Source organism: Myroides oncorhynchi, assembly GCF_020905415.1.
GTDB lineage: Bacteria > Bacteroidota > Bacteroidia > Flavobacteriales > Flavobacteriaceae > Flavobacterium > Flavobacterium oncorhynchi_A.
This window is the reverse complement of the sequence record NZ_JAJJMP010000001.1, coordinates 4,011,074-4,068,744: the sequence shown is the minus strand read 5'-3', so window position 1 is coordinate 4,068,744 and position 57,671 is coordinate 4,011,074. Positions and strand designations below refer to the sequence as shown.

Here is a 57,671-nt window from a genome sequence, read left to right as displayed (position 1 = left end):
GTTGCTGAAAAAGAAATGACTTTAGCAGATGGAGGTATTAAGGTGGATGTTGTAGGAGCGGTGTCTAATGACTTCTCTAAATTAATTAATGATAACTCTACTACTTTACAAGAATTTATTTCAAAAACTGATGGAGGTTTGACTCTTGATGCTACAAATAAGAAGTTCATTATCAATAAAGATGGAGCAAAAGAAGAAGTTTTGTTTAATACATTGGAAACTGTAACAAAAATTCAAGTATGGAAAAATGTTGACGGAACTGCTCCAGTAGCAGGTGTAGATGCTGATGAAAAAGGAGCTGTTACAGACAAAGGAACTATCGTTTATGAATATATTAGCGAGTTAACAGGGGCTAAAAATTATATAAACTTAACTGCTGATGTTATTACTTCTGTTACTAATAATGAGAACTTGAAAAAGGAATTATTCAAAGTAGTAAACGACTATAACACTAATGGTGGAAACGTTTATTTTGGATATATGACAACAGGTACTCCTGATCCAGCTAAGGATAAACAGGTTTTATATACAATGGATGAGAATAAAGTGAAAAAAGAGATTGATATTTCTCAAGATATCATCACTAACATTACTAATAATCCAGAGGTAATTAAAACGATTAATAATTTGATTAAAGTTGATGTAAAAGCTACTCCAGTTTATACAAAACAATTAATCAATAGTAAGGCAGTTTTAAAAGTTGCTACTACAGCTACTGTTGCAAAAGGTAAACCTGAGGGGGCAACTAATGAGGTAGATTATAATAGTACATTTAGTGCTGGGATACCAGTTACTAAATTCTCAAGATTATTGTCTGTTCAAATTTTTGATGGAGATAAATTAGTGATGACAACTGCTACAGATGTTGTTCCTACAGGAGATACTGCTGTTAATTTTAGTTTTGGTGTTGGAAAAATGTACCAAGTATTACCTGCAAAACAGTACAATGTAGTATTGGAATATTTAAGTTCAATGACTCAAACAGAAGCTGAAGCTATTCAATAATTTTTTAAATCGAAATCATGAAAAAAAATATAATTACATTATTAGTTTTAACATTAAGTGTTGGAGCTTTTGCACAAAAACCAGGTGTAGGTATTGGAGTTAAAAAAGTAAACCCAGCAGCAGCTTTAGAAATACAAGCTGATAAGAAAGGGGTTTTAATTCCTCGTTTAGCGATTGGAGACTTAAAAACTTTTGGGTTAGAGGGAACAGCAGTAGAAGGAGTGTTAGTTTATAATAACACACCTAAAGCAGCTGCTACTGGAGTTGACGAGATAAAAGTAGGGTTTCATTATTGGTCAGAAGTATCTAAAAAATGGGAATTAATTACTTCTCAAACTCAATTAGATACTGCTATTACTAATGTTACAAATGAGTTCAATACTAAGATAACAGATATCAATACTAAAATTGATAATATTATCGACGGAGGAACTAAACCTGGAGACACTGATAAATCTTTTATGGTTGTATTTAAACCAGAGACAGGTCCTGGTTCAAATCCAGCAAAAGGTGAATTACAGTATTTGATTCCAACAAAAGATGCCGCTACAGGATTAGTAACTTATACTAAACAAGTTATTTCTTTTGGTGAATTAGTTCAAGGAGCAGAAACTGAGACATTTATTATGGCAACAGATGCTGCAGGAGTTTATACAGCTGATCCTAAATTGGTTAAATTGTATGTTTACTTTGGAGAGAAAGCTGTTCGTGATTGGGTTGCAGCAGATGCAAATAAAGGAAAAGATCCTAAGACGAACATGAGTCTAGCAGATGGAGGTATTAAGGTGGATGTAGTAGGAGCGGTGTCTAATGACTTCTCTAAATTAATTAATGATAACTCTACTACCTTACAAGAATTTATTTCAAAAACTGATGGAGGTTTGACTCTTGATGCTGTAAATAAAAAGTTCATTATCAATAAAGATGGAGCAAAAGAAGAAGTTTTGTTTAATACATTGGAAACTGTAACAAAAGTTCAAGTATGGAAAAATGTTGACGGAACTGCTCCAGTAGCAGCTGTAGATGCTGATGTAAAAGGAGCTGTTACAGACAAAGGGACTATCGTTTATGAATATATTAGCGAGTTAACAGGGGCTAAAAATTATATAAACTTAACTGCTGATGTTATTACTTCTGTTACTAATAATGAGAACTTGAAAAAGGAATTATTCAAAGTAGTAAACAACTATAACACTAATGGCGGAAACGTTTATTTTGGTTACATGTCAACAGGTACTCCAGGGGTAGATGAAAAACAGGTTTTATATACAATGGATGAGAATAAAGTGAAAAAAGAGATTGATATCTCTCAAGATATTATCACTAACATTACTAATAATCCAGAGGTAATTAAAACGATTAATAATTTGATTAAAGTTGATGTTTTAACTGCTTCAGATGCTTCTACAAAACAATTTATTAATGGTAAAGAAATTTATAAAGCAGTAAGATCATTAAAGATATCTGGGGCTTATGATAGCGAGTTTAAAGCAACAGAGACTAGCACTGCTACAGTAGTAAGTATTAATCCTTATAATTTAGATAAGGACGGTAAGTTAGAAGCTAAAAATAGCTTGAAGCTAGATAAAGTATTAAAAGTGACTGTTTTAAACGCTAGTGGTGTTGTGGCTGATTCTGTTACAGAAGTAGTTAAAAATGGTGATAGAGGATTTACTTTCGCTTTAGGTAATGGAAATGTTTATACACCTATTCTAGGAGGTGATTATGAGGTTGTATTTGAATATACAGCTCAATAAATGTAAAAAGATACTGTCTAGAGTTTAATAAAACTTTAGACAGTACTTTAAAATTATCCTAAAAGGAAAAGTGTAAATTTTTACTTAAAAATTAGACTATGAAAAAATATATAATAACATGTGCTGCCTTATTTGCAATGTCTTATTTCGGATATGCTCAAGTGGGGATTGGTACAAATAAGCCAACAGTGGGATCTGCTTTAGATATTAAGGCTGATGACAAAGGGGTTTTACTACCTCGAGTTGCACTGACGGCAAAAACTCAATTAGCTCCTATTAAAGGAACTGTAGGAGATGCTAGTTTAAAAGGATTAATTGTATATAATATTAATCCAACTCTTGACCCTACTTCAGAAGGAAAATCAGAAGGGTTTTATTACTGGAATGGATTAGGATGGGATAAAATTAGTTCAACTGCTGAGGTGATTAAACTAATTAAAGACTCTACATCTGATTCAGTTAAGAATATTACTGAGATTATTAATATTATTGTCAACGAAGGAGGCGATAATGCATTGAAAGGATCTTCAGTTGTATTATATGATTTTACCAAAGAAGAGTTTTATACCTTAGTTAAGGATGCTAATGGTAAGGTTGTTAAATCATCACCTATAGACTTAACTAATGCTATTCGCAAGGCAGAAACAAATACTTTCATTAGAGTTGTTAAAGACGCTAATAAAAAGACTACAGGATATTTGTATTTCAGTGAAGAAGCAATTAAGATTTGGCAAAAGGAAAATCCTACTGATGCTCAGAATTATGTTAAAAACATGAAGAAAAAAGACGGTGTCTTATTAGATATTGTTGGAGATGTTACAAATAATCTTGAAGAAATTTTAAACAGTAAAAAAGAATTCTTTGAGAACTACATTACTAATATTAAAAATAATGTTAGTATCAAAACTGAAGGAGACCGTATCTATTTGATTTATAAAGATGATAAGGGCAATGAAATTAAAATAGATTTAAGTCAACTAGAAACAGAAACTTTTGTTAGAACTATAACCAAGGAAGAAGCTGGTAAGACTAAAATTATGGGATACATTCACTTTAATGAAGCTCAAATTAGTAAGTGGATTAAAGCTCATCCTGGTCAGGCAAATAGTTATAAAACTGATATGAAAAATGAGGATGGTACTTTTCTTGATGTAATTGGTGCTATCTCAAATAACTTTAAAGAAATTGTTGAGAATAATAGTGAATATATTACAAAAATTATTCAAGAAACAAAAGGAAATGTAACTGTGAAAACTGAGAATGGTAAGACATACTTAGTTTATCGTGATGACAAAGGAAATGAGGTAAAATTAGATTTATCTTCAATGGAGATTGTTACTTTTTCTAGAGAGATTAAAAATGACAAAAAGGTTACTACAGGATATGTTTACTTTAATGAAGATGCAATAGCAAAATGGATTAAAGAAAACGCATTAATGGCTCCTCTTTATCAGACACAAATGCCTGATGATTTAGGATTCAAAATGGATGTTGTGGGTGCTGTATCTAATAATTTTGAAGAAATAATTAACAAGGAAGAGAACAAGAAATACATTACTAATGTTATCAATGAAAGCAAAGGTAATGTAACTGTTAAAGTGGTAAATGGTAAAACTGTCTTAGTATATAAAGATAAAGACGGTAATGAACAAGTTATCGATTTGAGTTCTCAAGAGGTTGATACTTTTATTATTGAGGTTAAAGATGCTACTTCTAAAAAAGTAACAGGTTATAGATATTTTAGTGAAGAAGCGATTACTACTTGGCAAAAAGCTAATCCAGATATTGCAGGTCGATATAAAACGATGATGCCAGCGGATGTGCCAGGTACTTCAATTGATGTAGTTGGTACTGTATCTAATAGTTTTGAAGAGATCATCAATAAAGAGGAGAACAAGAAATTTATTACCAACGTTATTAATGAAAGTAAAGGTAATGTAACGGTTAAAGTAGTAGATGGTAAGACAGTTCTTGTTTATAAAGATGAAAATAATAAAGAACAAATATTTGATTTAAGTGTTTTATCTGTAGACACTTTTATTAGAGAAGTGAAAGACAAAACCTCTGGTAAAGTTACTGGTTACATTTATTTTAGTGAAGATGTAATCACAACTTGGCAAAAAGCTAATAGCAGATTTGCAGATCTTTACAAAGATCAGATGCCAGATAATTTAGGTACTTCAATAGATGTAGTTGGTACTGTATCTAATAGTTTTGAAGAGATCATCAATAAAGAGGAGAACAAGAAATTTATTACCAATGTTATCAATGAAAGTAAAGGTAATGTAACTGTTAAAGTAGTAGATGGTAAGACAGTTCTTGTTTATAAAGATGAAAATAATAAAGAACAAATATTTGATTTAAGTGTTTTAGCAGTAGATACTTTTGTTAGAGAAGTAAAAGACAAAACTTCTGGTAAAGTTACTGGTTATATTTATTTTAGTGAAGATGTAATCACAACTTGGCAAAAAGCTAATAGTAGATTTGCAGATCTTTACAAAGATCAGATGCCTGATAATTTAGGTACTTCAATCGATGTAGTTGGTACTGTGTCTAATAGTTTTGAAGAGATTATTAATAATGGTGGTAATAAAGAGTTGATTACTAATATTGTTAATAAGACAGGAGGAAACATTAGTGTTAAAATAGATGAAAATGGTAAAACTATATTAGTTTATAAAGACAAAGATGGCAAAGAACAGATTTTTGATATTAGTGTAGTTGAAACAGAGACTTACATAAAAGAAGTTAAGAAAACAGTTAAAGTAAACAATGTTGATGTTGAAAAAGTTGTTGGATATGTTTACTTTAGTGAGGAAGCGATAAACACATGGAGAAAAAATCCTGTAAATAAAGGTAAGGACTACAAAACAGCGATGTTGCCAGCCGATGGTAAGCTTATTGATGTAGTAGGAGCTGTATCTCAGAATTTCCAAGAGATTATCAACGAAGGGGACAACATTAAGTATGTAACTGAGGTCATTGAAAAAACTAAAGGAGCTGTTTCAGTTGAGGAAAGAAATGGAAAATTAGTTCTTGTATTTGTTGATGATAAAGGAGTTAAACAAGAGTTTGATTTAAGCGCACAAGAAACAGAGACTTACATAAAAGAAGTTAAGAAAACAGTTAAAGTAAACAATGTTGATGTTGAAAAAGTTGTTGGATATGTTTACTTTAGTGAGGAAGCGATAAACACATGGAGAAAAAATCCTGTAAATAAAGGTAAGGACTACAAAACAGCGATGTTGCCAGCCGATGGTAAGCTTATTGATGTAGTAGGAGCTGTATCTCAGAATTTCCAAGAGATTATCAACGAAGGGGACAACATTAAGTATGTAACTGAGGTCATTGAAAAAACTAAAGGAGCTGTTTCAGTTGAGGAAAGAAATGGAAAATTAGTTCTTGTATTTGTTGATGATAAAGGAGTTAAACAAGAGTTTGATTTAAGCGCACAAGAAACAGAGACTTACATAAAAGAAGTTAAGAAAACAGTTAAAGTAAACAATGTTGATGTTGAAAAAGTTGTTGGATATGTTTACTTTAGTGAGGAAGCGATAAACACTTGGAGAAAAGACCCTGTAAATAAAGGTAAGGACTACAAAACAGCGATGTTGCCAGCCGATGGTAAGCTTATTGACGTAGTAGGAGCTGTATCTCAGAATTTTCAAGAGATTATCAACGAAGGAGACAACATTAAGTATGTAACTGAGGTTATTGAAAAAACTAAAGGAGCTGTTTCAGTTGAGGAAAGAAATGGAAAATTAATTCTTGTATTTGTTGATGACAAAGGAGTTAAGCAAGAGTTTGATTTAAGCGCTCAAGAGACAGATACATTTGTTAGAATTGTGCCTGGAAAGGATAGTAAAGGCAATGACATTAACCTTAAGTACATTTATTTTAGTGAAGCTAAGATTGCAGTTTGGTTAAAAGCTAATCCTGGTAAAGATTACAAAAAAGAAATGCCAGAATCAGATGGTATTGTAATTGATGTTCTTTCTGACGTTACTAATAATTTAGGTGATATTATCAATAGAAGTGGTGATGCATTTAATAATATTCTTAATGAGTATTTAATAAAAGGAGGTAATGTTTATTATGGTAAAGTTGACCCTACAAAAGGAGATGTGCTTTATACGATAGTTGAAGAGAATGGAGCTAAGGTTAAAAAAGTTCTTGACTTAACAAATACAATTAAAGAGATACTTACTAAAGAGGAATTTAAAACAGAACTTAAAAGTGCTGTAGCTTATGATATTACAGAGGCTGTTTCTGAAACAAATATTAAGTTTGGAAATAAAGTAGTTAGTACTTTCTCTAGTAAGGCAGTTGTAAGCCCTAATGATGCTGAAATAGTAGGAGTTGAGGCTCCTGATACACTTGGTAGAGCTGATATTAATGTGTTTGATATTAAATTGTATACTGCCGATGGTAAATTAGTAGCTGTAAGTGTTACTGATATTAAGTATAATAATAGAAGTGGTCTTCTTGATTTCACTTTAGGTACTGGAGATATTTACACAACTATCCCTGCAGGTACTTATAAAGCAGTGATTTATTTTACTAAATAATAAAAAAATAACTTATAGAGTAGTAGGAGTTATAAAAAAAGCCTCTAGACATTGTCTAGAGGCTTTCTCCTTATATGGATATTGCTATTATTTAGCTTGATAATTTCCTATTGGGGTTTCATATTTTTTATATACAAATCTTACATCTCCTGTGCCGGCTTCAGCTGGTATTGTAAAAATAAGTTTTGTATCCTCAATATTTCTAATAATAGCTTCTACATTTCCATCAGACACACCCGGTTTAGGTGCTCTAGGCTGAATTGTTACTGATGATTTTGTAGGAAGTTTTTTAACAAATGTTATTTGATATTCACCTAGTTTGGTTTTGTCAAAACCTTTACCAGTTAGCACAACATCATCACCTATCTTTTTATCTGTTAGATCTACCGAATTTATTTGTTCAGGATATCCTTCAGGTCTTAGGTCTTTAGAACCTCCATCATCACTAGAACAACCTACTGCGCTTAAAGTAGCTGTTGCTAAAAATAATAAAATTAGTTTTTTCATAAATTGAATAGTTTAGAAGTCTAATGTAGTATTATTTTTAAGATATCATATCTTTTAGTTAATTTTTTTTAACTCATCCATTATGAGTTCTAAACCTGTAGTTGCTTTTTCTTTAATTATATTGACTCTACAAGGTGTTTCTTTAATTATAGCAGGGTTGGTATCTATGTAGTATGCTAGTGCATTTGATTTAGCATAAGATATTAGTGAAGCTGCAGGATAAACTTGCATTGAGGTACCTATGATTATAATGATATCGGCCCCTTCTACTAAAGGTATTGCATTTTCTAGAATTGGAACCATCTCTCCAAACCAGACAATATGTGGACGCAATGTATGTCCTAGTTCATTACAATCACTATCAAGTAGGTCTTTCATCCAAGGATAAACTAGTTCTTCATTTTGTTCACTACGTACTTTTAGTAGTTCGCCATGTAGATGTAGTACGTTCGTAGATCCAGCACGTTCGTGTAAATCATCAACATTTTGTGTTATGATAGTAACATCATAATATTCCTCTAAGTTGGTTAGGAGTATATGTGCTTGATTTGGCTTACAGTCCATTAATTGTTTTCTTCTGTCATTGTAGAATTTTAAAACAAGTTCTTTATTTTTTTTCCATCCTTCAGGGGAAGCAACAGCCATTACATCGTGTCCTTCCCAGAGTCCATCAGCATCTCTAAATGTCTTGATTCCACTTTCTGCACTCATTCCAGCACCAGAAAGTACTACTAATTTTTTTTGCATAATATTCTTACCTTTGCATTTGTCTTAAAAATAAATATAATAATGAATATTTCAAAAGAACTATTTCAAGACGTTGAATATTTAGAATACTTAGAATCATTTTTGACGGAGAATAGGGTAGAGCGCTTTAAAGAAGTTTTGGATAAGCGTACCAAGCATTTTAGTATTGTAGCTGAAGATGTATACCAATTACATAATACAAGTGCTGTGATGCGTAGTTGTGAGGTTTTTGGGGTACAGGATTTATGTGTTATTGAACAAAAGTTTGGTAAACGTATAGATAAAGAGATTGCTTTAGGAGCAGAGAAGTGGGTAGATATTCATAGATATAGTTCTATACCTACAGCATTAGAAGATATTCGAAGCAAAGGCTATCAAATAGTAGCGACTACTCCTCATGTGGAAGCTAATCACTTAGAAGACTTTGACATTAGTAAACCATCAGCTATATTTTTTGGTACAGAGAAAAGTGGGTTATCTCCTGAGATAATCGAACAGGCTGATGCTTATATAAAGATACCGATGGTGGGTTTTACAGAGAGTTTGAATATATCTGTATCAGCTGCTATTATTATTCAGAACTTAACTAGTCGTGTACGTAATTCGGATATAGCATGGAAGTTAACTAAAGAGCAATTACTTGAGAAGAGAATAGACTGGGCTAGAAAGTCAATTACAGATATCGATTTTGTTACTGAACGATATTTAGAATCTAAACAAGTCTAATTTATGTAATATTATAGATTCGATAAAATAACAAATCCCTCTATTAGAAGGGATTTGTTGTTTTATTCAAAATGTAGACTTAAGTAGAAGGACTACTCTTTTTACGTAATTTCATATTAATAAACTCTACAGCCAAAGAGAATGCTATAGCAAAGTATAGATACCCTTTGGGTACTGCACCTATTTCTTGTCCAGCCAGTACAGCATGAGAGATATGCATACTCTCAGTTGTTAACATAAATCCAATAAGGATTAGGAATGAAAGAGCAAGGATTTGTATTGAAGGGTTTTTATTGACAAAATTCCCCACTGGTACAGCGAATATCATCATTACTCCCACAGATACAATCACTGCAGCTATCATAATAGGTAACGCACCATTTATACCGTTGGTCATTCCTACTGCAGTTAGTATACTATCTACAGAGAAGATAATATCGATCATTAAGATCTGCATCAGGATGTTACCAAATGATTTAGCTGCTATCTTCTTTGCATTCGGAGCCTCATCTATAGGATGATTGTCATGTACATGGCCTACCTTTTCGTGTATTTCTTTGGTTGATTTATAGATAAGAAATATCCCTCCAGCAAGTAGTATAAGTGCTTGTCCGTTAAAGTCAGCTGAGAACCAGCTCCAGTTAATACTAAAGAGAGGTTTTTTCATAGCGATAAGCCAAGAAACACCAAATAATAAACCAATACGCATAAACATAGCTAAGAATAAACCTAGCTTGGTTGCTTTTTTGCGTTGTTCTTCAGGTAATTTACCAGTAACGATTGAGATAAAGATAACATTGTCAATCCCTAGTACAATCTCTAGAAAAGTCAATGTTATAAATGCTACGATAGCATCAGCAGTTAAAAATACTTCCATAGTATTTAGGTGTGGATTAAATTATAAATCAGCTATTTTTTTTATAGTTCCTCTTTCTCTTCTAGCGTCTCCCACATATCCGTACTCGAAAGTACATTCGTCTCCATCCGTTGTTATAATTTTAATACTTACTGGCTTTTTGTCAGCCATTGTTTTAGGATTTAGTTTTTCTAAAACAAATTCACAGTCATTCACCCAGCGAATAGCTGAGCTGTCCGTTTTTCCTTCGAATGTTTCGATTTCTAAATCTTTTGTTCGTATAAAAGTAGATACTTTTTTCTCTCCATCAATCTCAGCTGTAAATTCAAATTTACCAGTTTGAAATTTAGCACAATTCCTTTCTTGATTATAACAAGAAGCTAATAAAAGGAATAAAGGTAGAAAGTATAATAGTTTAGTTTTCATATTAGTTTCCAAATAGTGATTTAATAATTGTTTGAAGTCCCTTAAAAAAAAGTAACATTGAAGTAAGACAGATTAGACATCCTAATCCGAATATAGGATAAAACAAAGGATTACCTTGATTCTTTAGCGAACTGTGAATAATGATAGGACCTAAGAACATTAATGGTAACGTAATCATTAGGTATTTTACCCCTTTATTAAGTAATTTTTTATCTGTTTGTGGTTCTCGTTCCATTATTTATTCATTTTAAAATATTCAATTGCAGAACGTACATTTTGATGTTCTTTTAATAGATTAGCTGCTATAGGGTACTCGATATTAAGTTCATCTATGATCATTTGTATACCTCGTTCTTGTAACTTAGCATTAGTCATCTTCATGTCTACCATCTTGTTGCCTTTTACTCTTCCAATCTGAATCATACTACTAGTAGATATCATATTTAGAACTAGTTTTTGTGCTGTACCTGCTTTCATACGTGAACTTCCTGTTACGAATTCAGGACCTACAACTACTTCTATTGGGTAATCAGCAACTTTAGATAATGGACTCTCTAGGTTGCAAGTGATACAGCTGGTAGTAATGTTGTTCTGTTGACATTGCTCTAAGGCTTTAATTACATAAGGTGTAGTACCTGATGCTGCTATACCAATCACGATATCTTTAGTGGTAATATTATAGTGTAGTAAGTCTTCCCATCCTTGTAAAGGGTTATCCTCTGCATTTTCAACAGCATGTCTAATAGCGTGATCGCCGCCAGCTATTATACCGATAACTAAGTCGGGTGAAACTCCATAAGTAGGAGGGCATTCGGAAGCATCTAAGACGCCTAATCTACCAGATGTACCTGCGCCGATATAGAATAAACGTCCTTCGTTGTTTAACTTATATACTACTTGTGTAACTGTAGCTTCTATTTGAGAAATAGCATTTTGTACTGCTAAAGGAACAGATATATCTTCTTGATTTATATTGTGTAAAAGGTCATTGATAGACATTTTGTCTAAATCATTATATTTAGAAGATTGTTCTGTGATTTTTATAAAAGCCACTGTAATAGTTTTTAAAAAATGTATAGAAGCAAAAGTAATCAAAATACTTTACTAACACTCAATATTATGACTGATGTACATGATAATTTTTAGCCAAAATATGAAGTGCATAGTAGTTTTATTAGAAATGTATAAAGACTAATAGAACTTGTGAATAATGATTATTAAGAGGGAGTAGACTTTAATAAAAGAATAATACTAAATAGTTTTTAGAGTTGATTGAAATAAACTACTTTTGCAGCGAGCAAACTGCCTTATCGCTACTCTCAGTAATGAGGATAGAGGAAAGTCTGGACACCATAGGGAGGCATAATGGGTAACGCCCATCCTTGGCATGCCAAGAGGACAAGTGCAACAGAAAGTATGTACAGGTAATGCTGTAGTGAAACCAGGTAAACTCTATGCGGTGAAATGTCATGTATATTTAGCGTTTGAGGGTGCCCGCCCGATGCTTTAGGGGTAGGCAGATAGAGCTATCGAGTAATTGATAGCCGGGATAAATGATAAGGGAGTACTTTGGTACTTACAGAATCCGGCTTATAGGTTTGCTCTTTATTTTTAATACAAAAAAGGACGATTGTAGTTAAATACAATCGTCCTTTTTTATCATTTATTTTATTCATCATCATCATCATCATCTTCTTCAGAGAGAATTTCAAAGAATGTGAATACTGAACCTCCATAGTTTTTTTCAAATGAGAAATGTTCTAAATGGTTAATAGGTGTATGTTTAGAATGTTCTATAACAACCATACCTTCTTCACTTACTAAATTATTTGCGAAGATACCTTTTACTATTGTTTCAAATTGCTCTTGCGTAAAACCATAAGGTGGATCAGCAAATACAATGTCATAAGAAGATCGGTGTTTCTCTATGAATTTAAAAACATCAGATTTTAATGGAGTAATATTTAAATCTAATTCTTTTGCTGTTTTTTTTATGAAGTTTACACATCCCATATCTCCATCTACGCTAATAATAGATTCAGCTCCTCTAGAGGCAAACTCATAACTGATATTCCCTGTTCCTGAAAATAAATCTAATATTGTAAGCTCACTAAAATTAAAGTGATTGTTTAAAATGTTGAATAAAGATTCTTTGCTCATATCCGTAGTTGGACGAACAGGTAAGTTTTTAGGAGCAGTAATACGTCGTCCTTTTAATTTTCCCGATATAATTCTCATGAATGGAATAAAATGTAATATTGTTTAGGTACTTGATGATGTAAAAGTAAATCATCACTAATAAAAAATTTGTTTTGTATGATGTCTACTTTTCTAATATAGTCGTAGGCTTGTTGATAATAGGAGTCCCCTTCATCAGCTCTACCCATTAAATGCAACGGTATAACTTCAGGATCTAATTGTATTTGTTCATAAGTAAATAGGATGTAATAGATAAAGTCTTGTGCTGTCTGATATTGAAATGAATTAAAGAAAACTAATTCACCATTTTGTACTACGATTAACTCAAAATGATCTTTTTGTAGAAAAGCATAAACTTCTTTTTCTAGATTTTGTACTGATTTTTTTAATAAAATCTCTACAAGTAAAGTGTTTATATTTTGGTAATTAAAACTTCCAAATTTATCAATTAAATAGTTGTTGATACTGACATAAGGGACATATACATTATTTATTTTGGAAGTTTCTAGTTCATCATATGCAAAATAATCTGTCGAAAATACTTTTGTAGTATATTGCAGATAATTGCCCATAGCATCTTCATTAAAAAGATCTTTAGGAATAAAGGTATTTAAAGCATTGTCGTGCAAAACAATAATTTCATCATATTTATCAGATAGTTCGGCGTGCTTCTGAAAGAATTTATCTAACTGTTCTTCTATAGGTTTAGAAGTAATCAGTGCCTCAGATGCAAAGTATGTAATCTCATGAGCTAATTTGTCTTTGATAGCAAAAGAGAATTTCTTTAATGAAACTTGTATTAAAAGTTTATGATAAATCTTTGACATCGTGTGTTTAAATATGAAATGTATATAGTTGATTATATGCAAAATTACACTTTTTTATTGCATTCTTCTAGTCAAGGGCTAAAAAGCTTAGTATCTTTGGGAAGTAATATAAAATTTAAGCAAAGAACATGATGATAGATCAACAGTTTTATAAACTATTGCGTCAAAAATTTCCTTATGAGTTAACATTAAAGCAAGATATCTTTCTTCAGAAGATAGCGGATTTTGTTACGAATGATAGTCAAGATGAACTTTTTGTTCTTAAAGGTTATGCAGGTACTGGTAAGACTACCTTGTTATCTACTGTTGTAAATGAACTGAAGACTGTTAATAAATTCTCTATAATGTTAGCTCCTACAGGACGTGCAGCTAAGGTGATTAGCAACTATTCTAATCGTTCAGCTTTTACGATTCACAAGAATATCTATTATCCGAAACCTAGTAAAGCAGGAGGAACTTTTCAATACACAATGCGAAACAATAGAAACCGCAATACTATATTTATAGTAGATGAGGCTTCGATGATTGGGGATGCTAGCGCAGGAGACACTTCAATGTATCCACATGGTTCTTTGTTAGATGATTTAGTATATTATGTTTATTCAGGTTTTAACTGTAAACTTATTCTAATAGGAGATACTGCTCAGTTGCCTCCAGTGAATATGACTATTAGTCCTGCATTAGATATAGATCAGCTTCGATTCCATTATAATATGGATGTTCAACATATCGAGTTAGATGAGGTAATGCGTCAAGAAGAAGGTTCTGGTATTTTATATAACGCTACTGAATTAAGGTTAACAATAGGTTCTTATTTTGCTGATACTTTTCAGTTTCAATTAAAAGGATTTAAAGACATCATACGCTTAGTTGATGGATATGATATACAGGATGCTATTTATTCATCTTATTCTAATAGTGGTCCAGAAGAGACTACTTTTATTGTACGCTCTAATAAGCGAGCAAATGCCTATAATCAGCAGATTAGGATGCGTATATTAGATAAAGATAGCGAAATATCAGCGGGAGATTTACTAATGGTGGTGAAGAATAATTACTTTTGGTTAAAGGACTCTCCTGTGACAGATTTTATTGCCAATGGAGATATCATTGAGATCTTACAGATTTATCGAACTATAGAGTTATATAGCTATAGATTTGCTTCTGTGAGAATACGCATGATAGATTATCCAGATATGGCGCCTTTTGATACGATGATAATCTTGGATACTTTGACTAGTGAATCTCCAGCATTAACTTATGATCAAATGAATAAGTTGTATAATGAGGTACTACTAGATTATGAAGATGAAATAACTAAGTATAAAAAGATGCAAAAACTAAAAGAGAATGAATATTTTAATGCTTTACAAGTGAAGTTCTCTTATGCGATTACTTGTCATAAATCTCAAGGTGGACAGTGGGAAACCGTATTTATAGAACAACCCTATCTGCCTGATGGGATAACAGAGGATTATATCAAATGGTTGTATACAGCAATAACCCGTGCTAAAGATAAGTTGTATTTAATAGGATTTCAAGATGAGTACTTTCTTCAGGAATAGGGAGAAAGGTAATTATTTTAAATTATTATTTATTGTATAATTTTGTAATTAATTGTATTAGTGTGTTTTATGTTTTAGTTGTGTAAATTATTTATAAACTGTAGTTTTTATTCCTTTAAGAGAATCTCTCTTTTACATCATGTTTTTATTTTCTTTATTTGACTTTAATAAATGGAAAATATGAGTAAAAAAGTTTTTAACTTATTGAGTATAAGCGTTTTGTTTTTAGGTTCACTTTCTACTGTTTCATGTTCTAGTGATGACAATTCTAATTCTGTGGAAGTTAAAGAGACGGGGACGGAGATCTTGTCTAAGCACATTTGGATTACAACTAAGATAGTTGATAATAAAGGAGTAGATGTTAAGTTAGATGTTATGCCTGGTGCTATGTATGCTGGTTATGCATATTATAATACAGATGGAACTTTTCGAATAGTTGATTTTAAAGATGGACATAAGATGTATGGTCTATGGTCTCTAAGAGATAATGATACTAAAAGACACTTAGTAGTATATAATTCCAAAAATGAGATAGCTTATGAGCGAACAGTCGATATGGTGGAATTAAATAATAATATATTCACCTATAATATTCCAGATGGATCTGATTCTTCTATTGTTTATAGTGTAGAGCACAAGCCTGTAACTGATCATGCAGAACCTAAGACTCCTGCGAAATATTAGCTAGTGTAGAGTGGGAAACAACAAAAGTATTTGATATTACCAATGGGGTAGAGGGAGCTAAAGAAATGGATAAAACTGTTGCTCCTGCAACTGGCTTCTCAGGTGATGCTTATTATGTAAATAGTAATGGAAAGGCTTATTTTCCTAAAAATAAAGAAGGCAAGTTTGCTAACGGAACATTCTTAATCACAGCTTATGGAGATAAGAGTGCTGTTCGTTCTCAAGGAGATTGGTATGTTTCTTTAGATGGTAAAACTAGAACATTAATAGCTAAAAGACCTGATGGTAGTGTAGTATTTGAAAGAACAGTGTCTGTTTATGAATTGACAGAGAAGAAATTTACTTATGACATAGAAGTAGAAGGTGTTTTACTAAGAGTGGAACATGAACCTATTAAAAAATAAAAATAAATTAAGCCTCTTAGATTAGTTAAGAGGCTTTATTATTTCGGAGAGGTGAGAAATATTAATAATTGTTATCTTTGAGTTATAAAAAAAGAACAGAAATGAAAGTTATAGCAGTAATACCAGCTCGATATGCTTCAACTCGTTTTCCAGCAAAGCTTATGAAGGATTTGGCAGGAAAGACTATTATCCGTCGTACTTATGAAGGGACTTTAGCTACAGAGCTTTTTGATGATGTATTTGTGGTTACAGATTCAGAGGTGATTTTTAATGAGATAGTTAGTCATGGTGGTAAAGCGATGATGAGTATAAAGGAACACGAGAGTGGAAGTGACCGTATAGCTGAAGCTGTAAAAGATATTGATGCAGATATTGTAATCAATGTTCAAGGTGATGAGCCTTTTGTAAGTAAGGAGAACCTAGAGAAGTTGATTGCTGTTTTTGCTACGGATACAGATGAGAATATTGATTTAGCCTCTCTGATGACACCTATTGAAGAGTGGAGTGTGATAGAGAATCCTAATAATGTGAAGGTTGTAGTGGATGATAGTAATACTGCATTGTATTTCTCACGTTCTGTGATTCCTTATCCTAGAGATAAAGAAACAGGAGTACAATATTATCAGCATATAGGAGTCTATGCTTTTAGAAAACAAGCTTTATTAGAGTTTACAACACTTCCTATGAAGTTTTTAGAAGCATCAGAGAAGTTAGAGCAACTAAGATATTTAGAGTACGGAAAACGCATTAAAATGTCTGTAACTAGACATTTAGGTATAGGAATAGATACTCCAGAGGATTTAGAAAGAGCGAAGCAGATTATAGCAGCTAATCCAGAATTAAACTAATCCTCAAATATTATGGACGAAATATAATTATACAAAAAGAGACTCACAGATATTGTGAGTCTCTTTTTGTATATATTATTGTCTCTCTTTTAGATAGAGTATATCTACTCACTCTCATTGTTCTCTTGAGGAGTTGTTTCAGTTGTTGGTGTACTATTAGGAGTAGTATTACTGTTGGCTGGGTTGTATGTTCCAGCAACAGGTACTACAGGTACTACAGGTACTATCTTTTGTTCTACAGGTACTTTTATTACTGTTTCCCATTCTGCTGCTAGTCTAGAGTCAATCACTGATTTTTTAAGTAGTAGCACGATTGGTTGATCTGTAAGAACATTTAGTTCTCTATCGCTTATTTCAGTTCTAGTCTTGCGCAATGCTTCAGGTAAGAAAGTGTAATAACCATTTAAAGTAGATTCAAAGTAACTTTGTTTTGTTAGTGTATCTATTTTGTATTTCTCTTCCTCGTTTAAAAAGATATGACCTTTAATTGGTAAGGAAAATCTGTATTTAAGAACATCTTGTGTTCTATTGTTATCTAAGATGAGGTATGGTTCCCCTGCTATCTCTATTTGATTTGTCTTGCAGAACTCAGATAAGTCTTTATTTAAAGCAATCAAATCTGTGTTAAGCATTCCTATCGAAGAAGAAGCTTCTAGGTATAGGTATTGTATGCTTGGTGTAGTTTTAATTGCATCTACCTTAACATCAAACTCTTTGTATTGCTTGATAAAGTACACTATAAAAGCATCGATATTCTTGTCTAAACTGTTTGTGGCTACTTGATTAGGAGTTCCTTTAAAAAAAGAAAGAAACTTTGTTTTTATATCAAGTGTCCCACTAAAAGCAAATGTAATTTCAGTCTTATTTTGTTGCCCTTTTAGTTTCCAGATTATATTAGATATTTTATTGTCATTTAAAATGTCTTGTGATAGGCTATCATAGGGGTGACTGTATTCTGGGCGTACATTATAAGAACCTAAGTTATCAAGTTCAATTTTATAAATACCATTATTTTCTTTAGAAGATTTCATCCAATCTGTCCAATTATCTAAGTCGTTAATATAATTATAGACAATTTCTTTAGGTGCATCAACTGTAAATTTGCGTTCTATATTATACTCAGGACTTTGAGTAAGTATGAACACAAAAAGTGATACAAACGCAAGCAAAAATAAAAGGAGGAAATACTTAATGATTTTCATAACAATAGCTTAGATCGATATTATCTTATTTAAGAAGGTTTTTTAAAACAAATAGTGAACCTATAAATGCTAAAAAGGCAACTAATACCCAAAGTCTATTCTTATAATAAATTCTGTGTAATTTTAAATCTTTTCTATACATTACCACCATTACTATGGTGAAGGCAATGATAAAAAATATAGCAAACTGCATTTGTCCAGGTGTAAACATAATTATTTTTTAGCAAAAATAGTCAAAAGACTTAGATATTAAACAAAAAAAACGGCAGTAATTCTGCCGTTTTGCAATATGATATGATAAAATCAATATTAGATTTTTTCAGTCCACCCGAAAGTGTCTTCGATTTTCTTTTGTTGGATACCTTGAAGTCCTGTTTTTAATTGGATAGCAAATGAGTTATCATCCGATACCTCAGGTAGTTCGTAGTATTTATCTTGGAAAGCGAATCCTTCGATTTGTCCAACTGTTACAGCAGTACCAGCACCGAAAATTTCTTTTAACTCTCCTTTTGCATGTGCATCGATTAAATCTTGAACTACAATAGTTTTAACCTCTATGTTGATTCCTTTGCTCTTTGCGATATCTAGTAAACTTTTTCTAGTTACACCATCTAAGATTCTTTCACTAGTAGGAGCAGTGATTAGTGTATCACCGATTCTGAAGAATACGTTCATAGTACCTGCTTCTTCTAGTTTAGTATGTGTAGCATCATCAGTCCAGATTACTTGTTGGTATCCTGCTTCATTAGCTAATTTAGTAGGGTAGAACTGTCCTGCGTAGTTACCAGAACATTTAGTGTACCCAACACCACCGTTAGCAGCACGGCTGTAGTGTTCAGCGATTTGAACTTTTACTTTTCCTGAGTAGTAAGTACGTGCAGGAGAACAGATGATACAGAACATAAATTCGCTAGAAGGACCAGCTACTACACCTTCGTGAGTACCAATCATAAATGGACGAATGTATAATGCGTTACCTTCACCTTGCTTAACCCATTCTCTATCTAAGTTGATAAGCGCTTTTAATCCATCTACGAATCTTTCTTCGTCGATATGTGGCATAGCCATACGTTCAGCTGATTTGTTAAAACGAGCCCAGTTTTCACGTGGACGGAATAACCATACATCTTCATTTGAATCTTTATATGCTTTCATTCCTTCAAAAATAGCTTGTCCATAGTGGAAAACATTCGTTGATGGAGCAAAAGACATCGGTCCATAAGGTTTGATTTCTACTTGTCCCCATTCACCATCTTTGTAGTGACATACTAGCATGTGGTCAGTAAATACAGAACCGAACTTCAGATTTTCGAAGTCTACTGATGCAATTTTTGATGTTTCTACTTTTTGAATAGAAATACCGTTGTTTGATTCTAAACTCATTTCTTATAATGTTTTTTTAATTGTCTGTTTGAACTTATGCTTGCAATGTATTAAAAAAGCAACACATTACAAAATTATCAAAAAAAGTACTTAAAAATAGTTTCTTGTTGAACTTTATCTAAAATGGAGTGATAAATATTGTTTAATCAAAATTTTTTACTGAAATTATCATAATCAGTGAAATATGTTTAGATAAACTATTTGTTTTTGATGTATTTTTTGACTTACTTTTGATGGATCGTATAATTAAATTTGTTTAGTATGAATAAAATTGTTGCTTGTTTAGGTATCATTGCTATAGTTTTTACGGGATGTAAAAATCAAAGTGAAAAAGAAGAGTCGACTGTTGTAGAAGCACAAAAGACGTATGAGTATTTTGGTGATAGTATAGCTTTGAAAGAAGCTCTATCTAAAACAGAGATGCTTAAAAAATATCAAGATTTAAAAGAAGGAGATACTATCAAGGTTCAGTTTGAAACAACGATAAATGAAGTTTGCCAAAAGAAAGGTTGTTGGATGAATGTTGATTTAGGAGAGGATAAAAAAGGATTTGTACGCTTTACGGATTATGGTTTTTTTGCTCCAATGAACGCTGCAGGACATGAAGTGATTATAGATGGCAAGGCATTTATTTCTGTTGTTTCTGTAGATGAATTAAAACACTATGCTAAGGATGCTGGCAAGTCTGAAGAAGAGATTGCAGCGATAATTGAACCTAAGGTTACTTATGCTTTTACAGCTGATGGGATTGCTATTGTAAAAGATAAGTAGTTGTGAGAGGTATATTATCAGTGTGTTTAGTCTTTGTACTATTTGCAACCTTATATTCATGTAAGCAAGAGAATCATTCTAAAGGAACGGATATTCGGATAGAATCTAAAGATTCAACTTCTTTTAAGATGTATGAGATGTCTCCTTTAGCTTCTTTAATGGAAGAAATGCATGCGCAGGGTGTAGTCCTTCGAAATAAAATAGAAGGAGGACATACAGATTTGGGAGTAATGCCTGAGAAGCATAAAGAGATTCGCACTGCTCGTATGACTGACCCAAGTGACAACGATTTGTTTTTTGAATATCAAGCACAAGAGTATTTACGATTAGAACAGATCCTATATGAAAGTGTAGAAGGAGATAAAAAAGAACAGTTTAATAATATGATTAATTCTTGTCTAGCATGTCATCAGAAGAAATGTGGTGGTCCTATTCCTAGAATTAAAAAACTTCTAATTAATTGAAAAGAAAAGTAATTACTACTTCAGATGGTTCTACCTCTATAGAGATGGAAGAGTGGGGAGAAACCTATCACTCGATTCATGGGGCTATTCAAGAGGCTAGACATGTATATATAGAGAGAGGATTTGATAAGATAGCTGCCTCTGAAATTAAAGTATTGGAGATGGGCTTTGGTACAGGGTTGAATGCTTTTTTAACACTTGTAGAAGCTCGTAACAAAAATAAAGTTGTAGAGTATCACAGTATCGAAGCTTTTCCTGTAACAGAGGAGGAAAGTAAAGCTTTGAATTTTGAAGCTCTATATGATACACCAGAAGACGAACAGTTGTTTAACCAAATGCATCAGTGTAATTGGAATACAACTTATCAGATTACACCAATATTTAAACTTCATAAGATACACAGTACTTTTGAAGAAGCAGTTGTAAATCAAGAGTTTTTTGATGTAATTTACTTTGATGTTTTTGGATATCAATTCCAACCTGATTTGTGGTCAGTAGAGATTTTTCAGAAAGTATACAATGCACTTAAATCAGGTGGAGTATTAGCTACTTACGCTTGTAGGGGACCTATTAAAAGGGCTATGAAACAAGTAGGGTTTACTACTGAAAAAGTACCGGGACCTCCTGGTAAAAGGGAGATGTTAGTCGCATATAAACAATAAGAAACTAGAGCCTAATGAGAAATTCTTATTAGGCTCTAATTATTTTAGGTTTAAGAAGATGAGTTATTTGTTGTATTTCATATTGAAGATAATGAGTGTTTCCTGATTTATATAGGTTAAATGTTTATTACTATAATATTAAGTGTATGTGATTTGTTTTATTTTAAGGTTAAGGTTGGTTATTTGTTTTTTGTTTTAATAAAAACAGTGTAAGTTTGTTCGTAGAAAAAGAAAAATAGTAGCTATGAATAAACGAATGATGTTTGAGCATAATATACATGTGCTTAGAAATGTCAGCTTTGATTCAGTATTGTTCTCTAAAGAATTAGATAAAGCAATACATACATTATTACCTTATGATGTAGAACGATTAGTTAATTGGGTTAATGAGTTCTTAGAAGACAAACCCCAACTTAAAGCAGAATTAGATAAAGAAATATTTGAAGAACTTACCTATGCTTAGGTAAGTTTTTTTTGTTTATATCTTAGCTTGACCTGTGGTAGTAAGAGGCTAGTAAAAGATGGATTAGTCATAAAGTAGCAATAAAAACGCCATACTTTGGTTTTAATATCTATTTTTACGGAAGAAGAAAAAAACATAAAGAATGAATAAAGTAGTTTTACTATTAGCTATGTCACTTATAATCTTTACTTCATGTAAAGAAGGAAAGACTGAAGAATCAATAAATCAAGAAACAGAACATACTGAAATACCACAAGTAGGTAATGCAGACGAAGTAGATGATGTAAAGGTACTGTATGTCGCATCTAAGCTAGATGACTGCGCTGGTATGGCTCCTAAGAAATGTATGATGGTGAAAGAGGAAGAAGATGCTCCTTGGGAAATTATGTATCAGGAGATAGAGGGGCTTAAGTATGAAGAAGGGTATGAATATAAGATAGAAGTAAAAAGAGTCGAGATTCCTAATGCTCCTGCGGATGCTCCATCATTTAGATATGTATTAGTAAGCGAAATATCAAAAGTAAAAAAGAATTAGTGTGATGAAAGACATTGTTTTAACGGACGACAGAGTAATTCTAAAACCTTTAGAGGCATATAATTATAATGATCTAGTGTGTTTTATCATAGACGAACCTGAGATATGGAAGTATGCTACTGTTGGTGTTACTAAAGCTGGGGATATGAGAGAGTATATCACAACTGCTATAGAAAGTAGATCTGCTGGAAAAGCTTATCCATTTATTGTTTTTGATCAATAGCGTCCTAAACGCTTAAAAAAAGGCAAAAAAAAGAGAGTAAATTAAGGATCTCAAATTATCTTTGAGTTGCACACCAAAAAACACTCTCTCTATGACAAATGTAACTTTATTTTCTCAAATAATCCAAAAATTAGATCGTTCAAAGTTTAAGAAAATAGTAAAGGAAAGGCAAACAGATAAACACAACAAGGGTTTTGATAGTTGGAGTCATTTAATCTCTATGTTATTTTGCCATTTTGCTCGAAGTAAATCTGTTCGTGATATTAGTAATGGACTTCGCTCTGCTACCGGAAACTTAAATCATTTAGGTTTAACTATAGCACCATCTAAATCATCAGTCAGTTATCAGAATAAAAAAAGATCCCATGAGCTCTTTAAAGAATACTATTTTGCTTTGCTCGAAAGTTTAGGACAGCATCCCAAGTTTAAGCAGGTGAAGTTCCGAATCAAGTCAAAAATCCTGTTATTAGACTCCACAACAATATCTCTGTGTTTAAGCATCTTTGATTGGGCAAAATACAAGACTAATAAAGGTGCTGTTAAAATGCATACACTCCTTGATTTTGATGGGAATTTACCGGCTTATATTAATATTACAAATGGTAAAACGGCTGATAATAAAGGGGCTTATGATATCCCATTACTCAAAGGCAGTGTTATAGTTGCTGATCGATTCTACAATGATTTTAGCCTTTTAAATGTTTGGGACAGCAAACAAGTATTCTTTGTGATTAGACATAAAGACAACTTGAAATTTGAAACTATTAAGGAATTAGAACTTCCAGAGAACAGGCATCAAAACATCCTAAAAGATGAGTTAATTAGCTTAACTAATACAAGGTCAAAGCAGATATATCCGAAAAAATTAAGGCGTGTAGCAGTGTGGGATGAGCAAAATAATCAGGCCATTGAACTCATTACCAATCAATTTTCTTGGACTGCAAATACTATAAGTGAATTGTATAAAAGTAGATGGATGGTAGAAATATTCTTTAGAGATTTAAAGCAGCTACTACATATTAAATCTTTTGTTGGAACATCTGAAAACGCTGTGATGATACAAATTTGGACGGCGTTAATTACCATTTTAATACTAAAAGCATTGCGGGCACAGTCTAAATTCAAGTGGCATTTATCCAATTTAGTAGCTTTTATAAGATTAAACCTCTTTGTGAAAATTCAGCTGCAATTATGGCTCGATAATCCACTAAATGAAGTAGAAAAGCCACCTCCTAAATTACAACAGGGGATTCTGTTTTAAAAATTATCAAATATATACTCGTATCCTACTAAAGTGGGAGGATATTCTATGTGCTAAATTTATTTAGGACGCTATTGGTTTTTGATAAGAAAACTGAACAATATGTAGGATCTACTCGATTTTATAATATCGACCATAAGAATAAATCCCTTCTGATAGGATATACTTGGTATAGTAAGAAGGTTCAAGGTACAGGTATTAATAAACATTGTAAGTATATGATGTTTAAGTATGCCTTTGAAGTAATGGGAATGGAGAGGGTAGAGTTTAGAGTGGATAATATAAATGAACGAAGTAAAGTAGCTGTGCAGAGTATAGGATGTACTCTAGAAGGTGTACTTAGAAGCGAAATCATTATTCACTCAGGGCGTCGCCGTGATACTGCTATTTATAGTATGCTAAAAGATGAATGGTTTGACCATGCTAAGCAGGCATTAGAAGAGAAGCTTTAGTAATAGGGGGAACGGAAAGCAGGGAACAAGGAACAGAAAGTGGGAAACAGGGAACGGTCAACCCTAATTGTTAGACGCAAAGTATTGACATCTCTACAAAACCGTTAACCGTTAACTATAAACCGTTCACCATATTATATCTTGTCTATTACTTTTCGTCTTTCAGCACCAGTAGTTTTAAAGTGAGTAGGAGTTAGTCCTGTTACTTTTTTAAACTGCTTACTTAAGTGAGCGACACTACTATAGTTTAATTGGAATGTAATTTCTTTTAAACTTAATTCATCGTATACTAGCAGTTCTTTTACCTTTTCTATTTTTAAGTGGATAAAATATTGCTCTATTGTCGTCGATTCTAATTGTGAGAATAATAAACTTAGTGCATGATAATCCATTTGCATTTTCTCTGCTATATACGCTGATAATGGTACCTGAAGATTAGCATTGTGTTTTTGTACTAATTCGATTAGTATTGTTTTGATCTTATCTACTGTTTTACTTTTTTGATTATCTAGCAATTCGAAACCTATTTTTTGAAGTTTGTTTTCGATATCTTTAAGTTGTGTACTAGTAAGTTCCTCTTTAATATCTACTTCTCCTAGCTCTATTTTTACAGGTGTATATTGAGCTTCTAATAGCAGATTGTCTACAGCCATTTTACATCTTTCACACACCATGTTTTTTATATATAGTTTCATATCTTATTCTTATTGTGAAATTCAAAGATAATAAATGTCATTTGATAGTATGGGAAAAAATAAACAGATAGTTTGTTGTGAATAGAGTTTTTTACTCTTTTGTTTTTGATGTGATTTATAGTTAATAATCATTATTTTGATATTTATTTTATATAAATAGTATTAGTCAAAGTATTAATTAGTACGTTCTTTCACAGTTAGATAATTTAGTGTATTAGCCTACTATTATATGTTTTTCAATAGTTGTATTTGTTACCTTTAGCGAGATGATTAACTATAAATAACTGTATGAAAATTTTCACCACTGCACAGATGCAAGCGTTGGATAAGGAAACTGTTGCCAACCAATATATTTCTTCTTTCAAATTAATGGAGAGGGCTACCAATAAAGTCTTTGAAAAATTACAGACAAGATATAAGCTTTATCAAACGTCATTTGTTATTTTCTGCGGTACAGGAAATAATGGAGGAGATGGATTAACCTTAGCTAGATTATTAAAAGAAGGAGGTGCGATGGTGAAGGTCTTCTTAGTACAGACTAAGAAATACAGCCCTGATAATGCGCAAAATCAAGATTTGCTTGAAGATAGAGATATTAATGTAGAGAAGTTTACTACCAAGAGTAAGTTAAAGGTAAAGAAAGATGATGTGATTGTAGATGCATTATTTGGTATTGGATTACAAGAACCTTTAGGGGAAGAGTGGCGCCCTATTTTTGATTTTTTAAACGAGACTCCTTGTTTAGAGCGCATTGCTCTAGATATGCCATCAGGATTAATGGCTGATATTAGTACACCTAAAGAGGCTATTATATTTAAAGCTGATGTAGTTTATACTTTTCAGTTGCCTAAGACAGCATTATTATTGTCTGATGTGAAAGAGTATGTTAAGGAATTAGAGATACTAGATATAGGATTAGACCTAGATTATATCGAAAATACAAAGTCGGATAACTACTTCGTGGAATCAGAGAAAGTAAAGGGACTTATCAAAGCAGGGAATAAGTTTAATACTAAGGATGACTTCGGACGTGTGTTATTAATCGGAGGTAATAAAGGGATGATGGGAGCTGTTAATCTAGCTTCTAGAGCGGCATTATACACGGGTAGTGGAGTTGTTAGTGCGTATGTGCCAAGTTGTGGCTATACAATACTGCAAACTGCTTTGCCAGAGGTAATGTGTAATACTTGTGACACACAGGATTATATTACTACATTCCCGTCTGTAGAGATGTATAGCGCAGTAGGGATAGGTTGTGGTATCGGGCAACATAAAGATACAGCATCTGCTTTAGTCGCTTTTTTAAAAGCAAATAAAGAGAATAAATTAGTCATAGATGCTGATGCACTTAATATTATAAGTGAACACAAATGCCTAGATAAAGTACCTGCAGAGAGTATATTAACACCTCATGAGAAAGAGCTAGAACGCTTAATCGGATCGTGGGGAAATGACTTTGATAAGATAGAAAAAGTAAAAGCATTAGCTAAGAAACACAATATCGTCTTTGTCTTAAAAGGAGCACATACTATCACAGTAGCACCTGACGAAACAGTATACTTTAACTCTACAGGTAACTGGGGAATGGCGACAGCAGGTGCAGGTGATACACTTACAGGTATGATAACTTCTTTAGTAGGACAAGGTTATACGAGTAAGGAAGCTGCTATTATAGGTGTGTATTTACACGGATTGTCAGGTGATATAGCTGTAGAAACGATACATCCACATAGTTTAGTAGCCTCTGATATTAGTAAACATATTAGTGAAGCATATAATCAATTGCGTCTTGTAAAAGGAGATAGGTAAATAGTTATAGAAATAGTAAAAGGGGCTGTCTCACAACTGAAGACAGCCCCTTTTTTATTTAAGATAAATCACGTTTTGGTAGTTTATTTTTAAATTTTGTGTCTAAAATCGAAATTTTCTATCATAAAGAACTCTTAAAAAGAGAAGAAATAATCTTCATGAGACAGCCTCTTTTTTTATTACTTATCAATCAAGTCAATAGAATGAGATCCTTCGTTGCACTCAGGAGGACATAGCGAGTAGAAGTAGTAGCTGTAAAAGCTGTTATAATCACACCTATTACCACGCTCCATAACCACAAACTGAAAATTCCTAATTCCTTAATTATTTCGTTACTTCATCTATCAAATAGAATATTGACTTAAAGTTCACTCCACCATACTCTGTTAATCCTATCTCACAAGTACGACTTGTAGAGAATGCATCTTTTGCGTTAGTAGGTATTTGTTCTTTTAAGTGTCTATTGCCGTGCTTATTTAACTCAGGGAAAGTAAATCCTCTATCTCCTGCAAAACCACAACAGTTGCTATCTATGTAGTTTACTTTCTCCGCGCATAATTTAGTTAGTTCTAAAAGTTTCCCTTCTAGACCTACTTTCTTTACAGAACATACAGGGAATACACTAATCTCTTTACGAGGTTTTGTGACAGGTAATACCGGCATCACATAATCTAACATAAACTCGATAGGATCGTGCATCTTTAGTTTTCCATCTTTATGCGCTTCATAGAACGTATAGAAACATGGACTCATGTCAAATAGCACAGGGTATTTCCCATCTTCGGAAGCTTTAAGTAATGCTAGTTCTAATTCAGAAGACTTAGTTAATCCTTCTTCTTTAAAACCTTTACTGCTAAATGGCATACCACAGCACATCTTATTTACTTGCTCTGGATAGATAATAGTGAACCCAGCACGTTCAAGTAACTCCACTGTTTTAACCGTTAAGTCATCATCAGATTTAGGGTAGTCTTTTGATTTTCCCATAGTCCTATTGATACACGATGGGAAATACACTACTTTGCGTTCTTGCCCTTCATTGATGATAGACTCCGTTATCTTGTGTTTGTTGCCTTTAGGCATAGCTACATTCCACTGAGGTATTTTATTACCTGATATCTTACGCATACCACTTGATACACTTGTCATTACTTTGTTGCCTAATATATTTTGGAATACACCTACAGTATTCAGTGCGGTACGCCCCATAGCAGTTACGCGATCCATATTCTCTACGAAATACTCTGCATTCTTTCTATCCTTTTCCGTTATGGCGTTATGGCGAATATCCTTAATATATTTTCCAGTATCAATCTTTACAGGACAGGCGATAGCACATAAGCCATCTGTAGCACAGGTCTCGTCTGCATAGTAGTGTGAACTATTCACTAAGTTTTCTAATTCTTCCGTGTCTTTACCTAAGTTTTTAAGTCTAGCTATCTCTCTACCAACTACGATACGCTGTCTTGGAGAAAGTGTTAGCCCCTCAGATACACAGTGTGACTCACAGAATCCACACTCGATACACTTGTCTACAATTTCATTGGTAGCAGGAGATGGTTTGAAATTCTCTAAGTGTACATTTGGATTTGCATTGATAATCACACCAGGGTTGACTAAACTATGTGGATCGAAGATAGCTTTGACCTTTAACATAATGTCATATGCCTGTTTACCCCATTCTTTTTCTACGAATGGAGCCATATTTCTACCTGTTCCATGTTCTGCTTTTAATGATCCATCAAATCGATCTACAACCAATTCGACTAGCCCATCCATTAAGCGAGCATATCTATCTATCTCTTGTTGCGTAGAGAAGTCTTGTGAGAATACTAAGTGCAAGTTTCCTTCTAATGCGTGACCAAATAATACTGCATCGTTGTATTTTAGTTCTGCAAATAATGCTTTCATTGCTATACAAGCATCTGCTAATTTTTCAACTGGGAAAGCAACATCCTCTATAATACATGTGGTACCTGTTTCTCTTAATGCTCCTGTGGTAGGTAGTAGTCCATTACGAGCCTTCCAGTTAAAGGCGTATTGCTGAGGTTCTGATGTGAACTCAAATGGTTTATATGTTGGAGTAGAAGTGATAGCGTCTCTAATCAGTTGTTGTTTAGTAGACATTTCTTCTTGATTCTCTGCTTGAGCTTCTACTAATAAGATACACGCAGTCTCCGGCAATGTTTTAAAGTAGGCAGGTGCTAATGCTTCGTCTTCTATAGACTTGATACTATTTCTATCTAATAGTTCTACTGCAGCTACAGGACTTTTCTTTAAGAATGGCACTGCTTGACACGCTTTCTCTATTGTTTCGAATATCATTAATGTACATGCCTTGTGCTTGTAATTAACGACTGTATTATATGTGATATCAGAGATAAACGCTAGAGTTCCCTCTGAGCCAATCATAATGTGTTTAATAATTTCAAAAGGATCGTTGTAATCTATAAAGGCGTTTAGGCTGTATCCAGTAGTATTTTTGATTTTAAACTTGCGTTCTATGCGATCGTATAATGTGCGATCAGTATAGATAGCATCTCTTAGACGTTCTATTTCTTTAATAATCTCAGGGTGCTTCTTAGTGAATTCTTTTTTACTTTCTTCACTTGCAGTATCTAATACAGTACCATCATAGATGACAATCTTGATATCTGCTATCGTGTTATATGAGTTCTGAGCAGTACCACAACACATCCCGCTGGCGTTGTTCGCTGCGATACCACCGATCATAGCTGCATTTATTGAGCCAGGGTCAGGACCTATCTTGCGACCATAAGGAGCAAGGATAATATTCGCTCTACCACCGATAATACCCGGTTGAAACTTAGCTTGTAATCCGTTATTTAAGATCTCGTATTTTTTCCATTTATGTGTAGCTACCATTAGTACAGAGTCCGTCACAGCTTGCCCAGATAGACTTGTTCCTGCTGCTCTATACGTAACAGGTACATTGCACTTCGTAGCTGTCTTTAGTGTAGCTACAGCTTCTTCGTGATTGTGTACTTGAACAACAATCTTAGGAACTAATTTATAGAAACTCGCATCTGTCCCATAGGCTAATAACTGTATCGGATTAGTGATAATTCTCTCAGTATCTATATGGTTAGCTAGTTCATCTTTGAACTTCTGATATGGTAATGGTAACATAGTATAATCTTTTTTATCAAGCTACAATTTACAAAAACATATCAAGTAGATAGAGGTGTTTTTTTAGTTTATAGTGGGTTTAAATAAACGAATGACTACTAGAGGGGTTGGTTAGAATAAGAGTGAGTTTATAAAGGGGGATTGCTAAGTATTGGATTGTTGGTGATTATTTCGAGGTAAATAAAGAGTGGTATGCTTAAAATCTAGAATCAGCATTAGCCAAATACGACAAAGCAATTCTACTTCATAGTGCTTATATCGTTAATTCAGATCTACACTGTATAATAACTTCTTGTTTATATGTCTATCACTTATTTTGGGCTTATTCTACTTATCTTGTTACTAATAGCATATTGTGTCCATAGTGAGTCCATTAAAATGAGCTTTTTAATGGACTCACTCCGAATAAAATCTGTCTCGTCTTACTATAACTGTACAATTATTGTTGCTAGTATATTTGTTTTGAAATAGTTCTTTTATCTTCTAGGTAGAGTAGCTGTCTTTAAGTTTACTTGATTTAGCGTCAACCTAGCACAGCTGTCATAAGGTCTGATTTAGTTCTGAGTCTATTTCTTGTCTTAGTTTCGTTCTGCTATAGTTATTAGTTTTAATCCTGTGATTGGGATACGGGATAAAGTGGTATAAAGATAGTAATAGTTTTTTAAGGATATTGTGTGGTAAGTTACTAAGCGTTTAGGAGAGGATATTTGATTTTAATATATTGATTTTGATTGATTTAGTATTTTATTGTTCTTTGTTAGAGAGTGCTATGAAATAAGGTGTTAAAACACTACCTTTGCACGAAATTTAGACACACAACAACACAAAGTAATCACATATGTATAAAAGCATTATAAAACCTATCTTATTTAGGTTTGATCCAGAGAAAGTACACCATTTTACCTTCGGTGCTCTTAAGTTCGTTAATCGTATTCCTGGCGTATCCGCACTGATACGCGCTAACTGTCAAGTTGAAGATCCTCGATTAGAAAGAGAAGTTTTTGGACTGAAGTTTAAGAATCCGGTAGGATTAGCAGCAGGTCTAGATAAGGATGCTAAGTTATATAAAGAATTAGAAAACTTTGGTTTTGGGTTTATAGAGATAGGTACTTTGACTCCTAAAGGACAACCAGGTAATCCTGTAAAGAGATTATTCCGTCTTAAAGAAGACAATGGTCTGATCAATAGAATGGGGTTTAATAATGGAGGAATCGAAGAGGCTATAACTCGTCTAAAGAAAAATAAAGGAACACTTATCGGAGGTAATATTGGTAAGAATAAGGTGACTCCTAATGAACAAGCGAATGAAGATTATGAGATTTGTTTTGAAGCATTGTTTCCTTATGTAGATTACTTCGTGGTGAATGTTAGTTCACCTAATACACCTAATCTACGTGCGTTACAAGATAAAGAGCCGCTTAAGGCACTACTACACGGTCTGCAAGTAAAGAATAATCAAAAAGATGCACCCAAGCCTGTGTTGCTTAAGATAGCACCAGATTTGACTGATGAGCAGTTGCTAGATATTATTGAGATAGTAGCCGAGACGAAGATAGCAGGTGTAATCGCTACGAATACGACTATAGATAGAAGTAATTTGAAATCAATCCATCAGCAAGAGACAGGAGGACTTAGTGGGAAACCATTGACTAAACGCAGTACTGAGGTGATTCGATTCTTATCAGAGAAGAGTAATAAGGCATTCCCTATTATCGGAGTAGGAGGGATACATTCAGCAGAAGATGCTATAGAAAAATTAGAAGCAGGAGCGAGCTTAATACAGCTTTATACTGGCTTTATATATGAAGGGCCAAGTTTGATTAAAGAAATCAATAAGGCATTATTATCTAAATATTAGTATTATATTATGTCAACAGAAGTATTATATACTTTTTTTATTACTTGTTTTTTATTGATTATTACCCCTGGACCAGATATCTTATATGTGGTTTCTCAGAGTATTACTAGAGGCCGTAAGTACGGATATGCAGTAGTGGTGGGACAGATGGGAGGTTTGTTATTTCACTTGTCATTATTTGCTTTTGGTATTTCGGCTTTGATTACACAGAGTGAAATTTTGTTTAAAGGAGTAAAGTTATTTGGAGCCTTATATTTATTTTGGTTGTCTTATAAAGTATATCAAGAGGAGAATGTTATCGCGATAGATGAGAGTGGTAGTGGAGCTAATGACAAGACCTTTATGGGATTTGTGAGAAAGGGATTATTAATGAATGTATTAAATCCTAAGGTGATGATGTTCTTCTTGGCTTTGTTTCCAGGGTTTATTACTGAAGCTGCAGGAAATGTACAAAAACAAATACTTATACTTGGAAGCGTGTTTATCACAGAGGCAGTAGTGATCTTTTTTATCATCTGTAGTATATCAGCTAAGCTTACTGATTATATGAAGAATAACAAGTCAGTCAATGTGTTTTTAAAATGGATGCAAATTGTGGTATTTAGTGGATTGGGGATTTTCTTATTAGTAAGTTAGAAGAATTAAAATCTCTATTTTATAAATAAATTATAAAAAAAGGTTCTAAGGACGATGTCTTTAGAACCTTTTTTTAAATGGATATGATACAGAGAATCAACTAGATATTTTAGAATAAAAGTTTTGGGAATAAAATAAGGAGAAGGACATTGTAAAATTGTGTGTTTTCTGCTATATTTGAATTTATATGAAACCAGCAGTTAAGATTATAGAATGTCCTCGTGATGCTATGCAAGGCATCAAGATGTTTATCCCTACCGAGAAAAAAGCACAGTATATACAGTCGCTTTTAAGGGTGGGATTTGATACCATAGATTTTGGTAGCTTCGTCTCTCCTAAAGCTATTCCTCAGATGGTGGATACGGCTGAATTATTAAGTCAATTAGACTTGAGTAAGACACAGAGCAAACTATTAGCTATTATCGCAAACACAAGAGGTGCGGAGCTAGCTGCGGAACATAAAGAGATTAAGTATTTAGGATTCCCATTCTCTATCTCAGAGAACTTCCAGATGCGTAATACACATAAGACTATTGCAGAGTCTATTGTGACGTTAGATGAGATATTAAATATAGCAACGAAGACTGATAAAGAAGTAGTAGCCTATCTATCTATGGGGTTTGGTAATCCTTATGGAGATCCATGGGATGTAGATATTGTAGGAGATTGGACTGAGAAGTTAGCGAAGATGGGAGTGAAGATACTTTCACTGTCAGATACAGTAGGTAGCTCTACACCAGAGGTAATAGATTATTTATTTAGCAATCTGATTCCAGCTTATCCTAATATTGAGTTTGGAGCACATTTACATACGACACCAGATAGTTGGTTTGAGAAGATTGATGCTGCGTATAAGGCTGGATGTCTTCGTTATGATGGAGCAATTAAAGGATATGGAGGTTGTCCAATGGCGAAAGATGATCTGACTGGGAATATGCCAACAGAAAAAATGCTAAGTTACTTCACTGCAAATAAGGTAGATACTAATCTGAGTGCGATGTCGTTTGAGAGTTCGTACAATGAAGCATTAAAAATATTTAATTTTTTCCACTAAAGTTTTTTATTTAGTGGAAAAATAGTAAATTTGCGTGCAATTCAACGACATTGCACATGAAAGCACACACAACTAAAATCATCGGTCAAGGACTTACTTACGATGATGTACTATTAGTTCCAAACTATTCGGAAATACTTCCAAGAGAAGTAAGTTTAAAATCAAAATTTTCAAGAAACATTACCTTAAACGTTCCTATCGTATCTGCTGCTATGGATACTGTTACGGAAAGTGAAATGGCTATCGCTATGGCTCGTGAAGGAGGAATCGGAGTGATTCACAAGAACATGACAGCTGAAGAGCAAGCGAAAGAAGTTAGAAAGGTTAAAAGAGCGGAGTCTGGTATGATTATAGACCCTGTAACTCTTCCTCTAACAGCTACTGTAGGTGATGCTAAAAAAGCAATGGCTGAATTTGGAATCGGTGGTATTCCAATCGTTGATGACAACGGTATTCTTAAAGGAATCATTACAAATAGAGATATGCGCTTCGAGAAACAAAACGATAGAGCTATCACGGATGTAATGACTAAAGATAATCTAGTAACTGCAGCTGAAGGTACTACTTTAGAGCAAGCAGAAGAAATTCTTCAAGAGAAAAAAATCGAGAAATTACCAGTAGTAAATGCTGACTACAAATTAGTAGGGTTAATCACGTTTAGAGATATTACTAAACTGACTTTAAAACCAAATGCTAATAAAGATAAGTTCGGTAGACTACGTGTAGCTGCAGCTTTAGGAGTTACTGCTGATGCGGTAGATAGAGCACAGTTATTAGTTCAGGCTGGTGTAGATGCATTAATTATCGATACAGCTCACGGACACTCTCAAGGTGTAGTAGGGGTATTAAAAGCAGTGAAAGCAGCTTTCCCTCAGATCGATGTAGTAGTAGGTAATATCGCTACTCCAGAGGCAGCATTATTCTTAGTAGAAAATGGAGCTGATGCTGTAAAAGTAGGTATCGGACCTGGATCTATCTGTACAACACGTGTAGTAGCAGGTGTAGGATTTCCTCAGTTCTCAGCTATTATGGAAGTAGCAGCTGCGTTAAAAGGAACAGGTGTACCAGTTATCGGTGATGGAGGTCTACGTTATACAGGAGATATTCCTAAAGCAGTAGGAGCAGGAGCTGACTGTGTTATGTTAGGTTCTATGTTAGCAGGTACTAAAGAATCTCCAGGAGAAACTATTATCTTCGAAGGTAGAAAGTTTAAAGCATATAGAGGTATGGGATCTGTAGCAGCAATGAAGCAAGGTTCTAAAGACCGTTACTTCCAAGATGTGGAAGATGATGTGAAAAAACTTGTACCAGAAGGTATCGAAGGGCGTGTTCCTTATAAAGGAGAACTTAACGAGAGTATGTTACAGTTCATTGGAGGACTTAGAGCAGGTATGGGATACTGTGGTGCTAAAGACATCCCTACGTTACAAGAAGTAGCTAGATTCGTTCAGTTAACAGCTTCAGGTATCGGAGAGAGTCACCCTCATAATATCACTATTACTAAATCTGCACCTAACTATTCTAGATAGTAATTAGTTTACAGTTTACAGTTATCAGTTAACGGTTAGTAGGTTAGTAGAGACACAATATATTTTGTGTTATATGGCACGGCATGGATTACAAATCCACGCCAACCCAAGATATAAAATAACAAAAGGCTATTTCGTGAGAAATAGCCTTTTGTTATTTTATATAAGTTCTGTATATTATCTAATGGCGCAGGCACAGATTCCTAATTCTTAATTATAACTTGACTGCGTCAGCTAGCTTGCGTATTTTAATATTTAAAGCTACATAAGTAAGTGATACAAAAGGAGAAATAATATTAAAGAATGCATAAGGTGCATACGTCATCGTATCGATACCTAGTACTCCTGCGTGATATGCACCACAGGTATTCCAAGGAATTAATACAGAAGTAACAGTACCAGAGTCTTCGAGTGTTCTACTTAAGTTCTCAGGAGCAAGTCCTTTTTCTTTATACGCTTTAGAGAACATCTTACCAGGTATCACTATTGATAGATATTGTTCAGAAGCTGTTAAGTTTACTACGACACAACTTGCCATTGTACTTGCAAATAATCCGAATACAGATTTAGCAACACTAAGTAATGTTTCTGTAATTTTCTTTAATGCTCCAATAGCTTCCATTGCCCCACCAAAGAACATTGCGCAGATAATTAACCATACTGTATTAAGCATACTTTTCATTCCACCTGCTTCAAATAGGCTATTTAAGCTCTCCATAGGAGATAAGATTGCGATATCTGTAGTAATAGCATTCATAATACCTCTATATGCAGTAACAGGTGTTAGAGTCGTTCCTTCACCTACTAGAGCTACTGTGTCAGGTTGGAATATTAGAGCGAATACAGCACCTAATAATGTACCAAATAACAAGGCTAATATAGGTTTAACTTTTTTTAGAATGATACCAATCACAATAACAGGAACAAGGAATAGCCATGGAGTGATATTAAAGGTGTTTTTAATAGCTGTCAGTGTTGCAGTCATATCAATACTCTCAGGCACGTCTAGATTAAAGCTTATGATGATAAATATAATAAGGGTTAGGATATAAGTTGGTATAGTCGTGTACATCATATATCTAATATGTGTAAATAAGTCTGTACCAGACATAGCTGAAGCTAAGTTAGTCGTATCAGATAAAGGAGATAACTTATCCCCAAAGTAAGCACCAGAGATAACAGCACCACCTACAAGTCCCATAGATATTCCCATAGCATTACCTATACCGACAAGTGCAATACCTACTGTAGCTGAGGTAGTCCAAGAGCTACCTGTGGCAAGAGAGATAATCGAACAGATAATTACGGTAGCAGGTAAGAATATATGTGGTTCTAAGATTTGTAAACCATAGTATATCATCGTAGGGATAATACCACTTAATAACCATGTTCCTGACAAAGCACCAACTAGTAATAAGATATAAATAGCTCGAGTAGTCTCTCTTACATTTTTGGTAATCTTCTTAATAATATCTTCATAATCCACTTTATTATATAGTCCAACTCCAATAGCTATAAGACCTCCAATAAGCAATACAAATTGGTTAGAACCTTTTAAAGCAGCGCTTCCATAAACAAAAACATTAATACCTAATAGGGTAATTAGCACAACCATTGGTACTAAGGATTGAAATAGGGTGACTTTTTTTGGTTTTGGTTTTGAATCAGTATTCATAATTGTGTTTAAGATTTATTAAAGGAGTTCAATATACACATAAAACAATAAAAACTGATATTTGCTATATATTATTTAGTAGAAAAGAGTATGTTGACATTTTGTTGCCGAATATGTAAAAAAAACCTACACAAGGTAGGTTTTTGAGGTGTATTATTTTTTTGGTTCTTCATCTCTTGGATCACCTATTTTTACATAGTTGATTTGAACTGTTTCTAGTTTGTCATCTATTAGTAATTGAGTGAATAAGTGCAGTGTTTTTTGTTCTACTTGTTGGATTTTTCTCTTGTCTTGTTGTTTTTCTAAAACAATGAAATTATCATTAACAGAACCCAGTTGAACTAAAGGTATGGTATCAGTGGTATAATACTGTACTAGCTTGGCTGATTCATGTTGATCAGTAAATACTTCTAATGTTTCGTTTCTACTGAATGTTCCTAGTTCAATGTATTTTTTAGTACTTCCATCTTTTAATGTGACAGTATCAGCTTCCCATTTTCCAAAGTATGTTTTTATTATAAGTGAACTTTCACTGTTGCAACTTGTAAAGATCATCGCTATTAATATAGTAATGATTGATAATAATTTTTTCATTAATTTATTTAGGTTAGTTATAATGCGTGAATATATAAAAAAAAGGAATTGAGTGAGTATACTCGATAAAAAAAAGCCCCATAATTAATATTATGAGGCTTTGATATTATAAACATTAGTTTCTTTTATAAGTTACTGTAACAGGTAATTTAGCACCTCGCATTTCTATATTATATTCTAATGTCAATTTAGCTTTAGTTGCACTTATAATTTTTCTAGGTTCGTATTTTTTATCTCCAATTAAAAGAATAGTTTTTTCATTTTCAACTGTTCCTTTAACTTCAGGTAGTTTATTACCATTTTTTTGATACTCTAATAAATTTGCTTTGGAAGAAGTTAAAATAAGTATCTCTTTAGTGATTTGTTCTCCTTCTTTTACTCCTTCTTCCGCAGGAAAATCTTCAAATTTATGTTTCCCTTTAAAACTACCCATTTGATAAAATAAACTGTCGGTTACCCAATTACCTTCATATTCAGTCTTAACACGAATCTCTTTGTTATCATCACTTGAACATGATGTTAAAGATAGGGTAGCGCCTACGAAAAGCACTAGAGCTAAAAGTTTTTTCATTTGTATATTAAGTTGTTAGTTATTTGTTGTCTTGATGTTATTTAAAGCCTTTTACGCTTTTGTTGTAGATTTTGTCTTTGTCTTCTTTAGTAAGGTCTTTTTTGTATTGGAATAGTGCCGCTTCCCAATCTCCGTATCCTGTGTTAGGTAACACGATAAATTTCTTACCAAAAAGCTCTTGATTAGATTTTACGTTTTGAGAACGTTCTTCTTGTGTTTTTTTATCAAAAGCAGTAGAGAAGTCAGATAAGTTATCCCCTAGTAACATTACTATTTCGTGAGTTTCGCTTAGTTTTTGACGTCTAGTTTCTTTACTTGATTCTGCTGTTCTTACGATAACATGTGCATCATCTACATAAGGATAGTTGTGTTTTACCAAGTTTTTCATTGTACCTGGTTTATCGTTTTGGTTTCTATTTGTGATATAAAAAACCTCAATCCCTTTAGATTTAGCATAGTTAAAAAACTCTAAACTACCTAATAAAGGAATCGCTTCACCTTTAGAAGTCCATTCTGTCCAAGTAGCTTGGTCATAAGATTTACCTTCTCTAGCCATTTGTACAGCATAAGGAGAGTTGTCCAAGAAAGTTTCATCTATATCCGTAACGATAGCAAGAGGTTTGCTATGTTGTTCTGCAAGGATACGATCTAGTTGTAAAGTAGCAATATTAAAAGCTTGTGCGCATAGAGCTTGGTATTCAGCAGCGTTTTGTTGGAAGACTGCAGCATACAATTTACCATTTACTTCAATGTTGTTTAATGCATTTTGTGAAGTAGTAGTTCCTTGTGGAACTGACTTACATGCAGTTAAAGCCGTAAAAGCTAATCCTGCAATAAGAAAAGATCTTTTAAGCATGTGTATTATTTTTCTGTTTGAAGACAAAAATACAATAATTATCGGTACTTAAGTGGTGTTTATCTAACGATAAGTAGCTAAAAAAGGAGAAAGGAATCTCTGTTATTATGTTTATGTGCTATAATAGAGGATAATAAAGTAAAAAAGAGTACCCCTTAAGAAAAGGGATACTCTTGGTATGATTTATTTTAGCTCAGCAGCTTTCTCATCAAATAGATCACTTACTGACCAATATCTTTCTCCTGTATCATAATTAAAAGTTAGGATAGTCGCTCCTTTTTCTATTTCAGGTAGTTTTTTTGCAATTGCTGCTAAAGATGTTCCTGTAGAGATACCAGCTAATATTCCTTCTTCACTAGCTATTTTATTAGTATAGTAATATGCTTCTTCTTTTGCGATAGTAATTACTCCATCAAAGATGCTTGTATTTACTACTTTAGGAATAAAACCAGCTCCAATTCCTTGTAAGGGATGTGGACCAGGATTTCCTCCGCTTAGCACAGGAGAGTTCTCAGGTTCTACGGCATATACTTTAAGATTAGGAAATTTCTCTTTAAGTACTTCAGCTACGCCTGTAATATGTCCGCCAGTACCAACACCTGTAATAAGGTAATCAATACCCTCAGGGAAATCATTAAGGATTTCTTGAGCTGTAGTTTTGCGGTGTATTTCAGGGTTAGCAAAGTTACTGAATTGCTGAGGAACCCAGGCATTATCCATTTGTTCGGCAAGTTCTACTGCTTTAGAAACAGAACCAGAAGTACCCAATTCTTTAGGAGTAAGGACAAATTTAGCTCCATAAGCAGCCATGAGTTTTCTTCTCTCAATACTCATTGATTCTGGCATTACAAGTATTAACTTATATCCTTTAACTGCACAAGCCATTGCAAGACCTACGCCAGTGTTTCCAGAAGTAGGTTCTATAATAATAGTCTCTTTATTAATCAAACCCTTTGCTTCAGCATCTTCAATCATTGCTACTGCTATACGATCTTTTAAACTACCACCAGGGTTTTGTTTTTCTAACTTAATCCAAACATTTATGTCTGATGGGAAAAGTTTGTTTATTTTAATATGAGGAGTGTTACCGATTGCCTCAAGTACATTATTTATTTTCATATTTTTTCTTTTTAGTTTATTATATAATAAAATTAATTGGTTCAGGATATCCCTCTTGATCTTTAGAGTAACTTTTACTTTTACTATAGATTATAGAGTTAGGCTTAACACTTTTTGTTAACCAAACATTACCTCCAATTACAGTATCATGGCCTATCGTGGTTTCTCCACCTAATATTGTAGCTCCAGAATAGATTATAACGTTATCTTCAATATATGGGTGTCTTCTAGTGTTAGCTTTATCTTTTGATACGGATATAGCCCCAAGTGTTACACTTTGATATATTTTTACATTTTGACCTATTACACAAGTTTCTCCGATAACTATTCCTGTTCCGTGATCTATACAAAAATGTGAACCGATAGTAGCAGCTGGGTGTATATCTATTCCTGTTTTACTATGTGCGTGTTCTGTCCAAATACGCGGTAACAAAATTACTTTTTGTGTGTGTAATTGATGTGCAAAACGGTAAATAGCTATTGCATAAAAACCAGGATAAGCTATATATACTTCCTGAAGACAAGTAGCTGCAGGATCATTGTCTAATATAGCTTTAGCGTCTAATTTTAATGTGAAGAATATCTGAGGTAATGCATTGAAAAAATCATCTGCTATTTTTTGAGATTTTTCAACATTGTTATTGATATTAAAAACGATTGATACTAATTCAATTCTCAGTGTAGATAAGCGAATATCAATGGACTCTTCAGATAAGTATTTCTTGTCTTCAAGTTGGAAAAGAAAATGAAATAAAGTATCAGTGAATTTTTCTATTCTATGTTTATCTAAGAAAGATTGTGAACTCTCGTTTTGTGTTAGTAGTTCTCTAACGAAATCATTTTGCATGAATTACTGTAATTATATTAAACTGTTATTATCCGTTTAATTAATATCTAGATGATTTAAAAATGAGTGAATTATTAGTTTGATATTAATTAACTACGCTAGTTTAATTGTTTAAAATTTTATTAAAACGTCATTCAAGACTACTAGAAAGTCGTTTATAATGTAAATGTAAGAATTGTATTAGAAAGGTAGTAGATAGTTTAACAAATATTTTAAGGTGGTATTAGTTACATTAAAACGAGTACTTTTATTAGACATGTAGTGACAAAGTATCTATTTGGGATAATAGTTGTTAAAAATGAAAAGTAGAACTTTTTACTCTGTAATATTATATTATCTTTGTTTTAGAATTACAAAGGCGAAGTAATTCAATCAGTTATGTGTTTTGTTTCTGAAATAGATTTTTTATTTAATTTCTTTTGAGCTGGCTACTTAAAAAGGGATTTGGTTTTGTTGTTTTGTTGTTCTATTTCAAAATTTGTGAAACAAAGTAAAATACATACTAAAATAAAGAAGGTTCCTCATTCGAGGAACCTTTTTTGTTTTTAATATGTGCTTTTATTCTAATAATAATGATTTTAAGTTCTTTCTATATGCCTCCATTAGTTCTGCTTTCTCTATATATCCTATGTATTTCTTTTGCTCTTGTACTAGGACAAATTCTAAATTATTAGTTTCTAAGGTCTGCATTACTATTTTAGTTGAATCATTTTTAGACACAATAATAGGTGTTTCAATTAAATCTTTGATAGGAGTGAATTTAGTTTGAAACCCGCTAAAAATTATCGGTCTTACACTGTCTAGTTTAATAATTCCAGTAATTTTATATTCCTCATCAAGTATAGGAATAAAAGTTTGTTTCGTATTAGCGAAGATATCGACTACAGAAGCAGTTGTATCTTGCATAGTCAATGTTCTTATTTCATTTTTAATATAATCTGTCGCTACAATTGTATTTAAGATATTAGAATCCTTGTCAGAAGTAAAGACCATACCAGAAGTAGCTATTGATTTAATATCCATAGAATACTTCTCCATGTGTTTAGATATAGCAAAACTTATAGAAGATACAATAAGTAGAGGTACCATTAGCCCATACCCTCCTGTTATCTCTGCTATTAGGAATATACCTGTTAATGGTGCATGAAATAACCCACTTATAACTGCTGCCATCCCGACTACCGTAAAGTTCTGTACTGGGATATCTTTAAGGCCTAACAGTTGTAGTAGTTTAGATAATGCAAAACCTAAATAGGAACCTACAAATAATGATGGAGCAAAGTTTCCTCCATTACCACCACTTCCCATCGTTAGCCCTACTGCATAGGTTTTAACTAATGCTGCTCCTGCAACAAATAAGAGTAATACCCATTGATTAGTAGAAAAATCTGATAGTAATGTGTTATGTAAGATTGCTTGAGGTGTATCGCTAGTTAGTACTTTAATACTCTCATATCCTTCCCCAAATAGTGTAGGAAATAAAAATATTAGAATAGCTAACATTGAAGCTCCAATCAATGCTTTCTTGTATGTTCCAAAGCGGAGATTAGAGATGTAATGTTCTGTTTTTCTAAACATTCTAGCGTGATAAACACAAAAGAATCCAGATAGTATCCCTAATAAGATATAGTATATCGTGTTGCCTGTATCAAAAACTAATTGATTCTTAAATGAAAGTAAGATGTCTTCTTTTATAATTAGATTAGTTACGATAGTACCCGTAGCTGCTGAGATCATAATGGGAATAAATGCAGAAACAGAAACATCAACTAAGATGATTTCAATAGCGAATAACACTCCAGCTATTGGAGCATTAAAGGCTGCTGATACCCCGGCTGCAACACCACATCCTAATAAAAGTATGCGGTCTTTATAGTTTAGTTTGTAGTTCTGTGCATAATTAGATCCGAAGGCTGCACCTGTAATGGCGATAGGAGATTCAAGTCCTAAAGACCCCCCCATTCCGACAGTTAAGGAGCTTGTAATAATTTGTGAGTACATCTGCTTACGTGGCATAATACCAGATTTCTTAGCTACAGCTATCATAATTTGATAGGTACCTTTCTCAATAGATCCATTTAAGAATTTTCTAATAATAAAAACGGTTAGTAGGATACCTATGATCGGTAAGATACTATTCATATAAGGTAGGTGAGAAATATTATCTATATATGTAGCAAGTTTAAATACATTATGAGCAAAATACTTTAGGATAGTAACTGCAATAGCAGAGGATGCACCTACTAAAACACAAGATAAATATAAGAATTGCCGATTGCTCAAGATAGACTTCAGAAAGAATAGAATTCCTTCTGAGTACTTGAATACTTGATTAGCGTAATACTTTATTTTCTTTGGACTTTTCGTTTTCATAATGCAAAAATAGTGTAAAAGGAGAGCCTTAAACAATAGTTAGCTAATTTTGTTGTTATAAAAACTAAAGATAACTTATAACTTTAATAAGTAACGATCTGTTTGTTTGAAAAGTATCAAATGATCTTGTAATTCTTTAAAAAAGACACTAAAATGATTTTCGAATACTTCATAGTGCTCTATAAGTTCTGTTGTTCCTAAAGACATTTTAGACACTCCCTTCGATCTTCTATCCATTTGAGTTAAAATATATCGTAATCCATCAATAGATTTATACTTCATAAGCCAATCTTCTTCTAACATAATATGTAGAAAATTCTGTACTCGTGGAGGTAAAATACTAAAGTTGTCTTCTAGTGAAGTATAGAAGGTCTCTGTATATTCTTCTAATGGAATATCACAGTAATCATCCCAATTCTTAGCAAGATAGTGGTCATAGTACATATCGATTAATACGGCTGCATAATGATTGTATTGAGGGACTATAAGTTTTTTACTAGCTCTCCATATCGGGTGTGCATCTGTATAAGTATCTATTTCTCTGTGTAGGATAACACCTTGTTGGATTCTAGTTGGGTAGTTTAAATAATCTTTTCCTCTAATACTATCTGCTACGAAGTTTCCTATTTTAAGTAAGGTATCATTTTCAGAAAGGAATATATGTGCTAAGAAGTTCATAATCTCGTTTTGCCTATAAAAATACACTATTTTACCAAAATGTTCAGGTTCTCCCTTGTATAATTATCTATCTTTGTGCTACTAAAAATATGTAATTATGACATTGATTAAATCTATATCAGGTATACGTGGTACTATAGGCGGTAAAGTAGGAGATAACCTTACACCAATAGATGCAGTAAAGTTTGCATCTGCTTATGGAACCTTCCTTAAAAACAATTCTCAAAAAGAAAATCTAAAAGTAGTTATTGGTAGAGATGCACGTATTTCAGGACCGATGATTCATAATTTAGTAGTGAATACGTTAATAGGACTAGGTATCGATGTAATAGACTTGGGGTTATCTACTACTCCTACAGTAGAGATAGCAGTTCCTTTAGAGAAAGCAGATGGAGGTATTATCCTAACTGCTTCTCATAATCCAAAACAATGGAATGCTTTAAAACTTCTAAATAGTAAAGGGGAGTTCTTAAGTGGAGCTGAGGGACAAATCATATTAGAGTTAGCAGATAAAGATGCATTTGATTTTGCAGATGTAGATAATCTAGGAACAGTAGTGTTTAAGAACGACTATATGGACATCCATATAGAGGAGATATTAAAGTTAAAACTAGTAGATGTAGAAGCTATTAAAAAACGCAAGTTTAAAGTAGTAGTAGATGCTGTTAATTCATCAGGAGGTATTATTATCCCTGCTTTATTGCGAAAACTAGGAGTAGAAGTAGTAGAATTATACTGTGAGCCAAACGGTCACTTCCCTCATAATCCAGAGCCTCTTAAAGAACATTTAGGAGATATCTGCGCTTTGGTGAAGAAAGAAAATGCAGACTTCGGTGTAGTAGTAGATCCTGATGTAGATCGCCTTGCTTTCATTTCTAACGATGGAGAGATGTTTGGGGAAGAATATACATTAGTAGCAATAGCTGATTATGTGTTAAGTAAGACTCCTGGTAATACAGTATCTAACTTATCATCTTCTCGTGCTTTAAGGGATATTACTAATAAACATGGTGGTACATATAATGCTTCTGCAGTAGGAGAGGTAAACGTAGTAGAGCTTATGAAAGCGACTAATGCTATCATCGGTGGGGAAGGTAATGGTGGTATCATCTATCCTGAGACACACTACGGACGGGATTCTATCGTTGGGGTGGCTTTATTCTTAACGCATTTATCTAACTTAGATATGACTGTAGCTGAGTTAAGAGCTTCTTATCCTCAGTATTATATGAGTAAAAATAAGATAGAACTTACTCCTAAGTTAAATGTAGATATGATCTTAGAGCAAATAGCTGAAAATTATAAGAACCAAGAGATATCTACTGTGGATGGTGTGAAGATTGACTTCCCTTCTTCATGGGTACACTTGAGAAAATCTAATACAGAACCTATTATCCGTATTTATACAGAAGCAGGTACACAAGAGGATGCTGATAGTCTAGCTTTGCGTATGATCGAAGAACTAAAAGTAATCGCAGGAATCTAATCAAATAAAGAGATTTATAAACAATAAAGGGAACCAATCGGTTCCCTTTATTTTTGGTATAAGTATTAATTGAATTCTGTACCGGTAAAGATTACAAGAATTACTTACATAACGCAGTGCAAATGTAAGTAGTCTATCAGTTATCCGTTTACGGAAAACCTCATTATGTCATTTTTTTGTAGGACTTATTCATATTTTCTAAAGATTCCTTCTTGGAATGGTGTCCATAGACAAGCTCTCATCTTCGCCAACTTTAACCCTGAGTTAGCCCAACTATTACAGGTGTGTAGAAAGCTATAATTACCTTCTCCCTCATAGAAGGAGTCATTCATTCCATAGACTTTATCAGTTTTAATATTGATTACTTGTCCGTCAGGATCTCTTTTAAAAGAGGCACGGGCATAGTCTATTAAGGCTTGATACTGTTTTTTAGAAATAGTTATCTTACGTGTGTCTTCTCCTTCTGTAATAGTGGGTAAAAAGGTAGTATGCATAGCTGTAGTCCCTAATCCAAAAGCAGCGTTCACTGCAATATCTAGTTTAACGTGTGCCCAATCTTCTACATCTAAAAAGAATCCTTTATCTCCCCAACCTAGTGCTACATAATCATAGTCTGTACGTTGACTTTTAGTATGCTCGAACTTTAGTTCATCACTCCAGTCTATAAGTTCTGATTTAATAGGAAATACATAGTCTGTGTGCATACCATTAGTATGGATGTACATAGTGATTTCACTTGGTTCACTTTGTTTCTTATTAACAGTGATACTTGATAAACCTCTAGCAGCCAAAAAGTAGACAAGAATAAGTACAATAAAAGTAACAACTATCATTAGTATTACTTTAAGTAACTTCTTGATGTATGTCATAAATGTGATTTGAGTATAATTTTAGCTAATTTACAACTATTTGTGATAATTAATTAGTGAGAAATATGGCGTGATAAAAAAAATCCTCTTGATAGCAAGAGGATTGTATAAAATATTATTTCATGTTTTCAGGTTTATTGCCTCTGTGCTTCCATCGTTTATGTGTCCAGAAGTAATATTCAGGTGCTTTTCTAATCTGTTTTTCCACTTCAGCTAAGAAGCGTTGTGTGATTTCATAGTTAGGAATATCTTTTGATGATTCTCCTTCTTTTAGTAATGGGACAAAAGTGGTTTGATAATGTCCTCTTTTTACATACTCCACCTTAAGATACATCGGTACCATATCGAATTTCTTACATAGTGCTTCACCACCTGTATACACAGGAACTTCTATTCCCATAAAGTCTTGCCAACAGTTGGCTTGACTTATCATAGGTGATTGATCACTTATAAAAGCATAAATACCATGATTCTTATTTACTTCATTTTGTCTAATTACACGAATAGTTTCTTTCATTTCGACTAATATAGTATCAAATCTAGAGCGCATTTTTTTAAATAATCCATCGAAGTAAGGATTGTTTAATTTTTTATAAACGGCATACCCTTGGAATTTAATGTATTTATCGAGGATAATCATCCATTCCCAATTCGCATAATGTGCACAGAACATCAATATACTTTTACCTTGTTTTTCTACTTCTAATACTGTGTCTAGATTAGTAAATGTAAATCTCTTTTTTAAGTCCTCTTCTGAGATTGTCAGTGTCTTTGCCATTTCTAAAAAGATATCACATAAGTGTTTAAAAGATTCTTTTTCAACACGTTTAACTTCTTGATCTGATAGTTCTGGCATTGTCAAGCGAATATTCTCACGCACTGTTTTTTTTCGATATCCTACTACTGTGTATAATAAAAAGTAAAATACATCAGACATAAAATAAAATAAAGAAAAAGGCATCTTTGAGATTAACCAGATTATAGGGTAGGCGATTATATATATAATGTAATTCATTTGTTCTGTTTTGTGCAAAGATAGGGTAATACAATAATCTAACACAAATTTAATAAATGAGTGCAGAACAATTCTTATTTTTATCAAAATGTTTTTTATGGGAGATATCTCTATAGTAACCTTAGTGCTTTTGGCATTAAATGGATTCGTAACCTATCAAGGGTTGAATGATTTTAATTTTTTTAATAAGTATTGCTTTGACATTAATCAGATTAATAGGGGGGAGCGTTATCGTTTTATTACAGCTGGTTTTCTACATGTTGATTGGATGCACTTTGCCTTTAATATGTTGACACTGTATTTCTTTGCAGACATCATTATATACACATCAGGCATTTTTTATTTTCTTGTTATCTACCTAGTAAGTCTTTTAGTTGGAAATGTATTGACTTATCAGTTTTATAAAACTAAACCTTATTATCGAGCTGTAGGTGCGTCTGGTGCGATTATGGGGATATTATATGCTGCTATTATGTTAAATCCAGATATGATGTTGGGGATATTCTTTGTAGTACCTATGCCTGCATATGTATTTGCAGTAGGGTATTTATTGTATTCACTTTATGGAATGAAGAAGAATAATGACGGAATAGGACATACGGCTCATATAGGAGGTGCTATAGCAGGTTTAGTATTGATACTGATTAAGTACCCTGTACTTTTACAAACAGAATTTAAGTTGATAGGTATACTGCTTATCCCAATGGCAATCTTAGTTTGGATGTACAGAAGTAATAAACTTCAATAGATTTTTTTTGGCAATTATTTATGACAAGGGAACTTTGAGCAGAACCTTTTTTGGATACATTTGTATTTAAGAAAAGCAAAAAGAAAGTCAATTATGAAAAAAATGTCAATCATGTTCGCGTCTATATTAATGACAACAACAGCAATCGTAGCACAAGATAATCATGGTGTAATTACTCCACAGATCCAAGTGAATGGAATAGGTAAAGTAAGTGTAACACCAGATAAAGTAATTATCAGAGTAGGAGTAGATAATAGAGATGAAACTGCAGCTGTTGCCAAAAAGACAAATGATGCAGCTATCGCTACAGTTATCAAGTATATTAAATCAATGAAAATAGAAGATAAAGACTTACAAACTCAAAGAGTGAGCCTTTATAAATCTAGAGATTATGAGGAGAAGAAAGATTACTTTACAGCGTCTCAGACATTAACGATCACACTTACTGATGTAGCCAAGTATGAGAAGTTAATGGTAGGTCTTACAGAGTCAGGTATTAATAAAATCGAAGGTGTAGACTTTCAGTCATCTAAGACTGCTATGTATGAAGCAGAAGCTCGTACATTAGCTGTTAAAGAAGCGAAACAAAAAGCGACTGATTATGCAAATGCATTAGGACAAAAAGTAGGTAAGGCTATCTTAGTGTCTGATAGCAGCGCTAACTCACCTATCATTGTTAGACCAATGTATATGATGAAAGCCGCTGCAGGAGATATGAATGACCAGACTTTAGCTTTAGGAGAATTAGAAGTAGTGTCTAATGTTTCTATTAGTTTTACGTTAGAATAAGAGTTTATAATTTATATTTAAAAAGGGCATGTCTAACTTAGACATGCCCTTTTTATATCATCTCGTTTATACTATTTTGTATAATCATACTCTAATGCTACTTCTTGCTTTTTAGCTATGCGTTCAGCTTGTAGTGCTCTAAGTTCTACACGTTTTATTTTACCACTAATTGTCTTAGGTAATTCAGTTACGAACTCTATTTTTCTAGGCATTTTATAAGGTGCTAAATGTTCTCGAGAATACTTAAATAAGTCATTAGCTAACTCAGCAGATGCTTTAGTATGATCACTTAGAATAATAAAAGCTTTCACTTCAAAACCTTTTACAGCATGTGGACTGGCAACTACTGCAGACTCTACTACATCATGATGTTCTAGTAATACACTTTCTACTTCAAATGGTCCGATACGATAATCAGATGCTTTGATAACATCGTCATCTCTACCAATAAACCAGATATAGCCATCTTCATCTTTATAGGCTTTGTCTCCAGTATAATACAACCCATGTTTAAATACCTCAGTTTGTTTTACTTTATCGTATAAGTATTCTTTAAATATACCATTTAACTGATCAGTACCTGTTTTAACACAGATGTTTCCTTCTTCATTGATAACTACTTCTTGTCCATCATCATCAGCAATGACAATGTCATATAAGAAAGTAGGTTTGCCCATAGAACCATATTTTAGTTTAGCATTTGGATAGTTAGCGATCATACATGTACTCTCTGTTTGCCCAAAACCATCTCTAACAATAAGTCCAGTTCCCTCTTTCCATTCTTCAATAATCTCTGGATTTAAGGGCTCTCCTGCAGCTACACATTTCTTTAAGCTAAAATTGTATTTCTTTAAATCTTCTTGAACAAAGAAGCGCAATACAGTAGGTGGAGCACATAGAGAAGTTACTTGATGTTTTTCTATCATCTCTAATGTTTTGGCAGCATTAAATCGCTCTTTAGTGGCAAAAGCAAAGATAGTAGCACCTACATTCCATGGAGCGAATAAACTACTCCAAGCAAACTTAGCCCATCCTGGTTGTGATATATTATAATGAATATCATTACGTGTTAAACCTATCCATGCAGTTGTCGTTAGATGCCCAATAGGTTGGCTTAATTGTGTATGACATACTATTTTAGGCATACCTGTAGTACCTGAAGTAAAGAACATAAATAAGGTGTCATCAGGTTTAGTCATTTCTCCTTCAGCTTCTTTACTTTGCTCATCTAGTACAGTCAGTGGATACCATCCATCTCTCTGTCCATCTACGATAATTTTAACAGGGATGCTAATGCCTGACTCTTTTTCTGCTTGATCTATTTTCTCTACATTATCACTATCTGCTAATATGACTTTCGGTGTAATCTTTTGGAATCTGTATACTAAGTCTTTTACTCCTAATATACTTGCAGCAGGAGATAATCTATAACCAGCTTTAATAGTCGCTAAGTGCGTAACCCAATTGATACGTTGAAGCATCATTTGGGTAAGTATAACATCATCTTTTTTAACTCCTTTTGTACGAAGAAAATTGATTAATTGGTTGTACCTGTCATGTAGTGTTTGGAATGTATAATGATGAGTCACCTCTCCATCTGTCCATAACAATGCTGTTTTTTCAGGTGTTTCTTTTACGTGTATGTCTTCATACACTTCTTGTACCCAGTTAAAATACTCAGGCTTTTCGATTTTTAGATCATGTAAGGCATCGTAATCCTGATCGATGAGTAATTCACCGATTTGTTTATACAAATCTTTCATTCTTTATTAAATTAGTTTTTGGTAGCGGTAATTTACAGAATTATGATGTATATAAAAATTTAAAATGGAATTGATATTAGGTAAAACCGTTGTTTTGAGTGATTTTAATTAATTAAAGCGCAATGAAATATTGATTATTCGAATAATTATGCAATTTGTATGCGTTAGATAGTTGTGTTTTTTTGTTTTTATTAGGAAGAAGTATTTATCACCTTAAAAATGATAAAAATGAATTTATACTAGCTGATTTGTATTTTAATTGAAAATAATCAGCTAGGGATGTATATTTTTTGAAGTAATTCTTCATACTCCAGCTTCACATCACTTGAAGAGGTTATACCTCCACCACTTTTATAGATATATTTATCTCCTTGTTGTTCTATAAAACGTATCATTACAGCACTATCAACGCTCTTGCCATCATAGAGACCACATACTCCAGTATAGTAATTTCGATCGTATTGTTCTGCTTTAGCTATTATATTTACTGTACTTTCTTTTGGAGATCCAGTGATAGAGCCTGCAGGTAGTAGTTTGCTAAATATAGTTCCGATCTCATGGTACCAATTAGGAGATAGGTCTCCTGCTATTTCAGAACTCATCTGTAAGATGGCGCCTTTAGAAGTCTCTAGTTTATCTAGGTATCTAAAGCGATTTACTTTCACTTTTTTAGAAACGATATTTAGATCATTTCGGATTAAATCAACAATAGTATAATGCTCTGCAGTCTCTTTTTTATTATTTAAGAGTAGCTCACTGGCATTGTGAATATCAGCTTTTATTGTTCCTTTCATAGGAAAAGAGTAGATAGTATTGTCTTTGATTTGAACAAATATCTCAGGAGAAAAACAAGTGAACTGATCTTTTACGAGTAGTTTATATTTAGCTTTAGCAGTGTGATACACATCTTCTAAGGTGTGCTTAGAAGATACAGGTGTAGCCACAGTTAAATTAATAAGGTATGTATTTCCTAGCTGTAACTCTTGTTTGACAATATCAAACTTCTCTTGATATTGTTCAAAGCTAAGGGGTGTAGCTTCTATTTTTAGACTAGTGATACGCTCTTTTGGTTGTGTATTGCTTATTCCGTTGAAGTTATATTTTATTTCTTCTTGATCAATATTTTTTAAGGGTTGGATGATACAATCTTTGCCATCATAGCTAATGATAAAAAGGAAGGGAATTCTCTGTGATCCCAATGAATTCATTAGAGAGATAGTTGTATCTTTGAGCACCATATTTAATCAAGTTTAAAGGTTCAAAAGTACAAAATAGTTTATGAGTGAAATCAAACAAATTGTTATAATAGATAATCATGACTCGTTTACTTATAATTTGGTTCAGCTCTTTGATGAGAATAAACATTGTAATATTACAGTGATTCCTCACGATGAGGTTGTTTTAGAATCTTTAGATAAGTTTGATATGCTTGTTTTATCTCCAGGACCGGATGTGCCTTGTAGTTACCCTATCTTGTTTCGTATATTAGATAGGTATAAAGCTAATAAACCGATCTTAGGTGTTTGTCTAGGGCATCAGACTATTGGAGAGTACTTTGGGGCTACATTAGAGAATCTATCTTATGTCTATCACGGACAGTCTACTACCTTACACTATAGAACAGAAGATAATTTATTTACTACTATAGGCACCTCTGTATCAGTAGGATTATATCATTCATGGGCTTTATCGACTACTGATTTTCCAGAAGAACTAGAGATAGTAGCGCTTAGCGATGAAGGAGTTATTATGTCTATTCGCCATAGAACGTATAATATTAAGGGAGTACAGTTTCACCCCGAATCTTATATTACTTCTCATGGTGGAGAAATCATAAATAATTGGGTATTATCGCTGTAATGATTGGGTTATTTATTATGTTTTACTTGTAATAGCATTTTTTTATCAATCATTATAGAGTTTGTCTATCATATTTTGCAATATAAATAATATAAAAATTATCTATCTAATAATAGTACAGCTATAAAAATTCTATATTAATAAAGAAAGATATAGGTAATTATATAATTGATATAACTACTGTTTTTTCATCATTTTAAAGCCTATTTAGGATAAAAAATATCTATCTAATTCATTAAATAAATGAGAATAGATACTCTAATTTTGCATTGTGAAAAAGGAATTATTAATTACTAAATGATTTAGAATACAATGCAAGCAGGAGTAATAAAAGATGAAATAACACGCAAATATTTGCCATGGTTAGGAGCTCTAGCCATCTTTATGCAAGCACTAGATGCTACAATTTTAAACACAGGATTACCCTCTATAGCTAAGAGTCTAGGAGAGTCGCCTTTAGGGATGCAGAGTATCATCGTATCCTATACATTAACAGTCGCTTTATTGATTCCATTAAGTGGTTGGTTAGCCGACCGATTTGGCACAAAGAGAATCTTTATTCTAGCAGTGGGACTATTTACGTTAGGTTCTATATTCTGTTCTATGTCAGCTACCTTAGATCAGTTAGTTCTAGCGCGTATATTTCAGGCTGTTGGAGGAGCGATGATGGTACCTGTAGCCCGATTAACCTTAATTTATGCTTATCCTAAAAACCAGTTGTTAAAGGTGATTAATTTTATCACAATACCTGGACTGATAGGACCTATGTTAGGACCTGCAGTAGGAGGTTTTTTAGTAGAGAAGCTGTCTTGGCACTGGATATTCTTAATTAATGTACCAGTAGGAGTGATAGCTGTACTTTTTGCTAGAAAGATTATCCCTAATTTTACCAATACAGTAGGGCGTTTTGACCTTATGGGATGGATATTGTTTAGTGGCGGATTAACTACATTGACGTTAGTGATAGAGAAGTGGAACAGTCCAGGCATATCTTCTGCTCAATTACTTACATTGTTTATTGTAGCAATATTAATGGGAGTAGCCTATGTATTCTATGCTAGAATGACGAAAGAACCTTTGATTAAATTGAGTTTATTTAAGATTACCACGCTTCGTTTAGGCCTAATTGGAAACTTAATTACGCGTTTCGGAATCGGGGGAATGCCATTGATGATCCCCTTATTATTACAAGTAGGATATGGATACTCAGCCATGTATGCAGGGATGATGATGATTCCACAAGCCTTATCTAACTTAGTTTCTCGTAACTTTGTAGTACCTATTGTGAGACGCTTTGGATACAGAAGTACGTTGATTACAAACACAGTATTGACAGGGTTGTTAATCAGCTGTTTTTTCTTCGTAACTCCTCACACACCCTATTGGGTGATTATACTCTTAATGATAGGAAACGGAGCGTTTAACGCAATACAATTTACTTCCATGAATACAATATCTCTTGCAGATCTAGATCAAGAAACTTCTAGTGAAGGAAATAGTTTATTATCAGTTACACAACAGTTAGCAGTAAGTTTAGGTATCTCATTGTCAGCGATGGTATTGATGATGTTTCAGAATAGTACAGTCGCTACTTCAGGGGATGGTATAGCTGTATTTAGATATACTTTCTTAGTTATGGGATTGATCACGATACTGTCTAGTTTAGTATTTACTAATCTGAGTAAAGATGCAGGGGCAAGTATGTCAGGAACGCGCTCATATAAAAAAGAATAAAAACATTGTTACTAGATTAAAAAATATCTACTTTCCCTTTAAAATAAGTAGAGATGGAGATAAGAAAAATGGAAGTCAAAGACGCTGATGTAGTTGCTAATCTTTTAGAACAAATGAGATATCATAACACATTAGGTTTTTACCTCATAGAATAGCAGAAATGAATAACTGTGAGAGAGAGTCACTCTTAGTAGTAGAAGATGAGAGACAAGTCATAGCCTTTATCTCAGTACACTTTATTCCTCAGATAGCACTAGAGGGTGATTTTGCTAGGATAAGTTATTTTGCTGTAGATCAGAATATCAGGGGTAAAGATGTAGGTAAACTTGTCGAAGAACACATCACAAAGCTAGCCAATGCAAGAGAATGTGATAGAATAGAACTTCACAGCCATAGTAGAAGGAAGGACGCACATCGCTTCTATTTCAGACAAAGGTACAAGGATGTACCTAAGTATTTAGTCAAGTATTTAAACCCAGATTCGCATTAGCCAAATACTACAAAGCGATTCTACCTCATATCTCTTTCATTAGTTCTCAAACCATACTATAGTATGCTTTACTCACTAATTCAGAGCTATTTTGTATAATTACTTTTCGTTTATATGTCTATCGCGAACCTAGGTTAAAATAGAATTTCAGTCTGGAGAGGATAAGGCAGAAGATAGATATAAAGAAGCAGTAGCAGACTTTGGTTTACTACTGCTTTTTTATGCGCTTTAGTTTTGTATTCTTTCAAAGTATCTTCTCATTTTTTTCTTTTTTGAGTATAAAATAGTCTTTTAAAACACCTTTTTTATAGTTTCTAGACTCTTTTTTTTAATATTAAGCGCGTAATAAGGGATATCTTGTTGTTTTTGTAAAAAATAAGGAGTGTTTTTTTTGATAGGGAAATATATTAATTGATTGGTAGTAAGTTGTTTGTGTTATTTTGTGTCCTTTTTAGTACCTATATAGGATAGCTCTCAGCCCTAGTATTTACAGGTGATATAAGAAGATCCTTCGACAATACATGGACAATAGCTCGATAATGGTGGAGCACAGCATGGGTTAGTCCAATAAATGTCCTTTTATACTCCTCTTATTGTTCTTGTATTCCATGTTGTGATGATATCTAAAACAGATGGGAATAGAAGCTATATTAATACACTTCTAGAAAGAACCTTTGAAAGAAAGAGAGAAGAGGAAGTGTAAAATTGAGGATTCTGCAATCTCTCTTTTTAGTGTTTGAATAGCAAAAAAGCAATCTTCAGGAGATGGATATCTTCTTTTTAGACTAAATTCTCAATATGAATGATTAATAGAAAGTATAGTTTAGTGTATAAAAAGAAGAGGGAATGAGATTTATTTAGGTTTATTACAATTTTTGAAGAAAGCTATGTATTCAGTTTACACGACTTTTTATAATATGTGTAATATATATTTAAGTCTAGTAAACATAAGGGTTTTGTGGTTTTATTCGTTTATAAATTGTGAATAATATAATAGATTTCTTTTTTAGGGATGTGAAATGAATATTATGATTTTTACTACTTTTTAGTTGTGTTTAGTTGAAAGGATATATAGATAGTATGGTGTATTGATATTTGTTGTGCTAATTAAATATGGTAAAAAGGGTATTGTGGTATGGAATTTGATTTTTTGTTAAAGGAATAGAATGTTTTTTAGAAGTATTAGTACTATTTATAATGATTATATACTTTATTATAACTTATTATTTTTTTGAGGAACGTTATTTATGTTAAAAATATTTGATAATTTTAAATACAAGTTCACATTGATTGTGATATTATATTGATGTACGTTAATGTGTATAGGTAGTGAGTAAAACCAAATGAGGGCTGATATATGTCACCTTTGAAATAACACTAAAAATATACTTTTAACATATAAATAAAGAAAACGATTAGAGTCTGTTGGAAATTAGAATATAAAACTGTTTATAGAGTGTTTTTGAGTGTATCAAGACATTTTATCTTATAGAAACTATATATCTAAAAGGAGTAAAAACGAAGAAATACTTCATAATAAATAGAAGTAGTATATCGTACTGATTTTCTAAATAGACTTTTAGTAACAATAATAAGGATTCATTAATTATTAAAAACAAGGTACAAAGATGAACACACTCTCACGCAAGATTGTAATGGCCGCGACAGGATTATTTCTTTGCTTTTTCCTATTGATTCACTGTCTAGGAAATATGCAATTATTTATGGAGCCAGAACAAGCAAGATTAAGTTTTAATGCGTATTCGCATTTCTTAACAGGAAATCCATTAGTAAAGATGGTTTCTTATGTTTTATATGCTTCTATCATAGGGCATGCTATCTATGCTTTAATAATTACTTCTAAGAATAAAACTTCTGGAGGTACTTATAAAAAAGACAATAGAGGTAGAGCAAGTAAATGGTATAGCCGAAACATGGGAGTACTTGGTACAATAGTTTTAATTTTTATTGTATTACACTTCGCAAACTTTTGGTATGTATATAAATTTGGACAAACAGAATTAGATTTAGCAGGAAATAAAGATCTATATCTTGTAGTAGCAACAGCTTTCCAACAATTATGGTTAGTAGTGATTTATGTTATTGCTATGATAGCATTATGTTACCACTTAATCCACGGTATTAGTAGTGGAGTGAGAACATTAGGTTTGTTTCACCCTAAGTTCGTACGTTGGGTAAACATTATTGGAGTTGCTTACTCAGTACTTATCTGTGTAGGTTTTGCTGCAATGCCAGTCTTTATGTACATCACTAACCCTCTTAATCTATAGTTATGAAATTAGATGCAAAAATACCACAAGGACCATTAGAAGAAAAATGGCTTAATTATAAAAAAACAGCTCGCTTGGTAAACCCAGCGAATAGAAAGAAATTAGATGTTATCGTAATTGGTACAGGATTAGCAGGAAGCTCATTAGGAGCATCTCTAGGTGAGATGGGGTATAATGTAAAAGCTTTTTGCTTCCAAGATACACCTCGTCGTGCGCACTCTGTAGCGGCACAAGGAGGGGTGAATGCTGCAAAAAATTATAAAAACGACGGTGATAGTGTGTACCGTATGTTTATAGATACATTAAAAGGAGGGGATTTTAGAGCACGTGAGGCTAACGTATATCGTCTAGCAGAGTGTTCTCTTAACTTGATCGACCAGGCAGTAGCTCAAGGGGTTCCTTTCGGTAGAGAATATGGAGGATATTTAAATAATAGGTCATTCGGAGGTGTTCAGGTTAGTAGAACCTTCTACGCTAGAGGTCAAACGGGACAACAGTTATTATTAGGTACTTATCAAGCGTTAATGCGCCAAGTAGATAAGAAATCTGTACAGTTATATTCTTCTCATGAGATGCTAGACATCGTAGTTATTGATGGTAAAGCTAGGGGTGTAGTAGTGCGTAACTTAGAGACTGGTGAGATAGAG

At 33.1% G+C, this 57,671-nt stretch carries 53 protein-coding genes and 1 other RNA gene (2 of these 54 running past the window's edge); 30 read left to right on the top strand and 24 right to left on the bottom strand.

Annotation, left to right across the window (positions count from 1 at the left end; all coding sequences use genetic code 11):
* From LNQ81_RS17780 to LNQ81_RS17770, 3 genes are all read left to right on the top strand, one after another.
* Positions 1-1,005: the 3' portion of a hypothetical protein gene (locus LNQ81_RS17780; protein WP_229949078.1), read on the top strand. The gene continues 738 nt to the left of window position 1, outside the view; 1,005 of the gene's 1,743 nt are visible here — the last part of the coding sequence; its start codon lies off the left edge, out of view; its stop codon occupies positions 1,003-1,005.
* A 17-nt stretch (positions 1,006-1,022) separates the two neighbouring features.
* Positions 1,023-2,762, top strand: a complete 1,740-nt coding sequence (locus LNQ81_RS17775; RefSeq protein WP_229949076.1) for a hypothetical protein — start codon at positions 1,023-1,025, stop codon at positions 2,760-2,762.
* 98 nt (positions 2,763-2,860) lie between these two features.
* Entirely contained in the window at positions 2,861-7,330 is a 4,470-nt protein-coding gene (locus tag LNQ81_RS17770) for a hypothetical protein (RefSeq protein ID WP_229949074.1), read from the top strand.
* A gap of 87 nt (positions 7,331-7,417) precedes the next feature.
* Here the strand turns inward: LNQ81_RS17770 and LNQ81_RS17765 are convergent, their stop codons facing one another.
* Positions 7,418-7,837, bottom strand: a complete 420-nt coding sequence (locus LNQ81_RS17765; RefSeq protein ID WP_229949072.1) for a hypothetical protein — start codon at positions 7,835-7,837, stop codon at positions 7,418-7,420.
* A gap of 54 nt (positions 7,838-7,891) precedes the next feature.
* Complete coding sequence (locus LNQ81_RS17760) at positions 7,892-8,584, bottom strand: SIR2 family NAD-dependent protein deacylase (protein WP_229949070.1); 693 nt, start codon at positions 8,582-8,584, stop codon at positions 7,892-7,894.
* Positions 8,585-8,626: 42 nt separating this feature from the next.
* On the opposite strand from LNQ81_RS17760, the gene LNQ81_RS17755 reads away from it, so the two are divergent.
* Positions 8,627-9,310: a TrmH family RNA methyltransferase gene (locus tag LNQ81_RS17755; protein WP_229949068.1), complete on the top strand. Its 684-nt coding sequence runs from the start codon at positions 8,627-8,629 to the stop codon at positions 9,308-9,310.
* A 79-nt stretch (positions 9,311-9,389) separates the two neighbouring features.
* Here the strand turns inward: LNQ81_RS17755 and LNQ81_RS17750 are convergent, their stop codons facing one another.
* Genes LNQ81_RS17750 through murQ form a run of 4 tightly spaced genes read right to left on the bottom strand, consistent with a single transcriptional unit; the run spans position 9,390 to position 11,645 of the window.
* Positions 9,390-10,187: a TerC family protein gene (locus LNQ81_RS17750; protein WP_229949066.1), complete on the bottom strand. Its 798-nt coding sequence runs from the start codon at positions 10,185-10,187 to the stop codon at positions 9,390-9,392.
* Positions 10,188-10,208: 21 nt separating this feature from the next.
* Positions 10,209-10,592, bottom strand: coding sequence for a DNA topoisomerase IV (locus LNQ81_RS17745; RefSeq protein ID WP_229949065.1), 384 nt, complete (start codon positions 10,590-10,592; stop codon positions 10,209-10,211).
* A gap of 1 nt (position 10,593) precedes the next feature.
* Positions 10,594-10,827 (bottom strand): DUF6095 family protein, encoded by a 234-nt coding sequence (locus LNQ81_RS17740; protein ID WP_229949064.1) that lies wholly within the window; start codon positions 10,825-10,827, stop codon positions 10,594-10,596.
* Entirely contained in the window at positions 10,827-11,645 is an 819-nt protein-coding gene (gene murQ / locus LNQ81_RS17735) for an N-acetylmuramic acid 6-phosphate etherase (protein WP_229949062.1), read from the bottom strand. Before murQ ends, LNQ81_RS17740 begins: the two co-directional genes overlap by 1 nt.
* A 241-nt stretch (positions 11,646-11,886) precedes the next feature.
* Here murQ and rnpB point away from each other — a divergent pair.
* Positions 11,887-12,201: RNase P RNA component class A (gene rnpB, locus LNQ81_RS17730), an RNA gene on the top strand.
* A 59-nt stretch (positions 12,202-12,260) separates the two neighbouring features.
* Here rnpB and LNQ81_RS17725 read toward each other — a convergent pair.
* Positions 12,261-12,830 carry an RsmD family RNA methyltransferase gene (locus LNQ81_RS17725; protein WP_229949061.1) on the bottom strand — a complete coding sequence of 190 codons (570 nt, stop codon included), beginning with the start codon at positions 12,828-12,830 and terminating at the stop codon, positions 12,261-12,263.
* Complete coding sequence (locus tag LNQ81_RS17720; RefSeq protein ID WP_229949059.1) at positions 12,827-13,618, bottom strand: DUF3822 family protein; 792 nt, start codon at positions 13,616-13,618, stop codon at positions 12,827-12,829. Before LNQ81_RS17720 ends, LNQ81_RS17725 begins: the two co-directional genes overlap by 4 nt.
* Before the next feature lie 131 nt (positions 13,619-13,749).
* Here LNQ81_RS17720 and LNQ81_RS17715 point away from each other — a divergent pair, with 131 nt between their 5' ends.
* The 4 genes from LNQ81_RS17715 to kdsB all read left to right on the top strand — a co-directional run bounded on the left by LNQ81_RS17715 (position 13,750) and on the right by kdsB (position 17,119).
* A complete protein-coding gene (locus tag LNQ81_RS17715; RefSeq protein WP_229949327.1) occupies positions 13,750-15,183 on the top strand; it encodes an ATP-dependent DNA helicase in 1,434 nt (477 codons plus the stop codon).
* 180 nt (positions 15,184-15,363) lie between these two features.
* Positions 15,364-15,867 (top strand): DUF4822 domain-containing protein, encoded by a 504-nt coding sequence (locus tag LNQ81_RS17710; protein ID WP_229949057.1) that lies wholly within the window; start codon positions 15,364-15,366, stop codon positions 15,865-15,867.
* Positions 15,868-15,932: 65 nt separating this feature from the next.
* Positions 15,933-16,271: a DUF4822 domain-containing protein gene (locus LNQ81_RS17705; RefSeq protein WP_229949055.1), complete on the top strand. Its 339-nt coding sequence runs from the start codon at positions 15,933-15,935 to the stop codon at positions 16,269-16,271.
* 101 nt (positions 16,272-16,372) lie between these two features.
* Positions 16,373-17,119, top strand: coding sequence for a 3-deoxy-manno-octulosonate cytidylyltransferase (kdsB, locus tag LNQ81_RS17700; protein WP_229949053.1), 747 nt, complete (start codon positions 16,373-16,375; stop codon positions 17,117-17,119).
* Between the two features lie 104 nt (positions 17,120-17,223).
* Here the strand turns inward: kdsB and LNQ81_RS17695 are convergent, their stop codons facing one another.
* Together LNQ81_RS17695 and LNQ81_RS17685 are read right to left on the bottom strand one after the other, a co-directional pair.
* Complete coding sequence (locus LNQ81_RS17695) at positions 17,224-18,321, bottom strand: hypothetical protein (RefSeq protein WP_229949051.1); 1,098 nt, start codon at positions 18,319-18,321, stop codon at positions 17,224-17,226.
* A gap of 309 nt (positions 18,322-18,630) precedes the next feature.
* Entirely contained in the window at positions 18,631-19,704 is a 1,074-nt protein-coding gene (locus LNQ81_RS17685; protein WP_229949047.1) for a branched-chain amino acid aminotransferase, read from the bottom strand.
* A 291-nt stretch (positions 19,705-19,995) separates the two neighbouring features.
* Here LNQ81_RS17685 and LNQ81_RS17680 point away from each other — a divergent pair, with 291 nt between their 5' ends.
* The 8 genes from LNQ81_RS17680 (at position 19,996) to LNQ81_RS17645 (ending at position 24,535) form a co-directional block, all read left to right on the top strand.
* Complete coding sequence (locus tag LNQ81_RS17680) at positions 19,996-20,475, top strand: DUF4920 domain-containing protein (RefSeq protein ID WP_229949325.1); 480 nt, start codon at positions 19,996-19,998, stop codon at positions 20,473-20,475.
* Positions 20,476-20,477: 2 nt separating this feature from the next.
* On the top strand, positions 20,478-20,939 hold the full coding sequence (locus LNQ81_RS17675; protein ID WP_229949045.1) for a hypothetical protein: 462 nt from the start codon (positions 20,478-20,480) through the stop codon (positions 20,937-20,939).
* Positions 20,936-21,601, top strand: coding sequence for a tRNA (5-methylaminomethyl-2-thiouridine)(34)-methyltransferase MnmC2 (gene mnmC2, locus LNQ81_RS17670; protein WP_229949043.1), 666 nt, complete (start codon positions 20,936-20,938; stop codon positions 21,599-21,601). Before LNQ81_RS17675 ends, mnmC2 begins: the two co-directional genes overlap by 4 nt.
* A 244-nt stretch (positions 21,602-21,845) precedes the next feature.
* The gene (locus LNQ81_RS17665; RefSeq protein WP_121965337.1) at positions 21,846-22,064 is read left to right on the top strand and encodes a hypothetical protein; all 219 of its coding nucleotides are present in this window, start codon (positions 21,846-21,848) and stop codon (positions 22,062-22,064) included.
* Between the two features lie 142 nt (positions 22,065-22,206).
* On the top strand, positions 22,207-22,599 hold the full coding sequence (locus LNQ81_RS17660; RefSeq protein ID WP_229949041.1) for a DUF4377 domain-containing protein: 393 nt from the start codon (positions 22,207-22,209) through the stop codon (positions 22,597-22,599).
* Positions 22,600-22,603: 4 nt separating this feature from the next.
* Positions 22,604-22,822 (top strand): GNAT family N-acetyltransferase, encoded by a 219-nt coding sequence (locus LNQ81_RS17655; protein ID WP_229949039.1) that lies wholly within the window; start codon positions 22,604-22,606, stop codon positions 22,820-22,822.
* Positions 22,823-22,913: 91 nt separating this feature from the next.
* Positions 22,914-24,083, top strand: coding sequence for an IS4 family transposase (locus LNQ81_RS17650; RefSeq protein ID WP_229949037.1), 1,170 nt, complete (start codon positions 22,914-22,916; stop codon positions 24,081-24,083).
* Between the two features lie 50 nt (positions 24,084-24,133).
* Positions 24,134-24,535, top strand: coding sequence for a GNAT family N-acetyltransferase (locus LNQ81_RS17645; RefSeq protein ID WP_229949035.1), 402 nt, complete (start codon positions 24,134-24,136; stop codon positions 24,533-24,535).
* A 134-nt stretch (positions 24,536-24,669) separates the two neighbouring features.
* Here the strand turns inward: LNQ81_RS17645 and LNQ81_RS17640 are convergent, their stop codons facing one another.
* Entirely contained in the window at positions 24,670-25,230 is a 561-nt protein-coding gene (locus LNQ81_RS17640) for a helix-turn-helix domain-containing protein (protein ID WP_229949033.1), read from the bottom strand.
* A gap of 288 nt (positions 25,231-25,518) precedes the next feature.
* Here LNQ81_RS17640 and LNQ81_RS17635 point away from each other — a divergent pair, with 288 nt between their 5' ends.
* On the top strand, positions 25,519-27,039 hold the full coding sequence (locus LNQ81_RS17635) for an NAD(P)H-hydrate dehydratase (RefSeq protein WP_229949031.1): 1,521 nt from the start codon (positions 25,519-25,521) through the stop codon (positions 27,037-27,039).
* A 324-nt stretch (positions 27,040-27,363) separates the two neighbouring features.
* Here the strand turns inward: LNQ81_RS17635 and LNQ81_RS17630 are convergent, their stop codons facing one another.
* Complete coding sequence (locus LNQ81_RS17630) at positions 27,364-30,189, bottom strand: FAD-binding and (Fe-S)-binding domain-containing protein (protein WP_229949029.1); 2,826 nt, start codon at positions 30,187-30,189, stop codon at positions 27,364-27,366.
* 838 nt (positions 30,190-31,027) lie between these two features.
* Here LNQ81_RS17630 and LNQ81_RS17625 point away from each other — a divergent pair.
* The 4 genes from LNQ81_RS17625 (at position 31,028) to guaB (ending at position 35,266) form a co-directional block, all read left to right on the top strand.
* Positions 31,028-32,047: a quinone-dependent dihydroorotate dehydrogenase gene (locus tag LNQ81_RS17625; protein ID WP_229949027.1), complete on the top strand. Its 1,020-nt coding sequence runs from the start codon at positions 31,028-31,030 to the stop codon at positions 32,045-32,047.
* A gap of 9 nt (positions 32,048-32,056) precedes the next feature.
* Positions 32,057-32,683 (top strand): LysE family translocator, encoded by a 627-nt coding sequence (locus tag LNQ81_RS17620; protein WP_229949025.1) that lies wholly within the window; start codon positions 32,057-32,059, stop codon positions 32,681-32,683.
* Between the two features lie 187 nt (positions 32,684-32,870).
* Complete coding sequence (locus LNQ81_RS17615; RefSeq protein ID WP_229949024.1) at positions 32,871-33,737, top strand: hydroxymethylglutaryl-CoA lyase; 867 nt, start codon at positions 32,871-32,873, stop codon at positions 33,735-33,737.
* A 56-nt stretch (positions 33,738-33,793) separates the two neighbouring features.
* Positions 33,794-35,266, top strand: coding sequence for an IMP dehydrogenase (guaB, locus tag LNQ81_RS17610; RefSeq protein ID WP_121965241.1), 1,473 nt, complete (start codon positions 33,794-33,796; stop codon positions 35,264-35,266).
* Between the two features lie 214 nt (positions 35,267-35,480).
* Here guaB and nhaC read toward each other — a convergent pair whose 3' ends face one another.
* The 8 genes from nhaC to LNQ81_RS17570 all read right to left on the bottom strand — a co-directional run bounded on the left by nhaC (position 35,481) and on the right by LNQ81_RS17570 (position 43,979).
* A complete protein-coding gene (gene nhaC, locus LNQ81_RS17605; RefSeq protein WP_229949023.1) occupies positions 35,481-36,941 on the bottom strand; it encodes a Na+/H+ antiporter NhaC in 1,461 nt (486 codons plus the stop codon).
* 153 nt (positions 36,942-37,094) lie between these two features.
* Positions 37,095-37,535 (bottom strand): hypothetical protein, encoded by a 441-nt coding sequence (locus LNQ81_RS17600; RefSeq protein WP_229949021.1) that lies wholly within the window; start codon positions 37,533-37,535, stop codon positions 37,095-37,097.
* 115 nt (positions 37,536-37,650) lie between these two features.
* Entirely contained in the window at positions 37,651-38,106 is a 456-nt protein-coding gene (locus LNQ81_RS17595) for a hypothetical protein (protein WP_229949019.1), read from the bottom strand.
* A 37-nt stretch (positions 38,107-38,143) separates the two neighbouring features.
* A complete protein-coding gene (locus tag LNQ81_RS17590; RefSeq protein WP_229949017.1) occupies positions 38,144-38,962 on the bottom strand; it encodes a 5'-nucleotidase, lipoprotein e(P4) family in 819 nt (272 codons plus the stop codon).
* 183 nt (positions 38,963-39,145) lie between these two features.
* Entirely contained in the window at positions 39,146-40,081 is a 936-nt protein-coding gene (gene cysK, locus LNQ81_RS17585; protein ID WP_229949009.1) for a cysteine synthase A, read from the bottom strand.
* A 19-nt stretch (positions 40,082-40,100) separates the two neighbouring features.
* On the bottom strand, positions 40,101-40,928 hold the full coding sequence (locus LNQ81_RS17580) for a serine O-acetyltransferase (protein ID WP_229949007.1): 828 nt from the start codon (positions 40,926-40,928) through the stop codon (positions 40,101-40,103).
* A 558-nt stretch (positions 40,929-41,486) separates the two neighbouring features.
* A complete protein-coding gene (locus LNQ81_RS17575; RefSeq protein ID WP_229949005.1) occupies positions 41,487-43,301 on the bottom strand; it encodes a chloride channel protein in 1,815 nt (604 codons plus the stop codon).
* Between the two features lie 75 nt (positions 43,302-43,376).
* Entirely contained in the window at positions 43,377-43,979 is a 603-nt protein-coding gene (locus LNQ81_RS17570) for an acyl carrier protein phosphodiesterase (RefSeq protein ID WP_229949004.1), read from the bottom strand.
* 97 nt (positions 43,980-44,076) lie between these two features.
* Between LNQ81_RS17570 and glmM the strand changes: the two genes are divergently transcribed.
* Positions 44,077-45,465: a phosphoglucosamine mutase gene (gene glmM, locus LNQ81_RS17565; RefSeq protein WP_229949002.1), complete on the top strand. Its 1,389-nt coding sequence runs from the start codon at positions 44,077-44,079 to the stop codon at positions 45,463-45,465.
* Positions 45,466-45,650: 185 nt separating this feature from the next.
* Here the strand turns inward: glmM and LNQ81_RS17560 are convergent, their stop codons facing one another.
* Both LNQ81_RS17560 and LNQ81_RS17555 read right to left on the bottom strand, forming a co-directional pair.
* Positions 45,651-46,334 (bottom strand): TIGR02117 family protein, encoded by a 684-nt coding sequence (locus tag LNQ81_RS17560; RefSeq protein WP_229949000.1) that lies wholly within the window; start codon positions 46,332-46,334, stop codon positions 45,651-45,653.
* 115 nt (positions 46,335-46,449) lie between these two features.
* Positions 46,450-47,349 (bottom strand): lysophospholipid acyltransferase family protein, encoded by a 900-nt coding sequence (locus tag LNQ81_RS17555; RefSeq protein ID WP_229948998.1) that lies wholly within the window; start codon positions 47,347-47,349, stop codon positions 46,450-46,452.
* A gap of 97 nt (positions 47,350-47,446) precedes the next feature.
* Here LNQ81_RS17555 and LNQ81_RS17550 point away from each other — a divergent pair, with 97 nt between their 5' ends.
* Together LNQ81_RS17550 and LNQ81_RS17545 are read left to right on the top strand one after the other, a co-directional pair.
* Positions 47,447-48,097, top strand: a complete 651-nt coding sequence (locus LNQ81_RS17550) for a rhomboid family intramembrane serine protease (RefSeq protein WP_229948997.1) — start codon at positions 47,447-47,449, stop codon at positions 48,095-48,097.
* Positions 48,098-48,190: 93 nt separating this feature from the next.
* Entirely contained in the window at positions 48,191-48,886 is a 696-nt protein-coding gene (locus LNQ81_RS17545) for an SIMPL domain-containing protein (RefSeq protein ID WP_229948995.1), read from the top strand.
* Between the two features lie 71 nt (positions 48,887-48,957).
* On the opposite strand, the gene LNQ81_RS17540 is transcribed toward LNQ81_RS17545, so the two are convergent.
* Complete coding sequence (locus tag LNQ81_RS17540; protein WP_229948993.1) at positions 48,958-50,649, bottom strand: acyl-CoA synthetase; 1,692 nt, start codon at positions 50,647-50,649, stop codon at positions 48,958-48,960.
* A 269-nt stretch (positions 50,650-50,918) separates the two neighbouring features.
* Positions 50,919-51,887, bottom strand: a complete 969-nt coding sequence (locus LNQ81_RS17535) for an aminodeoxychorismate synthase component I (protein WP_229948991.1) — start codon at positions 51,885-51,887, stop codon at positions 50,919-50,921.
* A 40-nt stretch (positions 51,888-51,927) separates the two neighbouring features.
* Between LNQ81_RS17535 and LNQ81_RS17530 the strand changes: the two genes are divergently transcribed.
* The 5 genes from LNQ81_RS17530 to LNQ81_RS17510 all read left to right on the top strand — a co-directional run.
* Entirely contained in the window at positions 51,928-52,509 is a 582-nt protein-coding gene (locus LNQ81_RS17530) for an anthranilate synthase component II (RefSeq protein WP_229948990.1), read from the top strand.
* A 312-nt stretch (positions 52,510-52,821) separates the two neighbouring features.
* A complete protein-coding gene (mdtD, locus tag LNQ81_RS17525; protein ID WP_229948988.1) occupies positions 52,822-54,243 on the top strand; it encodes a multidrug transporter subunit MdtD in 1,422 nt (473 codons plus the stop codon).
* A 160-nt stretch (positions 54,244-54,403) separates the two neighbouring features.
* Entirely contained in the window at positions 54,404-54,733 is a 330-nt protein-coding gene (locus LNQ81_RS17520) for a GNAT family N-acetyltransferase (RefSeq protein ID WP_229948986.1), read from the top strand.
* Between the two features lie 1,628 nt (positions 54,734-56,361).
* Entirely contained in the window at positions 56,362-57,024 is a 663-nt protein-coding gene (locus LNQ81_RS17515) for a succinate dehydrogenase cytochrome b subunit (RefSeq protein ID WP_229948985.1), read from the top strand.
* A gap of 2 nt (positions 57,025-57,026) precedes the next feature.
* A protein-coding gene (locus LNQ81_RS17510) for a fumarate reductase/succinate dehydrogenase flavoprotein subunit (RefSeq protein WP_229948983.1) crosses the window boundary here: on the top strand, positions 57,027-57,671 show its start. It continues 1,275 nt past the right edge of the window; 645 of the gene's 1,920 nt are visible here — the first part of the coding sequence; its start codon is at positions 57,027-57,029; its stop codon lies off the right edge, out of view.

Coding starts and splice junctions, on each gene's coding strand:
- LNQ81_RS17775 (WP_229949076.1), top strand. CDS start 1,023: ATGAAAAAAAATATAATTACATTATTAGTTTTAACATTAAGTGTTGGA.
- LNQ81_RS17770 (WP_229949074.1), top strand. CDS start 2,861: ATGAAAAAATATATAATAACATGTGCTGCCTTATTTGCAATGTCTTAT.
- LNQ81_RS17765 (WP_229949072.1), bottom strand. CDS start 7,837: ATGAAAAAACTAATTTTATTATTTTTAGCAACAGCTACTTTAAGCGCA.
- LNQ81_RS17760 (WP_229949070.1), bottom strand. CDS start 8,584: ATGCAAAAAAAATTAGTAGTACTTTCTGGTGCTGGAATGAGTGCAGAA.
- LNQ81_RS17755 (WP_229949068.1), top strand. CDS start 8,627: ATGAATATTTCAAAAGAACTATTTCAAGACGTTGAATATTTAGAATAC.
- LNQ81_RS17750 (WP_229949066.1), bottom strand. CDS start 10,187: ATGGAAGTATTTTTAACTGCTGATGCTATCGTAGCATTTATAACATTG.
- LNQ81_RS17745 (WP_229949065.1), bottom strand. CDS start 10,592: ATGAAAACTAAACTATTATACTTTCTACCTTTATTCCTTTTATTAGCT.
- LNQ81_RS17740 (WP_229949064.1), bottom strand. CDS start 10,827: ATGGAACGAGAACCACAAACAGATAAAAAATTACTTAATAAAGGGGTA.
- LNQ81_RS17725 (WP_229949061.1), bottom strand. CDS start 12,830: ATGAGAATTATATCGGGAAAATTAAAAGGACGACGTATTACTGCTCCT.
- LNQ81_RS17720 (WP_229949059.1), bottom strand. CDS start 13,618: ATGTCAAAGATTTATCATAAACTTTTAATACAAGTTTCATTAAAGAAA.
- LNQ81_RS17715 (WP_229949327.1), top strand. CDS start 13,750: ATGATAGATCAACAGTTTTATAAACTATTGCGTCAAAAATTTCCTTAT.
- LNQ81_RS17710 (WP_229949057.1), top strand. CDS start 15,364: ATGAGTAAAAAAGTTTTTAACTTATTGAGTATAAGCGTTTTGTTTTTA.
- LNQ81_RS17705 (WP_229949055.1), top strand. CDS start 15,933: ATGGATAAAACTGTTGCTCCTGCAACTGGCTTCTCAGGTGATGCTTAT.
- kdsB (WP_229949053.1), top strand. CDS start 16,373: ATGAAAGTTATAGCAGTAATACCAGCTCGATATGCTTCAACTCGTTTT.
- LNQ81_RS17695 (WP_229949051.1), bottom strand. CDS start 18,321: ATGAAAATCATTAAGTATTTCCTCCTTTTATTTTTGCTTGCGTTTGTA.
- LNQ81_RS17685 (WP_229949047.1), bottom strand. CDS start 19,704: ATGAGTTTAGAATCAAACAACGGTATTTCTATTCAAAAAGTAGAAACA.
- LNQ81_RS17665 (WP_121965337.1), top strand. CDS start 21,846: ATGAATAAACGAATGATGTTTGAGCATAATATACATGTGCTTAGAAAT.
- LNQ81_RS17660 (WP_229949041.1), top strand. CDS start 22,207: ATGAATAAAGTAGTTTTACTATTAGCTATGTCACTTATAATCTTTACT.
- LNQ81_RS17655 (WP_229949039.1), top strand. CDS start 22,604: ATGAAAGACATTGTTTTAACGGACGACAGAGTAATTCTAAAACCTTTA.
- LNQ81_RS17650 (WP_229949037.1), top strand. CDS start 22,914: ATGACAAATGTAACTTTATTTTCTCAAATAATCCAAAAATTAGATCGT.
- LNQ81_RS17640 (WP_229949033.1), bottom strand. CDS start 25,230: ATGAAACTATATATAAAAAACATGGTGTGTGAAAGATGTAAAATGGCT.
- LNQ81_RS17635 (WP_229949031.1), top strand. CDS start 25,519: ATGAAAATTTTCACCACTGCACAGATGCAAGCGTTGGATAAGGAAACT.
- LNQ81_RS17630 (WP_229949029.1), bottom strand. CDS start 30,189: ATGTTACCATTACCATATCAGAAGTTCAAAGATGAACTAGCTAACCAT.
- LNQ81_RS17625 (WP_229949027.1), top strand. CDS start 31,028: ATGTATAAAAGCATTATAAAACCTATCTTATTTAGGTTTGATCCAGAG.
- LNQ81_RS17620 (WP_229949025.1), top strand. CDS start 32,057: ATGTCAACAGAAGTATTATATACTTTTTTTATTACTTGTTTTTTATTG.
- LNQ81_RS17615 (WP_229949024.1), top strand. CDS start 32,871: ATGAAACCAGCAGTTAAGATTATAGAATGTCCTCGTGATGCTATGCAA.
- guaB (WP_121965241.1), top strand. CDS start 33,794: ATGAAAGCACACACAACTAAAATCATCGGTCAAGGACTTACTTACGAT.
- nhaC (WP_229949023.1), bottom strand. CDS start 36,941: ATGAATACTGATTCAAAACCAAAACCAAAAAAAGTCACCCTATTTCAA.
- LNQ81_RS17600 (WP_229949021.1), bottom strand. CDS start 37,535: ATGAAAAAATTATTATCAATCATTACTATATTAATAGCGATGATCTTT.
- LNQ81_RS17595 (WP_229949019.1), bottom strand. CDS start 38,106: ATGAAAAAACTTTTAGCTCTAGTGCTTTTCGTAGGCGCTACCCTATCT.
- LNQ81_RS17590 (WP_229949017.1), bottom strand. CDS start 38,962: ATGCTTAAAAGATCTTTTCTTATTGCAGGATTAGCTTTTACGGCTTTA.
- cysK (WP_229949009.1), bottom strand. CDS start 40,081: ATGAAAATAAATAATGTACTTGAGGCAATCGGTAACACTCCTCATATT.
- LNQ81_RS17580 (WP_229949007.1), bottom strand. CDS start 40,928: ATGCAAAATGATTTCGTTAGAGAACTACTAACACAAAACGAGAGTTCA.
- LNQ81_RS17575 (WP_229949005.1), bottom strand. CDS start 43,301: ATGAAAACGAAAAGTCCAAAGAAAATAAAGTATTACGCTAATCAAGTA.
- LNQ81_RS17570 (WP_229949004.1), bottom strand. CDS start 43,979: ATGAACTTCTTAGCACATATATTCCTTTCTGAAAATGATACCTTACTT.
- glmM (WP_229949002.1), top strand. CDS start 44,077: ATGACATTGATTAAATCTATATCAGGTATACGTGGTACTATAGGCGGT.
- LNQ81_RS17560 (WP_229949000.1), bottom strand. CDS start 46,334: ATGACATACATCAAGAAGTTACTTAAAGTAATACTAATGATAGTTGTT.
- LNQ81_RS17555 (WP_229948998.1), bottom strand. CDS start 47,349: ATGAATTACATTATATATATAATCGCCTACCCTATAATCTGGTTAATC.
- LNQ81_RS17550 (WP_229948997.1), top strand. CDS start 47,447: ATGGGAGATATCTCTATAGTAACCTTAGTGCTTTTGGCATTAAATGGA.
- LNQ81_RS17545 (WP_229948995.1), top strand. CDS start 48,191: ATGAAAAAAATGTCAATCATGTTCGCGTCTATATTAATGACAACAACA.
- LNQ81_RS17540 (WP_229948993.1), bottom strand. CDS start 50,649: ATGAAAGATTTGTATAAACAAATCGGTGAATTACTCATCGATCAGGAT.
- LNQ81_RS17535 (WP_229948991.1), bottom strand. CDS start 51,887: ATGGTGCTCAAAGATACAACTATCTCTCTAATGAATTCATTGGGATCA.
- LNQ81_RS17530 (WP_229948990.1), top strand. CDS start 51,928: ATGAGTGAAATCAAACAAATTGTTATAATAGATAATCATGACTCGTTT.
- mdtD (WP_229948988.1), top strand. CDS start 52,822: ATGCAAGCAGGAGTAATAAAAGATGAAATAACACGCAAATATTTGCCA.
- LNQ81_RS17520 (WP_229948986.1), top strand. CDS start 54,404: ATGAATAACTGTGAGAGAGAGTCACTCTTAGTAGTAGAAGATGAGAGA.
- LNQ81_RS17515 (WP_229948985.1), top strand. CDS start 56,362: ATGAACACACTCTCACGCAAGATTGTAATGGCCGCGACAGGATTATTT.